Genomic DNA, 54,337 nt, shown 5'->3' on the forward strand with positions numbered 1-54,337 from the left:
GGTCCAGTATCTCCAGTAGGTCCGACAGGTCCGGTGGGTCCAGTATCTCCAGTAGGTCCGCTTGGACCGTTGGTATAAGTTACAATAAGTCGTGGCCATAAATTGCTATCAGAATAATCACTACTGCGAAAAGCTGATAACGCAGGCTGATCTTCTAAGCCACGGATTTCCAGCCCAAAATTGGGGTAATCACCATTGATCCAGCCGTTAACTAATTCTGTTACATCAATATCCATAAACTGGAATATTTGGTCGTCCGCGAAATTATAGAAATTACCTGTGTAAGAGCTAACAGGCCTATTGTTCCAGGTCACAGTATTTTGGTTGAAGGGAGTGTTAACCCGGTAGATGTATATTGGTTGAACACCCGGTACATCCTTCCTATAAAGATAGAGTCTTAAAAAAGCATTGTTCAGAACATTGCCAGCCGGTATGATGGGTGTAGGGAATTGTATTAGACTCCTGTATACGTCGTTAATCCTGGTAAAACTACCAATATACAGTGCCGCAACAGATCCAAAATTGGTTGTTGGGTAAGACTGTGCAATATAGGCGTCTCCAATTGGTATTAATGAAATCGTTGGCAACCTAATAATCAACCCCTCTCTCTAAATTAGCTAGCTCAATCTAAAATATTCCATAGGGCTGGAAAATGTTACATTTTGTCATCAGTTTTCTAAAATGCTATAAAGTCAATGGGGTAAAGGTCATCCTTTCTTTATAAAGAGAAATTAAAGGTACCTACAAAATGGGGGACGCAGCGAAACTAAAGTTTCGTTACGCCCCCCACAGCTTCTCTACAAACTGCAGGGGCTGTTGCTCTACGAACTGATAGTTCGTAGAGCAACAGCCCCTTTTTTAATGGTCTTTTTAGAATAGTTAACTAACTACTTTCTCAGTTCACCACGCCCTTGTTGAATTTCTGCTAACATTTTACCAAGCTTGTCTTCCAAGCCCATTAAAATATCATCGGCGTATTCACGGGCCCCCTGACGGATTTGTGAAGAAACCTCCTCAGCCTTTTGAATGGTCTGCTGAGCTATTGTTTCGGCTTGTCTGGCAATTTCGCTGTCTTCAGCCTTCTGTTCAATTTGGCGGTTTACATCCTCCAACATCCGTTGGGCTTCTTTCTTAGATTCACTGAGTACCTTATCTCTTTCCTTCACCAACCACTTTGCCTGTCGAATTTCCTCGGGAAGTGAGGTGCGGATGCGATCAAGATAGTCCAAAATCCGATTTTCATCGACCATAACACGCCTGGTCATCGGCACCTTGGGGCTCTCCTCAATGAGTTCCTCTAGCTCATTTAAGATATTCAGGAGCTCCACCTTCTATCCCTCCTTGGTATTTTGCATACCCGTATTTTTGTTTCAATTTTTCCGCAACCAAGTCTGGAACCATAGCACGTAGACACCCATCATAAGAAGCCACTTCTTTAACAGTGGTTGAACTAATGAAGGAATACTCCGCTCTGGTCATTAGATATACAGTTTCTAATTGAGGTGCTAACTTTTTATTGGTAAGGGCAAAAACAAACTCACTTTCAAAATCGGTAATTGCCCTAAGACCCCTTACAATAGCATGGGCTCCCTGTTTTAAGGCATAGTTTACTGTCAAGCCATCAAAGGTATCAACAATAATGTTGGGATATTTACCAAGCACCTTTTCTAATATTTCTACCCTTTCATCTACCGAAAAGAGTGGCTTAATCTTTTGTGAATTCCTGGCTACTGCTACAATAAGCGTATCAAACAGTACCGCAGAACGCTCAATTAAATCCAGGTGCCCATTAGTAATTGGATCAAAACTACCGGGATAGATTCCAATACGCATTATGGTTCCCCCTTGATGTCATGTCTGTAAAATGTCAACGCTGTATCACCGTATTTTTCTCGCCGATAGGCCCTAAGTACCCCCACTGTCTCCGGCGGTAAATCAACTTTATTACTTTCTACTATTACGATTCCCTCAGGAGCAAGGATAGCCTGGGCCAAAATCTCTTCTATCGTAGGTTCTTCAAATCCCTTCTGATAGGGCGGATCTATAAAAATTAAATCAAAGATCTCTCTTCTATGACCAAGCAAGGAAATGGCTTTGGCAACATCCAGTGTCAACACCTCAGCACTCTCTTTTAGTCGGCAAAGATCAAGATTTTCTAAAATAATTTTGGTGGTATTGCGGTCCTTCTCCACCAAAACAGCCTTTGCTGCACCTCGGCTAAGTGCTTCTATGCCCACTGCGCCTGTCCCACTAAAAAGATCCAAAAAACGAGAGTCAGGCACATAAGGAGTTACTATGTTAAACAAGGCCTCCCTTACTCGGTCTGAGGTTGGTCTGGTAGACATCCCTTTAGGACTTTTTAGGTTGCGACCTCTAGCGGTACCGGCAATGATTCTCAATAAAAACTGATTCCTTTCTTAGAAAAACACCCATATTCTCTCAACTCAACATTATAGCATATTGATCAAAAAAAATCGATTTTTTTACATATAAGACAAGATTTGCATAAATAATGCTAAGTCAGAACAGGATATGGTTGTACGTTATCATGGAACAGGGGGAATCATACTTGGATATTAATTTTTATAAAGCTAATGATATTAATCTAGACTTGGCAGTGGAAGCACGGGAAATTATCCGTGGTCAAACAGGCCAGGAAATACCTGGCTGCATTATGGACAAAGAAAGTTACGATCAAGCCACTGTGACCATCGTTCGTATTGTGGAAGAATACGCAGAGCAAATCATGGGTAAACCCCGTGGTAATTATATTACCATTGAAGCTCCGGTTATTCGGGAAAATAATCGTCAAGCCCACCAGGAAGTAGTGGAAGTTCTGGGCAAGCAATTAGCTACCCTCATTCATTTACCAGAGCATGCCAATGTGCTGGTAGTGGGTCTTGGCAACTGGAATGCTACCCCGGATGCTTTGGGACCCAAAGTAGTTGGTATGACTCTGGTTACCAGACACATGTATAACTATGCACCGGAAGAAATAAAAGGTGGTATGCGTTCGGTCAGTGCTCTATCGCCCGGTGTCCTTGGCCTTACCGGCATAGAAACCGCGGAAATTATCAAAGGTGTGGTAGACAAGGTTAAGCCGGAATTGGTCATTGCGGTAGATGCCCTTGCTTCTCGTTCTGCAGAACGTATTGGCACTACCATCCAACTGGCAGATACAGGGATTGCACCAGGCTCTGGTATTGGTAATAAACGAGCAGGTATTAATCAAGAAAGCATGGGGGTCCCTGTGATCGCCATTGGGGTGCCTACAGTGATTCCCGCTGCAGTAATTGCCGGCGAAACCTTGGATCGTTTGGTGGAACAAACCAAAAACGAGCCCCAAATGCAAAGCATTTATCAAAAAATGAATTCAGAGGCGTTCCAACCCATTGTGAATGCCATTTTACAGCCCTATACCTCAGGGCAACTGATGGTAACTCCCAAGGAAATCGATACACTCATTGAAAATACTGCTAAGATCATCGCCGGTGGTATTTCTATCGCCCTGCATCCTTCCATTACCGTGGAGGAATACACCAATTACCTGCATTAACCATTAGATTTCTGGGTTAAAAGCAGCATCATTGCCATGATCTGTTTTGGTCAAGGTATCTGCTCCGGTCGTCGGCTGAGTAAGGCCAATTTTGTTACCCTCATCGATGAAGCCAATCCCTTGGCCCACTTCAAAACGAAGAGAATCATTGGCCCGTTGTTTTAACAAATTTTCTTTGTTCTTATTTTGCAAGATCATCACCTCGGGTTTATTATTTGGTAAGAAGATTTGATCATACACGGCAAATGTTAACAAAAGTTAAGGGCGTGGTCTTGTACCACGCCTTTAGATGTCAATCAGGAGCTCTAATGCCCATGGATGTTGATATTGCTAGATTTTCATCACAGACCCTCACGGAACTTTTTCTCGGCGTTGTTGTACAATTGTTGTTAAATATTGATTATATGGGGCTGCGAGTGGGCTTTCATTAGAAAAACTAAGCTTGCGCCAAGTCTTTAGACGCCGGTGGAAGCTTAGTTTGCCCTTATGCATGTCGGAAAGTTTTATACTTTCCCATATGCCAAAAAAGGGAAATGTCATTTCTGACATTTCCCCTTGAATTTATTATTGTATCCACACAACATGTACTTATTTCGAGCGTCTATCTTCCCTTTTCCATTTGATAAGCAATGATATCACTAATTGTAACTACTGTCATATTATTTTTCTCGGCAAATGCCACGATTTCAGGTAACCGCGCCATTGTACCATCGGAATTTGTTAATTCACACAATACACCATAAGGTTTTAAACCGGCCATTCGCATTAAGTCCACATTCGCTTCTGTGTGCCCCTGTCGTTCCATTACACCGCCCCGCTTGGCCCGCAATGGAAAAATATGCCCGGGACGTCGCAGCCAGTCCGGTCTTACAGGGTCGGCAATTGCGGCTTTTACGGTAGTCACACGGTCAGCGGCAGAAACACCAGTTGTAACTCCGCTTGCCGCTTCAATAGAAACAGTAAAAGGAGTTTCAAAACTACTCGTGTTCACTTCCACCATCATCGGCAAATCTAAAGCCTGGACTCTTTCTTCCGGTAAACACAAACATACAATCCCACTACCCTCACGGATTAACAGGGCCATTTGCTCATTTGTCAAAGACTCGGCGGCAAAAAAGATATCCCCTTCATTTTCCCTGTTTTCATCATCGGTGACTAAAATGCCTTGTCCACTACGCAATGCATCAAGCGCGGCCTCCACTCTTGCGGCCGCATCTCCAAATTGGGTTAACAAATTTTGATTCACAGTATCTCCTCCTAATTACTAGTCGGACTTACTTGAATCAGGGCACACCAGGCAGACAGCATGTGCTCATGCCAAATAAATTAAAATGATTGTTAAGAGCAGATTTTGACTGACTGCCTTATCCTCTTCCATCCGGACTATACCGTCGGCACTGGCTTTTTACCAGTTCTGCTGACCTCTTTAAAGTTAAAGAGCGCTCGCGGGCTCCTCAGTATAACTGAGATACCGCCGGTGGGGAATTTCACCCCGCCCTGAGAATAAGTCGTTATTTGTAAGTATACTTTCGCATCCACTTTTGTCAACCCTTTTATTACCTTATATCCACATCCGTATGCGGATAATGTGGAAAGTCTCAAAGGAGCTGCTCTGGGGAGCGTGACGATTTAAAGCTACGGCCCTTTGATGCATGGTTTTATACCGTATTTAGCTTATATCACTATATTTTACAAAGTTCGGGAAGCGTTGGGCGAACTGCTTAAAGAGATACTGATTTTCCAACTTTTTAAGATCTGGGTCGGACTGGAGAATTTTTTCTGCTTCCTTTTTGGCCTTTTCAATCTCCCGGCTATCCCGCAGCAGATCCGCAATTTTAAAATCCGGCAAACCCGATTGGCGGGTACCAAAGAATTCCCCTGGTCCCCGCAGCTTTAGGTCTTCCTCCGCCAAGACAAAACCATCCTGGGTGCGGCACATGGCAGCCAAACGTTCCTTAGCCTCTTTGGTGGTGGGGTTACCCACCAGAATACAGTAGGACTGGTGACTGCCCCGCCCTATCCGGCCTCTTAATTGGTGAAGTTGAGCCAAACCAAACCTTTGGGCGTCCCACACCACCATGGCGGTAGCGTTAGGTACATCCACCCCTACCTCAATAACCGTAGTGGAAACTAAGGCGTTAATGTTGTTCTGGCGGAAGTCCTGCATAATACTTTCTTTTTCCGCTGGCTTCATCCGACCATGCAGCAAACCAAAGTTACATTCCGGCAAGGCCTGTTGTAACCTTTCATAAAGGTCGATGGCCGCCTGGGTATCCACCTTTTCTGATTCTTCCACCAGCGGACACACAACATAGGCCTGTCTCCCCAAAGCCACCTGCTGTTTAATTAAGCCAACCGCTTTGCCAGCCTGATTTAGACCTATATGATGGGTTTTAATGGTTTGTCTCCCCGGGGGCAATTCATCGATGACGGAAACATCTAAATCACCATAGAGCGTAAGAGCCAGGGTTCGGGGGATTGGAGTAGCCGTCATTACCAGCACATCCGGTCGCAGCCCCTTATCCTGCAGGGCAGCCCGCTGGCGGACCCCAAAACGATGTTGCTCATCCACCACCACCAGAGCCAAGTTTTTAAACTGAACTTCATCCTGAATAAGTGCATGGGTGCCAATTACCACCTGAATCTCACCGCTAGCCACACCCTCCAGAAACTTCTTACGGCCCCGCCGATTTCTACCAGTTAACAATGCTACTTGGATACCCAGTGGCTCTAGTAAAGCTCTGATGCTGTCGGCATGTTGTTCAGCCAGTATCTCCGTGGGAGCCATCAAAGCACTTTGCTGCCCGGAGCCCACTGCTATTGCTATGGCTAAAGCTGCCACCACAGTTTTGCCTGCACCGACATCTCCCTGTAATAAACGATTCATGGGATAGGGCCCTAAAAGATCACTCTTTATTTCCTGCCATACTCTTTGCTGCGCCTTGGTCAAGCTAAAGGGTAGTCTCTGCAGAAGTTGCCCCTCCAGCAATTGATTATCATATTGATGTACTTTAGACTGCCGAATATAACGACTCTTTTGCAAAGTAAGACCCAACTGAAATAAAAAAAGCTCTTCAAGAACAAATCTCTTCCTAGCCCTTTGGTAGGCTTTCTCCTCCTGCGGAAAATGTATCTCCTGCAGAGCTTCCGGTAAACAGGGTAAATGATGGCGATCTAGCAGATCATCGGGAAGAAATTCCCGCATCTGCCCGCCTAAGGCATCCAAGGTTGCTTTGATGATACCTCTTAAAAATTTTTGACTGATACTTTCGGACAAAGGATAGATCGGTACAATACGTCCACTATGTAATCCTTCATCCCCTTCCAATAACTCATGGTCCGTGACTTGAACCTGCGGCACGCTAAAATTTCTATCCATTTTCCCAGTAAGCAAAAGTTTTTTACCAGGAGGATATTGTTTTCGGATATAGGGTTGATTAAACCATACCGCATAGAAGGTAGCAGCACCTTCCTGCAGAGTCAGTTTGGTTATGGACAAACCACGCCTGGGCTTGGTTTCTTGACTGGCAATCACGGTCCCCTTGACGGTAGCCAAATCCCCCTGACCAAAGGAATGGGCCGGCAAAATATGGGTCCGATCCTGATAGTCCCTGGGAAAATGATAGAGGATATCCAAAATTGTCTGGATACCCAGTCGTTCCAGTTGCTTAGCTCGCTGGGGTCCTACACCTTTAATAAATTGTACGGGTTTGTATAAATCAATCACGTTATCTCACCTTTAGAAAACATATGTTCTAATTATAGCATGGGAGGAATTCCCACGGTAGTAAGTTTTATTAATTTTTCATTTGATTTTAGGTTTATTTGTGGTATACTATCCAAGTGAGTGAGATCGCAATGTATTTTTATGACATTTCTGACCGTGTCATTAAAGGAGGTGTAACTATGGCCAAGTGTGCAATTTGTGACAAAGGTGTGACCGTTGGCATTAAACTTAGCCACTCTCATATTAGAACTAAACGGACCTGGCACCCTAACCTGCAAAGAGTGAAAGCTATCGTTGATGGTTCCCCTAAGCGGATCATGGTATGCACCCGTTGTCTGCGGAGTGGAAAAGTGCAACGGGCTATTTAGTTGCATCTTTGATAAGATTACGCATTACGAAACGGCCTCAGGCCGTTTTTTAATTTTACCTTGCCAGCCTAAACGGAAAGCACCCTTACTGGGTGCTTTCCGTTTTTAACAACTAGAATGTCTTCATTAAATTAGCCATCTCAATAGCGGTGCTGGCGGCTTCCCAACCCTTGTTACCGGCTTTGGTACCGGCTCTTTCAATGGCCTGTTCAATAGTATCCACGGTCAGCACCCCAAAGATAACAGGCAGATTAGCATCTAACCCCACCTTGGCTACACCCTTGGAAACCTCTGCGGATACATACTCAAAGTGAGGTGTGGCGCCCCGGATAACTGCACCCAGGGTAATTACCGCATCGTAGCGGTTCAAGCTAGCCATCTTTTTAGCTGTTAGAGGAATCTCATAGGCTCCGGGAACCCAAGCAACTTCAATATCTTCTTCTGCTACACCATGACGCACCAATGCATCGATAGCCCCGCTTAACAGTTTGTTGGTAATAAACTCGTTGAAACGGCCTGCTACAATACCAAATTTTAACCCCTGACCAAGTAGATGTCCTTCAAATACTTTAGGCATATCCTTTTGTCCCCCTGTTCATATTTTATCAGTGTTGATTTTAATTACTCGTTAACAGATTTTTTGGTTTTTTCATTCATGTTTAGCAAATGGCCTAGCTTGCATTTTTTGGTGCTGAGATATCTTTCGTTAGCCTGTCCGGCGGCCACCTCGATAGGAACTCGACCCACTACTTCCAGTCCATAGCCCTCCAGACCAGCTATTTTTCGCGGGTTGTTGGTCAGTAAGCGTATTTTGGTCAGCCCTAGGTCTGCCAAAATCTGAGCACCAATACCATAATCGCGTAGATCGGCTGGGAAGCCCAGGGCTAGGTTGGCCTCCACTGTATCGGCCCCCATATCCTGCAGCTTGTAAGCTCTTATTTTATTCATCAGACCAATACCCCGGCCCTCCTGCCGCATGTAGAGGAGGACACCAACTTCTTCCTTGGCAATTGCCTGCATGGCTTTGTCCAATTGATCACCACAATCACAGCGCAGGGAACCAAACACATCACCGGTCAGGCATTCGGAGTGTACCCGTACCAAGGGAGCCTCCACACTGCTGAGATCCCCTTTGACCAGTGCCACATGACCTTTGCCATCAATCAGGCTTTCATAACCCACAGCAATAAAATCCCCATATTTTGTCGGCATCTGAGCAGAATCTATTCTTTTCACAAATTTTTCATGGTGTCTACGGTACTTAATTAGGTCCGCAATGGTGATCAGCTTTAAATCATGGGTTTTACAGAATTCTACCAATTCCGGCACCCTAGCCATGGTGCCATCTTCCTTCATAATTTCGCAAATAACACCGGCAGATTTTAGACCGGCTAGTCTGGCTAAATCCACAGCCCCTTCTGTATGACCGGAACGTACCAGAACCCCACCCTCTTTGGGACGTAATGGGAAGATGTGCCCCGGACGGCGTAAATCCTCAGGTTTGGTGTTGGGATCCAACATTTTTTGCACAGTGAGGGCCCGTTCTACGGCTGAAATGCCGGTAGTACATTCCTGGGCATCCACAGAAACAGTAAAGGCTGTACCGTGGGGATCGGTGTTATTGGTAACCATAGCAGGAAGGCTTAATTCATCCAGACGCTCCCCATAAATCGGCATGCAGACTAACCCTCGGGCATAGGTAGCCATAAAATTAATGGCTTCCGGCGTAGCTTTTTCCGCAGCTATCACCAGATCCCCCTCATTTTCTCGGTCTTCATCATCCACGACCACAACCATTTTACCAGCGCGGATATCCTCTAAGGCTTCTTCTATGGTATTAAATTTAACTGTCACAACTTTTCCCTCCTATAAAAATCCGTTTGTAGCCAGAAAATCCAAGTTAACTTTACTCTTCTTCTCAGACGATTCCTGCTCTCCACCCTGCAGCAATCTCTCGATATATTTCCCCAAAATATCAGACTCCAGATTTACCGAATCCCCTATTTTTTTACTACCTAATATAGTCGCCTGAGCGGTGTGGGGGATCAGTGACACTTGGAAGCTGTCCCTTGTAAAATCTACCACTGTCAAACTGGTACCATCAATCCCTATAGAACCTTTTTTAATGATATACCGCATTACCTGGGCCGGTGCCTGGATGGTAATGAGAGTGGCAATATCCTGTTTTTCCAGGCGTACGATGGTTCCTACCCCATCCACATGACCAGACACCCAGTGCCCACCCAGCCGATCCCCCAAGCGTAAAGCTCTTTCCAGATTGACTTTACTGCCGGGTTTTAAATCACCTAAATTGGTTTTGGCTAGGGTTTCCGCCATGGCATCTGCCGTAAAGTTTCCATCGCTAAAGGCAGTGGCGGTTAAGCAAACTCCGTTAACCGCAATGCTGTCCCCAAGCTTTACATCCTCTAACACTGTCGAGGCTAGAATATTTAATTTTGCCGAATTGGGGCCTCGGGAAATCCCTTTGATCGTACCAATTTCCTCAACTATGCCGGTAAAAATTTTTGCCACCTCCCTCTGAGGTATATCCTGTAATCAAGGTGTCTTCACCTAATCTCTCCAGTGCAACATCATATAGCTTGGTGGCATCCTTTAAGGCTGCTACCCCTTCTCCCCGAACGGGACCGGGTGCCGCATCCCCACCAATAATCTTAAGGGCTAAAAACCAGGCCACTTTATCCACAATTCCAGCGGTTAAGGCAGAACCGTTTACCTTGCCGCCACCTTCGATAAGTACACTGGTGATTTGTTTTTCACCCAGGATTTCCATCAGCTTTACCAGGTCTACCCCCGGTCCTGCTCCAGGTATTACCAGTACTTCAGCTCCTGCTGCCAGTAAACTGGCCCGTCGTTCCACCGGAGCAGCTTCAGTTGTAGCCACGATAGTATGAGCCGCAGATTCTTGAATGAGCACTTTAGCCCCAGTGGGAGTACGGGCCTGACTATCTAAAATAATACGGATGGGGTCCCTCCCCCTGCCCTCTGGTAATCTGGCTGTAAGGGACGGGTCATCAGCCAAAATAGTAGTAACCCCCACCAAAATGGCATCGTAGGTATCTCTTAATCGATGACCATACTCCCTGGCTGCTGCACCGGTAATCCACTTGGATTCACCGGTGGCCGTGGCAATTTTACCATCTAAGCTGGTGGCTGCTTTCATTACCACAAAGGGTCGCTTGGTGGTAATGTACTTTAAAAAGACCTCATTTAATCGAACGGCTTCCTCTTCCAGCAAACCGCTTTCAACTTCCAGACCGGCTTCCCTCAGAATGGCTAAACCCTGCCCGGCAACCAAAGGATTGGGGTCCTTCATGGCCACCACCACTTTTTTAACACCGGCCTTTAATAAAGCCTCGGTACAGGGACCGGTTCTTCCATAATGACAACAGGGTTCCAGGGTGACGTAGGCTGTGGCGCCTTTGGCCCGTTCCCCAGCGTCTGTCAGTGCCACCACTTCGGCGTGGGCACTGCCTGCTTTAACATGAAAACCTTTGCCAACCACTTCTCCGTCCTTTACCAGCACCGCTCCCACCATGGGGTTAGGACTTGTTCGCCCTCTGGCCTTCTCTGCCAATTCCAGGGCCAGCTGCATATAATGCCTGTCCTGATCCACTGTAGTTCATCTCCCATTAGTAAAAAAGTAAAACCCCGGAAAAAGTTCCAGGGTTAAAGGCAAAAGGAGAATAAACCTAACAAAAATACATTTTTTGCGAGGTTTCTTATCAACCTTCTCCCATCCAGACTTTAACTGTCGGCTCTGGCTTCTCACCAGATCTGCCCTTACGGGCTCGCGGGCTCGGCTGAAAGCGCCATACCGCCGGTAAGGAATTGCACCTAACCCTGAAGGTTTATTTTTTATTCAATTAAGACCATTATATTCCTGTGTTTGTTCGTATGTCAATGGTAAAATGGCATCACTCGACGTAAGCAAAATTAGTTTGACCACATTTCTTTAAAAAAATGTAAAAAACGACTGCTAAGGAGTTATCCTTCTTTCCATGACCTTACACATCAATTGGGCCTATACGAGTTACAAAAAACCCCTTCCTATCGTCTATATCCAGTAAGCTACAGTAAATATTTGTTATGTGGGGGATGGTATGAAAAGGAAATGGATTGGCGTTATCCTAGCAAGCATTTTTTTAGCCAGCAGCATCGCCGGGTGTGTACCAGCCAAAGATCAACCGCTGGTTCAGCCTGCTAAGAAGGATCGGCAGGTCGTAGAAAAGGTTGGTCAAGAAGTTTTAAAGGACATAGATTTGCCAGCCAAAGGAGTTCATTTATTCGGTTATCATCAGGACTTGGTGCTATCCCCGGCTGGTACGTCAGTTGCTTTTAGTGGCTACTTTTGGGATAAGGAAAAAAACGTCAAAGAACAAATGGTCTTGGCTAACTTGGTTACAGGGGAGGTTACAACCTTTGATGGTGTATCCAAGGTGCTGGGTTGGCTGCCGGATAACAACATTCTACTTTACCAAACCGAAAGTACCCTCTCCTTACTGAACAGTAAAAATCGTAGCCGACTTGAAATTTCCAAGGACTGTTGGTATGGCTCCATTAGTCCGGATGGTAAACAGATTGCTTATACCGTAAAGGGAAAGGGTTTAATGGTTTATACTATTGAGTCTGCTAAACACAAACAATTAACTAAAAATCAGGATGACTGGTATCCTATCTGGTATCCTGACAGCAAGCAGCTATTTTATTTCTCTGACCTACAGCAAAACCTGGGAGATGGTGCTGGACATTTACAAGGCATGGCTAAAATCTCTATCGAAACAAGTGAGGTAACTAGGCTTACAGATGAAGAAGGCAAATTTCGCCGAGCCGAGTGGATCATCCCCGGTAAATCTCTGCATATCGTCAGAGGTTGGGATGATGGTTTTTATCATGGTATTCTCAATTTGTCGCAAAACAAATATACTGACCTGGGGGAAAACCTCATGGATTCCTCATATTTCGTAGCCGTAGATAGTAAAACCGGCTTGTTGTTTAAAACCTCCTTCGGGCAAGTTGATATCTTTGATGCCATTGGCAATAAGCAGGAATCTTACTCTTTGCAGGAAAAGAATAGGCAAAATTTCTATTACACCCCTTCCCCCAATGGTTATAAATTAGCTTTTGTCCAGGGTGATTACGATCGATTCTTAGATAGTAAGATCAAAGGCAATAAAGTAATGATTTCAGATTACGACGGTCAGAATGTTAAAGAGTTAACTCCGGAGTATACGTATAATGACAGCATTGTTTGGGATAAAACCGGTAAGCATATCATTACCTTACAAAGGCTCTCTCAAGAAGGAGAAGATTTAATCAGCGGCCTAAAGATCCTGCCTATAAAATAAAACCTCTATACAGAAAGATCCACCCTTTTTGGGGTGGATCTTTCTATATAGAGACAGTTTAGCGTCATGTCAAGGACTATCTTAGGCAACCTTCTTTACAATGGGCCGTTTCTCTGAGCATCCAATGCTTCGTAAACATTCGGGTCACCTCCTGCAGCCAATTTTTCTTGCATCTAAAGATAAGTATATGGTTAAAAGATTACATTATTAATAACAAATTCCTATATTTGTATTAAAAATATAACCTTATGAAAAAGCCACAGAACCCAAAGGCATCTGTGGCTTGGTAGTAAAACTGTAAATTATTGGACCAGTTCTTTGGTTTCTCTGGCAATCATTAATTCTTCATTAGTGGGTACAACCATAGCAACAAAGGGAGCACCTTGCTTGCTGATGATCACTTCTTTACCACGGGAGTTGTTCTTTGCTTCATCAATTTCCAACCCGGTGTAAGCAAAGGCCTTTAGTACCCTGCCTCTGATATCTTTAGAGTTTTCACCAATACCACCGGTAAACACCAAAGCGTCTAAACCGCCTAGGGCAGCGGTATAGGCACCTACATACTTAACAATACCATAGGCAAACATACTTAAAGCCAATTCGGCCCTTTCGTTACCCTGCAAGGCTGCATCTTCTAAATCCCTAAAATCGCTACTGAGACCGGATACGCCTAACACACCACTCTTTTTATTTATGACATCGCCAATTTCAGCCACACTTAATTTTTCCTTCTCCATTAAAAAAGGAATGATGGCAGGGTCAATATCTCCGGTACGAGTTCCCATAGGTAATCCCGGCAGCGGGGTAAAGCCCATGGAGGTGTCCTGAGATACACCCTTCCCTACAGCAGAAATACTAGAACCATTACCTAGGTGACAAACAATAATTTTCAAATCCTCTACGGGCTTGCCTAAAATTTCTGCAGCCCGGCGGGATACAAACTTATGTGAAGTTCCATGGAAACCATAGCGCCGGATGCCATACTTCTCATAATATTCGTAAGGAATGGAATAGGTATAGGCCTCTTCTGGCATAGCCGAATGGAAAGCGGTATCAAACACAGCCACTTGAGCAGCATGGGGCATTAGTTCCTGGCAAGTCTTAATACCTACAATGTTAGGCGGGTTATGCAACGGTGCCAATTCAGACAATTCTTCTAATACCTTAACGAGTGCCTCATCAATTACCACCGACTGGTTAAACTTTTCACCACCGTGAACAACCCGATGACCAACAGCTTTAATCTGAGCTACATCAGTTACTGCGCCATATTTAGCATCAGTAATGCATTTTAGAATATTTTCTAAAGCGGCTTTATGATTCGGTAAATCCTGCTCTAAAACCAGTTCTTCACCTTTGTTATTTTCTTGTTTAATTCTGGAACCAGAAATGCCAATTCTTTCGGATAAACCAGAGAGTAGTACGGTCTCTTGCTCCATATCCATCAACTTATATTTTATGGATGAACTGCCGCAGTTAACAACTAGGATTAACAAAGATTTTCCTCCTTTAATGTGAAAAGAACACAAAACTTATTTTACTAGTTCAGAGATATGGCCATGGATTTTATAAGCATAAACGGTATCACCATTTCTTAGACCCACAGCATTTCCTTCGTCCGTATCCACGTGCATTTCTAATTTATGGGCATTACCCACACGAACCAGTACATCGCCAAAGATAATTCCTCTGGGTCCTTTAGCTCTTACATAAATTCTGTCTCCATCTACCAAGCCGTACTTCTCAGCATCGGAAGTATGCATATGGATATGGCGAGCAGCGATGATCGCACCTTCCGGTAAAGTAACGGAACCAGCAGGACCAACTAAGGTGACAGAAGAGGAACCTGCTAAATCGCCAGAATCTCTTAAAGGAGCTTTAATGCCTAATTTAAAACAGTCTGAGATAGAAAGTTCTACCTGACTTTTTTTACGCTCAGGTCCCAAAACACGTACCTTTTCAATAACGCCTTTAGGTCCAACCACGGTCACCATTTCTTCCGCAGCAAATTGACCGGGTTGAGATAATTCTTTAAAGGGCTTAAGCTCATGACCAGTTCCGAATAAAGTTTCCACATGATCTCGGCTTAAGTGTACGTGACGCGCAGAAATACCCACGGTAACAGCAATAGGGGTAATTTCATCGGGATTTACCCTGGTTGGGGTTTCCAGATTAGACATTTGCAACACTTCCTTTTTAATTTTATTTAACAAGTAAAAGTACTAATTTTAGGAAAGGATATGGCCATTATTTTTTATAGGGTTTGTTTAAAGAGAACAATACAAACAAGAAAATATATGTCTCGTCTTACAAAAATGTCCTTTTCAAAACCCTTCTTTTTAAAACCTTCTAACTTACAACCTTTGTATTAAACCAACTTTGTTTAGGTATGATGGTATTACCCTGCAAAAAATTGTGTTTACAACATACAATTATCATTTATAATTGATAGTCAATTTCTCAAACTGATTGTAACTAGTTTCTTCCTTGTTTTCAAGTGCATTTTGTGACTTGCTTTTCTGACTATTCTTTGACGTAAATTGTGCCAATTGTATAGTTTTTCTTACATTTGTATAAAGGATGAAAATCTTATTGAAAAAAATATAAAACTATTTTGGGGTTATCGTAATTTGTTGTAAAAATCTTAATCGGTAACCATTCATAGCAGTATCCCCCAGGTTATCTAACAGGTGATAATTAGCGTAGGCCCCAATAAAAGCCCCGACTACAGGAACCAACTGCAACAACTTCACCAGATCAATATAATCTCGGTATTCCTGCTGAAATCTCCGCCAATCGATAGCCTGTAAACTGGGAAATTCCAGGATCGTTGCTTCCCAGTTTAAAACTTTTTGATAAACCTCCCTGCGTCTGGCATCACTGGAGAAGGCCAATTGAAATAGGTGTAAAATATAGAGTCGTTCACGGTAATCCTTAATATCAAAACCATAGATCGCCGCCACCTCAAAAAGAAACTTCATTTTCAGAGTGAGTAAAAGTGGAAAATCAGCTAAGCCAAGAAACAATCCTCCCGCACCAGTGGCTGCTCCTTCAGTAGCAGCTGCCTTTTTATAAAAACGAAGACGCTCTCGGACCAAACGCTCCCGCTCCGCCAAGGACAGACCCGAAGGTACTTCCTTCTTAGTGGTGAATTCAGAACCTAGCAAAGCCGCTCGTACGATATTTTTGATGGCTGACGTCATAATTTCATGAATTTTATCAGGAATAACGTTATTGACCTTGTTTTGGAGTCCTTTGGTCAGCCCGTTAAACAAGGATGGTTTTTTATTCATTCGAATTTGCCACTGTTGCAACTCCCTTAAAGCCTGCTGTTCGTAATGATCCATCCAAATCTTCCTCTTTTAAAAAATTGGTTTACTTATTTTATTCACGTAAAGTATTACATTAGCTATCATTTTATGAGTATACCTAGATTCCCTTTGCCTCAGCTTTCACCTGTCTACTAAACCCTACCAAGGCAAATATCGAAAAAAACAAACAAGTTAAATAGAAGCTTTTTGCCCCAAAATGATCTAATAGTAATCCCCCACCTGTCATACCCATGATACCACCAACACCAAATACAGACATATAAAATAATCCTTGCCCCGTTGCCCTGAATTCGTCAGGGACAATTTTTAACAAGTGCTGCATGACCATGGAAATAAATAAGGCAAAACAAATACCATGCATTACCTGAATAACCAAAATAACCTTAATGTTACTTATGAAGGCCATCAGCAGCCAGCGTAGTCCGTACAAACAAGCTATGTAACGTAAAAAAACTAAGGAATCCAGGTTCATTCTGAGGCGACTCAAAACAATAAAAGCTAAAACCTCCGAGCTAACCCCGATGGCCCAGGCTAGCCCCGTTTCTCGGATACTCCCGCCCAGGTTCTGCAAGTGAATGCTGATAAAATTATCATTCGCCACCTGCGTGGTTCCTAGCAACGTGGCTACGATTAAAAAGTTAAAAATTTGAGGTTTTTTAGCCAAAGCCATAAATTTTTGAAAACTTGGGGGGGTGCAGATATACTTAGCATCCCCCACGGGTAAAGCACATAAAAAGGTTAGTGCAATCAAAGCAGTTACTAAATAAGGACCATTATTAACACCCAAACTATTTAGAACAAAGCCAGAGCAGAAAACTGAAACTAAAAACCCCAGAGACCCAAACATACGATAACTACCATACTGACTGGGATTATCTTTTACTGCATTGACAATTAACGTATCAATTAACGAAGGTAGCGGACGATAGAAAGTAAAGAATACGGTGAGAGCAATAAGCAATCCCAGGAAAGAATGAAAGCGGAAAATTAAAAGGCTTAAAACTGCCGAAATGAATAACTGCATTAACATGATCTTTTTTACCGTTTGTAGCTTATCACAAAAGTAGCCCCAGAGAGATTGGGTTAAAGTATTAACCACCGCCCCCATGGCTAAAAGAACTCCTATCTGCCAGTAATGAAACCCTTGCTTTTGAAATAGAATGGGGAAATAAGGCAAAATAACTCCATTAACGGCATAATAAAATCCGATTAAACACTTTAGGTAAATTGATTGCAAAAAAGTCACCCCCCACAAGGGAGAGTATAACACAGATGTCACAGAGTCTGGCAACCTTTTATCCAGAGGTTATGATTCGTAACCTTATCATTACTTTTTTTCATATATATTATTACCATTATTGTGATAAAATATTGCTGGGGAGAACGGGGGTGGTCCCCCCTATGGGCTGCAAACCCATGAGCTTTCCTGAGATCCAGGTTGGAGTACGGTTCAATTCCGACTTCTCCCCTCCAATTTAAAAAGCATAAACCCTGCAGTAAGAAATAATGATCTGCAGGGTTTTTTGTGTTTTGTAAAAACAGCCTACTAGCCCCTCTTAATTTGAGTAAGATTATGCTTGTCTCATTTTGTCCGGCTATAAATTAGATGAAGCATATCACTGCCGTTATAATGTTTGGTATATTCGCTTTCAATCTTCATCCCAAGTTTTTCTGCAACTTTACGAGATGGAAAGTTGTTTGGTCTAATTTGTGCAATAACCTTGTCGGCATTTAATTTAGCAAAAGCATAATCCATGCAGGCTTTTGCTCCTTCAACTGCATAGCCTTTGCACCAAAAATTTTTATTAAGTATATAGGCAATCCCCGTATATGGAATCCCGTCAATTTCTTCTATTAATGGGCCAATTACACCCACAAATTTACCTGTAGCCTTTTCTATTGCAGCAAAATAGCTAAAGCCTTCATTTTCATAACGTATAAGGTTTTTATCAATCCATTCGTAAACTTCCTCATCTGTAAAAGCGTGCTCCCAAGCATACATCACTTCAATATCTTGTAGCATTGTACACAAGTCTTTAAAGTCATCTCTATCAATCTTACGAAAGGCTAATCTCTCTGATTGTAAAATCCATTGCATATAGTTACCACCTTTACTATAAAACAATCCTCATATTAAGCATAACACAAAAAATGAAAGAAGTTGAACCGTTCTATCGTTCAACTTCTTTCGGTAAAAATCTTGGAGCTCTAGTTTTGGGATGCCGATTTTTTACTGAAAAGCAGAAACAAATAGGGTGCAAATAACGAGGGAATTGCATACAACCAGTTTATGCTCCCGGCATCGCTTATTCTTGCTAAAAAGGATGTAATAACAGTAAACATATCAACAGGAATATACAGATAATAGATTATCATGCTATAGGAGCCAAAATGTTGTGTGACTTGTTCTATGGCAAAAATCACAACGGAATAGAGCATCAAGAGCGTCGCGGACTTTATAAAAGTAATCCGACTGTATCTTTTGCGCAATAATAACCCAATACCAGCAAACAGGGAAACGCTTAAAAACAGCCGAACATAAAATGCTGTGGTTCCCATTTCAAGGGTCCATTCGGTAGTGCCCCGGATTAAGAGACGGACCGTAATGTAATCGGCTGTTCGCAATATAATTCCAGCTGCCAAAGTGCATAACGGCAGTTTTAACAGTTCTTTGTTCATGAATAATCTCTCCCAAAGCCTGCACTTCCAGACTCTTATTTTTCTGCCATTCTACTTGTTTTATTGATTGTACCACACTTGCCCCTCGACCAAAAAGACATAACTTCCACTAAGTGGAAGTTATGTCTTTTTGGTCGGGGCGACAGGATTCGAACCTGCGGCCTCTGCGTCCCGAACGCAGCGCGCTACCAAACTGCGCCACGCCCCGAAATGCCAATTGTTGTAACAGAGTATATTATCACCCAAGAAAAACCATTTGTCAAGAAAATTTGGTTTCTATATTAAAATATAAGCCTCCGCATAAGCTTGGGCCATTTGCAAATAATAATTCCAAACATTACCCTGGGGAGGAATGACCGTGCAAAAGAACGTCGGAACTGCCGATAGGATTCTTCGGGTTACCTTTGGTGTTTCCTTTCTTGCTCTAGGACTCTTACGTTTGGTCTCTCCTTTTTGGTCCAGTCTATTTATCGTGTTGGGTATTGAAGTATTTCTGGTAGCTATCATTGGTTTCAGTCCCCTTTACCATTGGTTAGGGGTTTCCTCACGGGAACCTGATCTTGTTATCGAAGAGGAGGTGTATACGTGGCAAACTGGCGAGCGGGATTCGGAGAGGTAGTGAATACTTTTGCCAACATCTTTGGCAATATCCTTGAAGGAGGTGAAGAAGATGGTCAACACCAGCGATCAAGCAGAACTAAAAAACTGTATTCAAAACGCCCAAAGTTGCATGACGGATATGGGGAGAATGATTGATAAACTTCCCGCTGATGCACCTGAAAAACAGCAATTGGCTAAAATGTGTCAAAAGACAGGTGTCCTATTGGAAGAAGCTCGGCAAAGATGCTAGATCCAGGATTGTACTAGGGAGGAAGAATAATTGTATACCTGTTGTGTTTGCGGCAGACATACCGAGGAAAGCAAGATGTACTATGACGAAGAGATGGATAATAGCTACTGCCAAAATTGTTACCTGGCTGAACATGCACGGGAAGAATAGTAAAACAACAGGTCTCTAATAATGCGAGGCCTGTTGTTTTTTGCATTTATTCCGCTACCAACGGTTCTTGAGAACGAAAGGGATCTGGGGCTGATGGTGGTACCGTGGGATTGACTAGCAAATCCTCAGGACCTTCTCCGGAATCTTGCGGCTTTTGGGTCCAAAAGTCCCCAAAACATGGTACCTTTGGCTCACTGCCTTCTATAAAATAGGCAGCCATAGTATCGCTGGATAAGGGTGAAGCTTTTAGTCCATCCATGGTGCAAACCTCTTCCTGCACCACTCCCTCCGGTACCCTAAAATCTTGAGCCGCCGCATTTCCGTGGGCTTCCTCCATAAATTGTGCCCAAATTGGGGCAGCAATGTCCCCCCCCGTTAAACCTACCCTTTTGCTCTTGTCATCATATCCTACATAGACAGAAGCCACTAAATCAGGGGAATAGCCCACAAACCAGGCGTTCGTATAATCTTCTGTAGTCCCCGTTTTACCGGCCACCGGTCTTTTTACCAGCCAAGAAATCTGGGCTGCAGTTCCTCCTGAACTTACAGCAGCCTTTAACATATCCGTTACAATATAGGCTACCCTTTCATCAATCACTTTGGAAAGCTGCGGGTGCTGTTCCTCTAATACCCGCCCTGCGCTATCGGTCACTTTCAATAAATAAATGGGTTTGGCACGTATGCCTTGGTTGGCTAGGGGGCCGTAAGCTGCTGCCATTTCCAGCGGGGTAACTTCTGAAGTACCCAAAGCCAGTGATAAATAAGGCCGTAACTCACTTTCAATCCCCATTGCTTTAGCATAGCGAACCAGGGCATTGATTCCTAACATATCTGCTAATCTAACCGTTACTACGTTATCGGAGATGGCTAAGGCCTGTTTAAGAATAAAGGGGCGGTAATGATAACCCACCTTATGGTCTGCCGGAGTATACGGTGCACTTCCCTTCTGTTGGTAGGTTACTGGCTCGCAGACGATGGTACTGGCCGCGGTATAGCCAGACTCAATGGCCGCCGTATATAAAAAGGGTTTAAAGGCTGAACCAGGCTGCGTTTTGGCCAGGGCACGGTTGTATTGAGATTTTTGCCAACTGCGTCCCCCCACCATGGCTTTGATATAGCCATTTTTAGGATCGATGGCCACCAAAGCGCCGTTAATATCTGGATTTACATTAGCCAGGCCTTGCTCCATAGCTTTTTCTGCAGATTTTTGCATAGTTAAATCCAAACTGGTTTGAATGGTTAGCCCGCTGGTGTAAAGTAGTTCCATACCATTGGGGTATTTGTTTTTAAAATAGTTAATAATTTCAGCCACATAATAGGGCGCCTGCTGGAATGCTTCGGTCTTAGCTAAAGGTTGAATATTTTCTGCCCGTGCAGCGGCCGCTTGCTCGGGAGTTATCACGCCTAACTCCAACATACGATTCAGAACCACCCTTTGCCTCTCTAGGGCTCCCTTCAGATTGGTGGTAGGCGCGTAGTAGCTGGGGGCCCGCGGTAAACCGGCCAGCATCGCACTTTCTCCCAGGGTAAGATCTTTCGCTGCTTTGCCAAAATAAGTTTGTGCGGCAGCTTCTACCCCGTAAGCTCCCTGGCCAAAGTAGACATGATTTAAATACATGTTTAAAATCTCGTCTTTGGTATAGGTCCGCTCCAATTGGATGGTGTAATATACTTCTTTAACCTTTCTGTCGATGGTTTTCTCGGGTCCTAAATACAGGTTTTTGGCTAATTGTTGTGTTAGCGTGCTTCCCCCCTGGACGATGGAGCCACTTCTGATATTTTGCCAAAGTGCCCGAGCCATCCCTTTAAAATCAATGCCCCGGTGTTGGTAAAACCGCTCATCCTCAATAGCTACAATGGCCTGACGCATGGTTGGAGCAATTTCCTCTAATTGCACGGGGACAGTATTTACCTGGGAAATGGTGGTAATAAGCCGGTTATTGGCATCCACAATGCGGGAAGGCTTAGGAACCTCCGGCGGTCCTCCGCCTTCCGTTCCACAGCCAAAAACTACACCTAGGCATAGCATTAAGTTCATCAACAAGAAAAACCGTTTATAGGTCACTATTTTTTCCTCCACAAAACATAGTAGCATAATAAATATTTTTTCCATGATTAAAAGCCTTATCCAAAAAGCAGGTAACCATAAAGTCCCAATGGGAATAGAATGATAGAATAAAAGTTAGGATGGTGGTTTTATGCCAAGGCATGTAATAAGGCCCGGTGACACAATAAAAACCATCGTAAAAAAATACAATGCCAATACCAATAACCTAGCCATTGCTAACACTCATTTAGAAAACTTGGAAAATTTAAACCCAGGAGATGTTGTATATATTCCCGCTGCTTCTGATGGTACTTATAATTTCCTAGAGACAAAAAATTTAAAATCTTCACTCCGAACCATGATGGGATTTTCTGTGCGTCAGATTCAAGAACATTACAAGCTTTATCAGGACTATGTTATTAAGATCAATGAAATACGAGCAAAACTTCAAGCATTAAAGCAAAAGGAAGCCGACTCTATTTATAGTGAGTACCGTGCCCTAAAGACTGCTGAACTCTATGCAGTAAATAACTGCAAACTGCATGAATACTATTTTGAAAATATGGGTGGGCGAGGCGGCAACGCCACCGGAAATGTACTGGAAGTCATTGTTAGGGACTTTGGCTCCTATGAATATTGGGAAAAAGACTTTCGTGCCACCTGTTTAATGGCTAGGAATTGGGCAATTCTCGGGTACGACTTTGATGATGGACATTTGCATAATTATGGCTACGATGAAGATGCAGGCCTCGCAGTACGAATAGAGCCCCTTTTAGTAGTAGATTTGGCGGAACATGCTTATTTTCTGGATTATGGAACAAACCGTACCAGTTATTTGGATGCCTTTGCCAAAAATATTGATTGGGCAGTCGTCAAATCTCGCTTCACCAATATCAAAATATAAGGAACAAAGGCCACCAGAGGCGGCCTTTGTTCCTTATATTTTCGTTGCAAAAACATGATTACCAATGCGGGTAACAACGGGCAGAGTTCGTATCCATTGATCTTCTGCCACCACAGGGTTATAAAAGAATAACGCACCCTTAGTGGGATCCTGTCCCATTAAAGCCTCTAGGGCAGCTTTCATGGATTCTTCGTCTGGTTTCAGATTAATAGTGCCATCCTGAACCGGCGTAAATTGATATACCCGGCTGTTTTTTTCCATAATAACTTCCCGAATACTCTTTGGAAAATCTGGACTGGCTATTCTATTTAGTATAACAGCTCCTACAGCAACCTTCCCCTCGAAGGTCTCTCCCCGGGCCTCAGCATGAATGAGCTTAGCTAACAGTATAATGTCTTCCCGGGAAACATCCCCTCTGGATAATACTGCACCATAAGAGGTGACGTTAGTGGTAGGAATAAATAACTTTTGGTTGGGATAAATTATTGTACTGGTTAAGTTGTTTGCTCTCATCAGTGGTGCCAATGGCACATCATAATCCCGGCAAACTTGGTACAGTGTATCCCCTGGTCGGACAGTGTAACTTATATCTGAGCTAGATCGGTCTGCTTCAGACCCATCAAGCTCTAAACCGCCTGCACCGTCGCCGCTAGTCTCCCCTGCAGCTACTGCTACCCCCATTAATCCAGAGGTGACTGCTAAGACAACCGCCAATAACACAGCGATTTTACGGTACTTCTTGTTCATTGGTGCCTCCTTTCTTACCCATTTGATAGTTTGCACAATTATGACAGAAATATACATACATAAAAAACAGCGCCCCTAGAGGCGCTGTTTAATTTAGAAGTTAACTGTACATGGATCTCATTAAATTTTTCTTTTTGAGATCTCCCTTATTGCTGGTTTCTGTAATGGGAGAGGCTTTCCGCTGAATTTGTTTGGCCCTGTTCTCCTCAAATTGCCGTTGATGTGCTTCCACTTCCCTAACAGTTCTAATATTATTTTTGTGCCATTCCCGAAGAATACTGGAGATATACTTGATATTATGTTTCCCTCTAATGACTGCTTGCCGCAGTGCTTCTAAAATAAGTTCCATCTCATATTCATCCACCCAGGATAAAATGTGTTCAATCTCCATGGGGGAAAGCAGCCGTCCAAACTCATTTTCGAAGGTATGACACAATTCCTTTTCTGGTGTGGTTAAAATAGTTTGATTGTGCTGTAGCTCGTTCCCGAGATGATATTCAGCGGAATTCATTTTTTCAGCAATCTCGTCTAACTGCCTTTTCTGATTAAGAGCCCAAACCTCCGAGATTTCAAAAACTAACGGTTCAAAATCATAACCCTCCATGATTGAACCGTCTTCGTCACTAAAATACTGGGTGATACCAATAACTCTTTTATCCAGTAAGCTTTTAATTTGTCGCTCAATCTGTGCCGGATCAGCTGCTAAGCAGTGAGATAACGTCTCTGCACTGGGCATTAGCTGCTCTTCGTTACGCAATCTCAACAACTGAATAATGAGCATCATTTCAGAATCTGTAATCCCAATATCACGGTAATACTTTAAAAATAGATTTGGGATACTGGTCATGCCACTGGTAAAAATCGCCGAACCGAAAAAAACGGTCATGTTGGTAGCATCAAATTCTTTTTTTACTGCCAGTCTATTTTTGTGTCTCATGCCCCAACCCCCTTGTACTTCTTTCAATATTTTATGGTAAGAATGGCAGCCTTGTCCACCTTTGTTTATCGACAAAGAGGGGGAAAAACATCTAATCCCAGGCTGGCGTAGACGAAAAGGTGCCGCTAGCTGACATTCACAAAAATATAATTAACCTATGAATATCCCCTTACCAAAAGGTTATTATAAAACAAAAATGGGAGTGTTGCTATGTCTTCCGAAGAAATATTACAAGAAATTAAGTCATTGCCTCTGGAAGAACAAAGATTTATTACCAATAATCTGTTGGATCATTTATTTCTAGAGGGCGACGATGAAGATGATGCTTTCCTCAGTTTGGATATTTTTTAAAGAAAAAGGGGTTACGATTAGAAGCAGTGTCAAAGTGTGACACTGCTTCTAATCGTAACCCCTTTTTCTTTAGGAGATTAGGTTGGAACTCATTCTCCGCATAACTCTGGTAGCTAACGTATTAATGATAAAGATTAAAATAATCAACACCGTTGCTGTAGCGTAGGCTTTTTCCATAGAGATACCCTCCATGGCCAGTATATACAAATGCACCGACATGCTGCGGGCAGGGTCCATCACTGAGGCGGGAATATTTAAGGAACTACCGGCAGTTAAGATAACTGCCGCGGTTTCGCCCACTACTCGACCGATACTTAAAATTACACCTGTAACAATGCCAGGCAGGGCACTGGGCAAGACTATCTTCCAGATGGTTTGCCATTTGGTGGCCCCCAAAGCCATGCTCCCCTCCCGATAACTGAGCGGCACGCTTTTAATGGCTTCTTCACTGGTTCTCACAATGGTGGGAAGAACCATGAAGGCTAAGGTTAAACCGCCGGACAACAGGGACCAGGAAAATCCCATAAACAACACTAAAAAGGCAAAGCCAAACAGGCCAAAGATGATCGAGGGAATTCCCGCCAGGGTTTCCGTGGCAAAGCGTATCACCTTCACCAGCGACCCCTTTTGGGTATATTCAGTAAGTTGGATAGCTGCCATAATACCAATGGGCGTGGCAATGGCCAGGGAAATAGCAATGAGATATACCGTGCTGACAATGGTGGGGAAAATACCGCCCTCTTTGCCCATCAACCTAGGTTCTTTGGTCAAAAACTCCCAGCTAACATGCATTAGACCATGCTGTAAAATATGAAAGATTACCGCTAGCAGTGCCCCCAGGGTGATTACCACCGAAGCCCACAGAAATACTTTGGCAACTTTTTCCTCCCAATAGACAGAGGATCTTACTTTGTCCATGCTATTCACCTACCCTTTTAGGCACTAAAGTCACCAGCAAATTTAAGATCATAATGATTACAAATAGTACAATACCCGTGGCAAATAATGCTTGAGAGTGTTCTCCAGCCGCGTAACTCATTTCTATGGCGATATTACCCGTGAGGGTGCGAACCGGGTCTAGAATACTCTCCGGTAAGACGGACACGTTACCAACCACCATAATGACGGCCATGGTTTCACCAATGGCTCGGCCCATCCCCAGCACAATGGCTGTTAGGATGCCGGAACGAGCACTGGGTACAATTACTTTTTTAATGGTTTGCCAGTGGGTAGCACCCAGGGCCAGGGAACCTTCTTTGTAATCCTTAGGCACCGCCCGAATGGCATCTTCAGATATATTGACAATGGTCGGCAGGATCATGATAGCTAAAACAATAGAACCGCTTAAGATACTAAAACCCCTGCCGCCAAATACTTCTCGAATAAAAGGAACTAAAATAACCAAACCATAAAAGCCATAGACCACCGAAGGAATCCCCGCCAATAACTCAATAGCCGGTTTGACCAAGCCGGTCACCTGTTTGGGTGCTATTTCAGCTAAAAAAATGGCACAGCCAACGCTCAGGGGTACTCCAATTAGGAGGGCACCTAGGGTTACCAGAAAAGAACCAACAATCATCGGTAAAAGTCCAAAATGACCTTCCAGGGGATGCCAGTCTATGCCGGTAATAAAATGAGCAAGGCCGTATTTCTGTATTACAGGCAGACCATCGGCAAAGATGAAATAGGTGATTAGTGCCACCACAAAAATCGCAGCAACTGCACTTACTAGCAATAATTTTTCAATTATGTTTTCATGTAATTTCTTCATGTGTCTCTACCTCTCATAAAACAGGGATAGAGGGTTGATATGCAACCCCCTTACCCGCTCATTTTGTCTTATCTAGCACCCAGGGTTCCTTACTTAGTAGAGATAAAATGAGATTCAACAACGATTTTTTGACCTTCTTCACCCATGACAAAGTCAATATAAGCCTTAGTAGCTTCGTTCATGTCACCTTTTGTTAGGTACAGGAAGGGACGAGAAATTTTAAAGGAGTTATTCTTTACGTTATCGGTAGTAGGCTCTACACCATCTATTTTGACACCTTTTACAGCATTGTCCAAGGAACCTAGGGAGATGTAACCAACGCCATTTTTATCCCCGGCTACTGTCGTTTTTACAGACCCGGTAGAGGGCTGGGTGATTGCTTTATTAAACATTTTAGCGTCCTTTAAAACAATTTCTTCAAAGGCACCACGGGTACCGGAACCCTCTTCACGGGTTACTACGTTAATGGCAGCATCTTCACCGCCTACTTCTTTCCAATTCTTAATCTCACCAGAGAAAATTTTCTTAGCTTGATCCAATGTTAATTCTGCCACTTCGTTCTTCGGGTTTACTACAATGGCAATACCATCAAGAGCAATTTTGTGTTCAGTTAGACCTATTCCCTTTTCAGATTCGTTGATCTCCCGGGAAGAAGCACCAATTTGAGCAGCTCCTTCGTTGGCAGCCTTTACACCGGCAGAGGAACCGCCGCCTTGGACATTAACAGTTACGCCAGTGTTCTTAGCCATAAATGCTTTTGCTAATTCTTCAGATAAAGGTTGTACAGAAGTGGACCCAGCAATCGTAACAGAACCGGACAAACCTGCATTTTCACTGTTAGCATCCTTAGGAGTTTCTTCTTTCTTTCCACAACCAGAGAAGACAATCACTGCTGTTAAAATAAGAGCAAAAACCAACATTACCTTTTTACTGTTCTTAAACATGATATTCCCCCTAGTATTTTTTACTTTTAAAGCACATTTAAAATCAGTTTCTGTCTAACCTCCTTAGCCATTGTATAAAGAATTTGTTAATAAACAGGTTGTTTCCAGTAAAAGTTCAGTTAAACAGATGTTAAGATTTTATTAAGAGAAAACGCTTTCCATCGCTTCATTTGAAAAAACAAATTGTTACCGGAAAAGAAAATGTTTTGCCCTTTTGTCCCTGTTGTTTTTGAGTAGTTTTTCCTATAATTAAAATTACAGTACTTAGAAAAACTTGGCTTTCGCGATACCAGTGGAGATTTAGTTTGCCCCTTGGCAAAGCGGGAAACTCTTACACTTGCTAACTTGTCAAAAAATCTCAGTCTACATCTGGAAGGAAATTTAGTGATACCAACGAATACCCGAAATACAAGAAAATTTGAAATGGCAGGTTAATCTATGGAACTTGACATTAAGGCATTGGACAAAATTATTAAAGAAACCCTTTCCGCAATTGAAAAAAGTAAACAACAAATCTACCAGATTGCGGAATCCGCGCGTTCAGAGCACGAAAGACTGGAAGATGAAATTAGGCAGTTGAAGACAGAAATCACTACCATTATTAGTCAGGTAACTCATCTGGAAATTGAAGAACGCAAAGCCCGCTTGAGGCTGATGGAGGTTAGTAGAGATTTTCATCGTTTCTCTGAGGCAGACATAAAAACTGCCTATGAAAATGCTCAGGCAGCTCAATTAAAATTAGTAATGCTGCGGGAAAAGGAGAAAACACTTCGCTTCAAACGGGATCATGCTCAGATAATTTTAAAGCGAATGCACGATACCGCAAGCAAAGCAGAAAAGCTGGTCTCCCAGGTGGGTGTCGCTATGCAATTCCTGAGCAATGATTTATCGAACTTAAGTGAAAAGCTGGGTAATCTGCATGATATGCAGCAATTAGGTATCTCCATTATCCGAGCCCAAGAGGAAGAACGTAAGCGTGTAGCCCGGGAAATCCATGATGGCCCTGCCCAATCCATGGCCAATATTGTTATGCGCGCTGAATTTTGTCTTAAGCTTTTAGAATTAAACCCCAGTATGGTCAGTGATGAATTAATGTCACTGCAACAGTTGGTCCGCCACAGTCTGCAGGATGTGCGTAAAATTATTTTTGATCTAAGGCCCATGGTGCTGGATGATTTGGGTCTGGTACCAGCCATTAAACGTTATTTAGATGATTATAAAACGCAAAATGATACCGTCGTAGAATTCGCCTTTTGGGGAAAAGAAACTCGCTTTGAAACATCTTTAGAGGTGGCTGCTTTTAGAATTATTCAAGAAGCGTTAACAAATATAAAAAAACATGCCAAAGCACAATATGTTTTTATTAAAATGGAGCTTATACCGAAAAGAATCAACGTATATATAAAAGATGATGGTTGTGGTTTTGCCATGGACAAACTAACACCTGGAGGTGACGGTGGCGGCTATGGCTTAATGGGTATGCGGGAGCGTATACAGCTTTTAAATGGTGGGGTTAACATACATTCATCTCCCGGTAAAGGAACCGAAATCTCTTTCTGGTTACCAATCGGAGAATATAACATCTGGGAGGTGTAATAAATGTCTGAGACAATTAATCTGCTCATTGTAGACGATCATCCCCTTATACGAGAGGGTTTACGGAAAATATTATCCTTTGAACCACAAATTCATGTGCTAGGAGAGGTTGCCAATGGCGCACTGGCTGTGGAATTTTGCAGTCAGAATGCCGTTGATATCGTATTACTGGATATCAATATGCCAGTTATGAACGGTATTGAAGCCTGTCGTAAAATTAAGGAACTAAAACCTGGACTTGGCATCATTGCCTTAACCATTCATGATCAGGACGAATATTTATTTGAACTTATCAAGTACGGTATTTCTGGTTACGTATTAAAGGATGTGCATCCCCATCAACTCATAAAAACCATTCTTGGCGTAGCCCGTGGTGAATCCTTTATCCCCCCAGCCCTCACTGCCCGAGTTTTAGCCGAGTTTAGCCGTCTTACATCCGGTGATCAAGATAAAAAACATCAGATGCTGACGGAGCGGGAAATTGATGTTTTAAAGCAAGTCGCCACAGGCCAAAGCAATAAAGATATCGCCAAAGCACTCTACATAAGTGAAAAAACGGTTAAAAATCACCTTACTAATATTTTCCAAAAAATTGGGGTTGCCGACCGAACCCAAGCTGCTTTGTATGCAATTAGGGAAAAATTGGTAGATATCTAACACTCTGAGTAAAAACACAGGGGCACTTAATAGGTTTATCAAACAGGTTTCATGTGATCTTAGGTAAATTTGTTACACCTGGAGTAACAAAAAAAGCAGGTGCCTTCCCAACCTACTAGGTTTAAGGCTACCTGCTCTTTGTTATTTCGTTTGCTTTTTGCTAAAACATAAGAAATCTTTTTCGCAACAGCCGATACATAATAAAATAACCTAATCCAAAAAACCCTAATGCCACAAAGGCAATTAGATGGTAGATAGTAATCCTGTTTTTAAAACCGTCTATTTTCTTATCCCTTATCTCAATCTGTCTTTGAATATCTTCCTTCTCACGGGCCACCATTTCCTGCTGTTGCTTCACTTCTAATTTTTCTTCCTGGAGACGGGTCATTTCATGCAGTAAGTGAGCATTAGCCTCGCTTAAATCCTTAACCCTTTCAAGTAGTAAATATTCCTTAGATTGTCCACCGATTTCTTTAAAAGAGTTCCATAGCACCAAACCATCCACTTCACCTAACTTAACACCATTTAAATACCCAATGGTCGGTGCAATATCACAAATACCAATCGGCGGCATTTGGTTATTTTCTTCAAAAGGCAGACCTTTAATGATCAGCGGTGGCGCACCTAAAGTTCCGGTAATAATAATCATGCTGTTGTCAAAAATGTTTTCATCATGAAGTTTTTTTAATAAACGACCTACCTGAGAGTCCGTATTTGTAACTGCCATCTTATATTCATTGCTCTTTACACCGTGTTTTTTTAGATCTTCCCGTAGTTGTGGCATCACGATAACATTAAAGTAAGACGGTCCCTGGTTCCATTCATTCAGTAAGTTGGTAATGACCAGTTCATCTTTACCATTAAAGGGACCGCTGCAACTATATCCGTCCTTAGACTGTATTTTCTTTAATTCTCCCTCAGCACCAAAGAATGCTGTCTTAATTTGCTTTTCTTCCATTAACGTTTGTATTGTTTTTCCCTCAAACTTGTCTCCCTTTTGCAGGAACTTATGCCTTTGGGGTTGCATTCCTGTTAAAACCGAGGTAACTGTTGCCTGTGCCGTATCCGGAAATACAGAATTCACCTGATTGCAGCGAATACCCGTATTGGCAATTCCATTAATATTGGGAGCAGAAGTCTTCTGCAATGTTTCTGCTTGTAGACCATCAATTACGATAAGAAATATTTTGCTGGTAACCTTTGGCACCTCTTCTTTCGGTTGCTGCATAGCATCCGGTGCCGCTACAGCTAGAGACGTAGTCGTTAAACTTATTAGAATAATTATCAAACAACAAAATAGCTTCTTACGTAAATACATTGACATTAGCATAACCCCCCTTTGGGTGGCATTTTATTATCATGTATATAAAGGCTTTGTCCATTTTATGACCATAATTTTCCTCTTTTTCATGACATTGTTGGTTTCTTCCAAATCACGGTATAGGATTGCTTAGGTTAGTCAAAAATACTAATACTCCGCTTTGGTGAGTTTTATCTCTCCCCGTCCAGCAAATAGCTGGACTTTTTTTGTTCAAATAACGACTAAATAGCTATTGCCAATAGCCGATTAATTTGTTACAATAGCTTTTGTCAACAAGACGAATCGGGGTGTAGCGCAGCTTGGTAGCGCACCTGCCTTGGGAGCAGGGGGTCGCACGTTCGAATCGTGTCACCCCGACCATTTTTTGTCTGAGAACCCTTGAAAACTAATGTTTTCAAGGGTTCTTGGCGTTTTGCGTAAGAAAAACTGGCGCAAAACCGGTAAAAGCAAGCGGCCTTTCAAAAACAATAAAAAACAGGGATATCACCCCTGTATAGCCGCTACCAGCTTCCGCTTCCTACCATCTTGATCGCTCTTCTCAAGTTGTACGCAAGGAACCTAAGCCCCAGTTCAGCTGTGGCTTTCTCCTTTCCCCGGCACAGCAGGTAATGCGCCCCGCCGTACCACATGAGCGGGCAGATGAAAACCATGCTGGCTCGTTTCCAATCCTCTGTTCCCCCTCCGACTAGGGCTTTCCGTGCCATAAAGCCAGCGTAGCATGTGGACGATTCTTATTATATAGAACCTATGTAATTATGGAAGTTGGTACGATAAATCTCTTCTTCTTTATCGAATTTTGTCGTAACTGTTAGTTTTTACAGATTATTCTTGCTTTTTTCAGATTACTTTCTTAAAATCAGGGTAATGAATGAGCGGATATAAATTCAATTCTATGGAGGATTTGGGAATATGCAATTGGACAATCAATTCAGCCAATCCATTATCGAGAATATGATAAACGGCTTTGCCCTCCACCGCATCATCACGGATGAGAATGGAAAACCGACCGATTACCGTTATATAGATGTGAATACAGCCTTTGAAAAGTATACGGGTCTGAAGCGGGAAAACATCATCGGACGGACAATCTGTGAAATCGTCCCCAATATTCGCAAGGATCCTATTGATTGGGTTGCTTTTTACGGGAAAGTGGCGATTGATGGGGGAAAAGACTCCATGGAACAATATTCTGTGGCTTTCGACCGCTGGTACAGTATCCACGTTTATTCGCCGATGAAGGGGTATTTTGTAACCATTTTCAATGATATTACCTCGATTAAAAAGAGTGAAGAGCAGCTTATAGACAAAAATGAAAAACTGAGCACGCTATATGAAGAACAAACTGCCCTTTATGAGGAACTGACAGCTTCGGAGGAAGAACTACGCCAGCAGAATGATGAACTGGTAAAATCAAATAGGCGGGTGGCAGAAAATGAAAGACGCCTGAATAAGGCTCAACAGCTTGCGAAGGTGGGAAACTGGGAGCTGGATCTGGTGAAAGGCACCATGTGGGGCTCCGAAGAAGCTTTCCGCCTATATGGGTTGGAAAGAAAATCACCTTATCTGCCGTTACCCGTTATTCAACGCATGGTATGTGACGAATATCGGAAAAAAATGGACGAGGCGTTGAAAGCTCTGATTACAAAAAATACTCCGTATAATGTTCAATTTAAAATAATCCTGAATGACGGCAAGGCGCAATACATGCACTCTGTGGCAGAACTGGAAGTGAACGGGCAGGGTGAGCCGCTCAGAGTTCTAGGCGCAATACAGGATATTACAGTAAGAGTATTGTATGAGAATGAGCTTCGGGAAAGAAATGAAGAATTATCCACGTTGTATGAAGAGTTATCGGCATCTGAGGAGGAATTGCAGGAGAACTACCTGCGCCTTTCTCTAAGTGCGGAGGAGAACAAGAAACAGCAGGAAATACTGGAACATATGGCATATCACGATGTATTGACGAACCTTCCGAACCGTACCTTTTTCATGGACCGCCTCACTATTGCGCTTGGCATGCCCGAGAGGGCCGGCCGTCGGATGGCGGTCATCTTTATGGATATGGATAATTTTAAAGATGTAAATGATACATTGGGGCACAATATAGGGGATAAATTGCTAAAAGTTATTTCTGAGCGGCTATCGCAGCATATTCGAAAACGCGCAACTCTCGCTCGGTTAGGAGGAGATGAATTTGCCGTTCTAATCCAGTATATAGGCAGTAACCACAAGATCTATGAATTCTGCGAAGAAATAAGGGAAAGGCTGGCGGAACCATTTGAATTTGACGGCTATCTCTTTAATATAAGTGCAAGCATTGGGATATCCTTATATCCCGAAGACGGGTCAACTGCGGAAGAACTGCTGAAAAATGCAGATACGGCCATGTATTGCGCAAAGAATCTCGGGAAGAATAATGTTCAGTTCTTTCAGGAAGAAATGAGACAGGGCATCCTCCGCAAGATAACAATCGAAAAGAGTCTTCGAAAAGCGTTGAATACCTCCGGCTTTGAACTTCACTACCAGCCGCAAATCTCTATAGATACGGGAAAAGTCCGGGCATTTGAGGCATTGCTCCGGTGGAGGGACCCTGAGCTTGGAAACGTATCCCCCTTGGAATTCATTCCTATTGCGGAAGATACGGGGCTAATCGTGCCCCTGGGGGAATGGGTATTAAGGGAGGCATGCAGGCAGGGAGTTGAATGGAACGGGAGCGGCTGCGAAGACCTTATCATCTCGGTCAATATTTCCACAGTGCAGTTGAAACAGGCTAATTTTGTCCATATGGTCAAGGACATTCTGCAAGAAACCGGTTTTTTACCCGCACATCTGGAGCTGGAGATTACGGAAAGCCTATTGATCAACTCCTTCGAGCAGGCGGTTCCTATGCTGAAGGGATTGCGGGATATGGGTATTAAAATTTCAATGGATGATTTCGGTACTGGCTATTCTTCGCTGAATTACCTCAGAAGACTGCCGCTGAACACGTTAAAAATCGATAAAAGCTTTATCCAGGATATCAATGTCCGAGGTATGGGGGAAAACATAGTCAGTTCGATCATATCCCTGGTGCACAGGCTCCAAATAGAGGTGGTTGCGGAGGGAGTTGAAACAGAGGCACAATTAGATTATCTGGTCCGGTGCAACTGTGACAATGTCCAGGGCTATTTGCTTAGCAGACCAGGACCGGCCGAAAATGTGGCAGGGATCATACAAAAGAATTATGGCGATATGTTTGAGATGAATTTAAAAAATCAACAATAAGAACCAGAATGGTTAAGTACGCTACCAATGGACATGGAGTAATATAGCATATAACGTACTACCTCCTTGCAGGAAACTAGGGTGGTTTGATATGCTCCCTTGTGGTAGACAGTTGAAATAATAAAACTGTCTATTACAAGGGAGCTTTTTTCATGCCACGTAAAGTGAAAACATCAAGGGGAATGATACAAAGCATGTCAAGGTTATCCAGATGTATTGATAATGGCCCTATGGAATCATTTTCGATAATGATGAAATCAGAAATGTATTATCTCAATAAATTCAATACCTATGAAGAGCTGCAAGTAGCCGTTAAGGAATACATACATTATTACAATACCCATCGATACCAGAAGAGATTAACGTGTAATAACGCCTTTGGAATACAGACAATACCTTACCAGTTTAGCTCAGTTCATAGTTATACATTTTATGAAAAAAATTTATAATACAGGTGTTTTAATTATTAAGACATTAGTGTTTATATCATTTTTTCTCGTTATTTCTCTTAAATACGGTTGAATTCAACTTACCTCGCAACGAACCAGATATAAGGATGTTTTATAAATATGTCGGCAATGCTATGCTATAATTTCATTATTGTATAGCTCCAATATTTCGGGTTATTAGCTCAATTGGTAGAGCAACCGACCCTTAATCGGTAGGTTCTGGGTTCGAGTCCCTGATAGCCCACCAAAAAATCCACTCAACAAAATGAGTGGTTTTTTTCAAGGAGGGATTAAGTGGAAAAAGCTAGGATTGGTATATCAACAGCTTCTTTTTGCCTTTGGGATGTTACACCTACTACGAAACTTTCTATCAGCCGTGACCTTGATTTTTCTAGAGTTGAAATTGGCTTAAGCACAGTAAAAATGCTGAAGGAATTTACCTTACTTACTAGTCTTTTTAATCAATTGGATGCTTTTTGTCACGTCACAATAAATGTTCCTTGGTGTCGGGTGAGGTACGGAAAAAACAAACAAACCCAAACAGTTATTGATTATCTTAAGTTGCTTGATCAAATGTTGAAAATTGATGCTTTTGTTTTTAGAATAGACTGTATTTCCGATTTCTCTTTACTCAATAGTAGTGGATTAAACATCTATCTTGAAAACTCTGAAAAAGAAGATTCGTGGATCAAACTACGAGATATTACAAAATCCTACGATTACCAATGTGTACTTGATATCAATCGTGCAACTCGCAATGAAAACTATCTGGAAAAAATGTTGGATGAACTTAGTGATAGAATAGCAGAAGTGCAAGTAAACGGTTATATAGACGGGTTTTACAGAGTCCCACTAGGTACTAGCAAACAATACCATTTATTTGATAAGGTGAAGGATTTAAATGTGCCATTTATTATTGAAGGTTTATTTCCCCCCCATGATTACCAAGCAATTTTACAAGAAAAGGAAATCATCAAAAGTAAGCTTTCTTAAAAATAAAGTTCTTGGCTACTTAATAAATAGTGAGACTGCTTATAACAACAAACAGCCTACTTGTCTCAACTACCGGGATTTTCTCCTAAACCCTAACATTGTTTGCAAAACTATAACCCGGATATGGAGACTCCAAAAAAGTCCCTTATCCGGGTTATAGTTTATGAATTGCTGACTTACTTAGAAGACAGATCCGGTTAAGAATAAAAATAGTTCGGGAGTTTTTATAATAAACGGTAACCCACTCCTGGCTCAGTTATAATATGTCGTGGTCGAGAAGGGTCTGCCTCGATCTTTCTACGCAGCTGCCCTATAAAAACCCGCAGGTAGTGTGTGTCATTCTCATAAGTGGGACCCCAGCACGTCTTTAATAGCTGCTTATGAGTTAGTACTTTGCCAGCATGAATGGCTAAGTTTTTGATTAAATCATATTCCGTCGGGGTAAGCTTGACCTCTTCGTCCTTTGCCACGACTCTTCGGTGGGCCAAATCTATGACCAAATCATCAAACTTTAATATCGGTTCATCAGCGCCCCCGGCGGAATGCCTCATGGCTGCCCGAATGCGTGCCAGCAGTTCACCCATGCCAAAGGGCTTGGTTAAATAGTCGTCCGCTCCTGCATCTAGGGCCAAAATTTTATCATTCTCCTGCTCCTTGGCAGATAGTATAATTACCGGCGTCTTGGTCCATTCCCGTAAGCGAGTCATTACCTCAAGTCCATCCATATCAGGTAAACCCAGATCTAGAATAATTAAATCTGGCCGAAAAATAGTCACTTCACTAAGTCCTTGCTGACCTGTGGCAGCTGCTCCCACTTCATACCCGTGACTAGTTAAAGCCACCCGCAAAAGTTTCTGCATTTGGCTTTCATCGTCAATAACCAGGATGCGTGCTCCTTTACTTTCCATAATTATCTCCTTTGTGAACTACTCATTGGTTACTGGCGGTTGATCCTCCAGGGGTAAGGTAAACTTCATCTCCACTCCCCTACCCGGCTGATTGGCTGCCCATATTTTGCCCCCATGTGCTTCTACAAAGCCTTTACAAATGGCCAAACCAAGACCAGTGCCACTGACCAGGCGGGGAGATTGTAAACGATAAAATTTATCAAAAATGCGTTCTATGTCTTCTTCAGGTATTTCCGGGCCTCGGTCAGCTACCGTTACTTCGATTTCCTGCCCCTTCGGCAATGCCTCAACAGCAATCTCTGTACCGGGTTCAGAATATTTTAACGCGTTATCCATTAAATTAACAAGTACTTGCTCAATTAATATAAAATCTACCTTGACTAAAGGCAGGTCGTTCTGTACCTTGATGTCAACCAACCGCGTTCCCAGAGATTCCTCTAAACGGCTTATGGCAACACCAATAATATCCTGCATATCACACCACTCTTTATTGGGACGCACAAGGCCGCCTTCCAACTTGGCCATATCCAAAAGGTTGTGCACAAAGCGGTTCATGCGAAGTGCACCCTGCTGAATACTTTGCAGCAAATCCCTGCGAGCCTCCTCGGAAAAGACTTCGTCATTTTCCAGCAAGCCGGAAGCTGCCCCAATAATGGAAGCCAGGGGAGTTCTTAGATCGTGTGACAGTGAATTAAAAAGAGCGTTCCTTAAACGTTCTGACTCCGCCAATGTTTGAGCCTCCCTGGCTTGCTCAGCCAGCTTGACTCTGGTAACAGTCACTGAAGCTAAACTTACAAAGGCTTCCAGTAGACGCAACTGTTCTGGTTCAAAAAAAGTATTGGCATCCTTTGAGCAAATACCCAGCACGCCGCAAATTTCCTTATCTGCACGTAGCGGTAAATAAAGCCCCTCCGCAGCCCCTAATGTGTCTGTACCCTTACCAGCCTTCTGACCCCTGGTAAAAACCCAGGTGGCCACTGCATACTCATGCTCATTAATATAACTTTCTCCTTCATTCTCAGAACTCGCCTTTAGCACTAACTTCGTGTCTTTTTCCGGCAGCAGCAATACAACCTGACATTCGATAGTTTCAGCCACTTTTTTCACAATACTTTCCAGGACAAGTTCTGGTTCTGCTACCGCTGCTATGTCCTTGCTGAGAGAATATAGGGCGGAAATCCGGGCCTCCCGCCTACGGGAGTTTACTATCTGCTGTCTTAAACGGGTAGATAGGCGGCTGGTAAACAAAGCTATCATCACAAAAATGAGAAAAGTTATCACATAACGTATATCAGTCACCGTAAAACTGATGGTGGGCGGTACTACAAAGAAGTCAAAACCAATAACCCCCATAATAGCCGTGGCTATTGAGGGCCTGGTGCCCCATTTGACGGCACTAAGCAATACCGGAAGTAAAAATAGCATAGCTAGGTTAACTAGACCAAAGGTGTTTTTTAAAGGAGCAGCAACAAGGGTTAATCCCACCATCATAACTAGAGAAGCTAAATAAGGATACAGGGACTTTAACTCTTTGATAGGCTGTTGCGTTGGTTGTGGTACTTTTTGTTGGCCCTGCAAGAGTTTAGGGTTTCCGGGAATAACGTGCACACTGATCCCTTCGCTCTTGCGAATCACTTTATCTACCACTGAGCCGTGCATAAGCTCCCATAAGCGAGAGTATAAAGGCTTACCAATAATGATTTGGGAAACGTTCCTCTTGCGGGCTAGCTCCAGTAATTCTTCAGCAACATCATTGCCGGAAACATTTATTGTTTCTGCGCCTAGTTCCTCTGCCAGATGTAGGTTTTTAGCCAGTTGATCTCTCTCTTCCTCACGTACCGGGAATCGCCTGGGAGTGTCTACGTAAACAGCCAGCCACTCAGCCTGCAGCCCCTCTGCCATCCGCTTGGCGATCCTAATTAACGGGGCGGAAAATGGGCTGGCACTAATACACACCAAGACCCGCTCACCAGTAGGCCAGGGCCCGGTAATGCCGTGTAATCTCATGTAAGATTCCACCTGGCGATCCACCCTTCTGGCTGTATAGCGTAGGGCCAATTCCCTCAAGGCATTGATATTTCCGGGCCGAAAAAACCTGCGCAGGGCTTCCTGGGCCTGCCCGGGTACATAAATCTTACCATCCTTTAGTCGTTGAATTAATTCCTCCGGTCGGATATCAACCAGTTGAATTTGTGCACCTTGTTCCAGAATACGATCTGGAACGGTTTCCCGAACCGTGACTCCTGTAATTTGAGCCACCACATCATTCAGCGTTTCCAGATGTTGAATGTTAAGCGTAGTATAAACATGAATTCCCGCGGCTAACAGTTCCTGAACATCCTGATAGCGGTGAGCATGACGGGAACCGGGAATGTTAGTGTGGGCCAGTTCATCCACTAGAGCTATCTCTGGTTTACGGGCCAGTATGCCATCCAGGTCCATCTCCCCAAACTCTCGATCCCGGTATTCCATGCATTTGGGAGGAACGACGGGAAGACCCTTTAAGAGGGCCTCCGTCTCAATCCTACCGTGAGTTTCCACCCAGCCGATGACCACCTCTACGCCTTCAGCCATCCTTTCTTGGGCGGCCTCCAACATGGCAAAGGTCTTCCCCACACCGGCTGCTGCACCAAGGAAAACCGTCAGTTTTCCTTGTCCTTCTTTTTCCATGCTAGCCAGCACGTCGGGGTTTACCCGTCTTTCCTTCAACATCAGAATTATCTCCTATCTTAAAGAAAAACCAGTTTCCTATTTAACCTTGCACATTAACCGGTTTGCCATCCCGTTAAACGATGGTACCATTGGCCTGTCTGGGGAATAGTACCTGGACAGCTAGATAATACCCAAAAGAAACAAAGATCGGCTTATTGTTTTCGCCATTTTTTCATACTTCCCTTTCCCAGTACCCACTAGGAGAGTATTAATTAATTTAATACAGTAGCTAATCCATACTATTTAGCATACCCAGTTTGGGATAGGTAGCAATGAACAATGCCGGGAGTAAAGTAACGGCTTAAAAAAGGTTTACTCTGCTAAATCTCTACTGTGTCAAAATCTTGTAATCTCTCTGTTCGGCCAATGACTACCAAAATATCTCCTTCTAAAATCTCCTGGCTGGCACTGGGGGAAATTATCATTTCCTCACCCCTGCGTATAGCCAGAATACTCATACCGTATTTATGCCTAGCTCCCGATTTCTCCAGCGTTTTATTAACCAGTTTTGGTGGAGCAACCATTTCTACTAAGCTATACTCTGGAGAAAGGGAGATCTGCTCCATGACATTTTTAGAGACCAAAGCATGGGCTACCTTAATTCCAATATCTCGCTCTGGGTAGATCACTTTATCGGCACCTACCCGCTCCAGCACCTTTCCATGCAACTCGTTCTGAGCCTTGGCCACTACCTTCTGAACACCTAACTCCTTAAGCATAACAGTTACCAGTATGCTGGATTGAACTTCCTTACCAATAGCTACAACGACTACATCAAAATTTCTAATCCCTATGCTCTTTAAGGCGTGCTCATCCAAAGCATCCAGTGTCACTGCATGGGTAACATACTCTACAATATCGTTGACACGTTCCTCATCCATATCAGCAGCAAAGACCTGATAGCCCATTTTGGCGAGAGTCATTGCAACACTGGAGCCGAATCTCCCTAGACCTATGACGGCAAACTGTTTCATTTTTTACTCCTCCTAGCCAATAATGATACGCTCCTCGGGATAACGAATATGGTCCTTTCGCTTCAGACGTGAGGCCAGAGCAAAGGCCAGGGTTAATGGTCCTAAACGCCCGATGAACATGGTTATAATGATTATGATTTGTCCAAAAGACGTCAATTTTGTCGTTAGACCGGCAGTTAAACCCACTGTGCCAAAGGCCGAAACAACCTCAAACAGGATTACCAGGAAGTCTGCTTTTTCCGTGATACTTAAGGCTAATGTAGCAAAAACCACCCAAAGCATAGCCAATAAAACTATACTTAGGCCCTTATAAATCAGATCTGTGGGTAGCCTGCGGCGAAAAAGCTCTGCATCCTCTTTACCCTTAGCCAGGGAGATTACGGCTAGTACAAGCATACCAAAGGTGGTTGTTTTGATTCCTCCACCAGTAGAGCCAGGAGATGCACCAATAAACATTAAAAGTACCATAAAAAATAATGTGGCCGGTCTGAGTACAGCGATATCGATTGTATTAAAACCCGCTGTACGCGGTGTCACCGCCTGGAACCAACTAGCCCAAAGCCTGGTTCCGAAATCCAATGGTGCAAGGGTATTGTTTAATTCCAAGAAAAAAATAACCACTGTGCCTAAGATCAATAGGCCCGCCGTAATGAGTAAAGCAAAGCGGGTATGCACGGTAAGTTTTTTAGTTTGACGAAAACGTAATATATCAACAATTACAGTAAAACCGATACCCCCTAAGATAATGTCCATAGTAATGGCTATGTTGACGATGGGATCTCCTACATAGGAGGTTAATCCTTTGAAGTTACCCATTAAATCAAATCCGGCATTATTAAATCCCGATACAGCATGAAAAATACCAAACCAAATGCCTTTTATTGGACCAAACTCTGGAATCCAACGCATCATAAGCAGCAAGGCAACAAGTAACTGAATCGTTAAGGTTATTAAAATCACCTGTTTTGCCAGCCTTACTAAACCGCTAAGGTCTATCACATTTAGAGACTGTTGAATTAATAGACGCTCCCTAAAAGAAATTCGCCGTCCCATTAACAGAGCAAACAGGACAGCCATAGTCATAAACCCCAATCCCCCTATCTGAATTAGGGCCATGATGACGACATGACCGAAGGTACTCCAATGTGTGCCCGTATCCATCACCACCAGCCCTGTTACACAGACAGCAGAGGTGGATGTAAATAAGGCCGAGAGAAAATTTGTATACTCTTTACTTGCTGAGGAAATTGGCAAAGCTAATAAGAACGCTCCTACTAATATGACACATAGAAAACCCAGCACCAGAACTCTGGCAGGGTGATTTAAAAAGCCACTTAGTCTTTGCAAAAAGTCACCTTCTCCATGTCTTTAGTACTTACATATAAAAAGCTAACGCAATGCGGTCGTTAGCAATGGTTTCAGACGAACTGAGGCTAAGGTTATTTTATTACGTTTTACCATTAGTTTTGGATAAAGAAAATCTCGAAAGACATAAAGAAAATATAAAGATTAATAAGCCGTAGGAAAAGCATACAGGATATTTCATTCATCAGTGATGCCCAAAGATAAAAAACCCGCAACTACTTAAAAGTTGCGGGTTACTACTCTAAATCATCTCGGTGCTTTTGCGTTGCTATTTTTCTTTATTTCCTCGGCTAACTCATTTAGATACGTCCAACGCTCCATTAATTCTTCCAGGCGTTGCTCCAGATTTTTTTGAACCCCTAGCAGTTCTTGCAGCAATCCGTAATCGCTACCAGCCTGATTGATTTTTTTATTGACTTCATTTAACTCTTCCTCTGCCTCGGCAATAAATTCATCAATTTGCTCATATTCTCGCTGTTCTTTGTAGGTAAATTTTAAGGGACGGTCTTTTTTCTTTTCCTGATAATCGTTCTTTTTTTCTTGGCTCTGTTTAACGGTATCCTTTCCTACCTCTGTGGTCTGATTTAGAGCTTCATAGTATTCGGTATAACTGCCCATAAATTCTACGATCTGGCCATCCTGGCCAAAGGTAAACAATTTTTCAACGGTTCGATCCAGGAAATAGCGGTCATGGGAAACCACAATTAAAGTACCGGGAAAATCATCCAAGTAGTCTTCTAAAATGGTTAAGGTCTGAATATCCAAATCATTGGTCGGCTCATCAAAAAGTAAGACATTCGGTGCTGCCATTAAAACCCTAAGCAAATACAACCTTCTCTTTTCCCCACCAGAAAGTTTAGTAATGGTCGTCCATTGCACATCCGCCGGAAACAAGAAGCGCGTTAGCATCTGGGAGGCACTAATGTATTCACCATCGGAGGTGGGTAAATATTCTGCTACCTCTTTAATATAATCAATCACCCGGAGATCTTCCGGCATTTCGGTATTTTCTTGGGAAAAGTACCCTACTTTAACCGTTTGGCCGAGCTCTACCTTGCCTCTATCCGGGCTTAGGTTGCCAGTAATGATGTTTAGCAGAGTTGATTTGCCGCTACCATTGGGTCCAATAATGCCAACTCGCTCACCCTTAGCAAAAATATAACTAAAATCCTGGATGACTGTTCTAGCTGCAAAGCTTTTACTGATATGCTCTAGTACAATGACTTTACTGCCCAAGCGGCTGGCTCCTACAGCAATATCCAGCTTATCATTGGCAGTTTCCACCTTGGCTGCCTGCAGCTTTTCAAATCGGTCAATTCTGGCCTTCTGTTTAGTAGTACGGGCCTTGGCACCTCGTTGAATCCAAACCAGTTCATTTCGTAAAATATTTTGCCTTTTGGCTTCCGAGGCTTGCTGCTGCTCTTCCCGAGCTAATTTTAATTCTAGAAACTTACTATAGTTCCCCTCATAGCGATAGAGCTGAGCACGGTCTAACTCCATAATCTGGTTAACCACCCGATCTAAAAAATAACGGTCGTGGGTAACCATCAACAGCGCTCCCTTGCGTTTATTTAAATATTGTTCCAACCAAGTCACCGTTTCATTATCAATATGGTTCGTAGGCTCATCCAGGATTAAAAGATCCGCCGGATTAATTAAAGCACTGGCCAGGGCAACCCTCTTACGCTGACCTCCAGAAAGTTTCGCCACAGGGATATTAAAATCATGAATACCAAGTTTGGTCAGAATGGTTTTGGCTTCACTTTCCAGCTGCCAGTTGTCTAGGGCATCCATCTGTTGGCCTAATTGCAGCAGCTTTTTTTGCAAATCCTGCTGGTTCGGGTCCTTTGCTAAAAGCGCTGCGGTTTCTTCATAATTACGTAACAACTGCGTCGCCGGTGAATTTCCCTTAAACACCTGTTGAAGAACAGTGGCCTGCTGATCAAAGTAAGGGTTCTGGGGTAAGTACTCAATTCGCAGGGTGTTGACCGTGGTAATCTTCCCACCATCCGCCTGTGCCACACCAGCTAATACTTTTAAAAAAGTGGATTTGCCAGTACCATTTACACCCACTAAACCAATCTTTTCTCCTTCGCCAATGCCACAGGAAATATGTTCAAAAAGCTTTTTTACACCGTAACTTTTCGTGAGATTTTCTACTGTTAATAGGTTCATCATCATTTTCCTTTATTTATAGTCGTTATTTTGAATCTTACTAAAATGTAGCACATGACTTCTAGACTGTCCACTTACCTACTTCGGGTTGCCCTTTTCTTTTAGATAGAGTTTCTCGACAAACTTGTTCAGATAAGTCAATCTTTGTATAATAAGGAAAAACTATTGTAGGGTGATAAAAATGATAAAAGTAGTGGCAAAGAGCGTAATCAAAAAGGATTGTCTTGAAAAATATAACTCCTTGGTCACCGAATTAATTGAAGAAACACGGAAGGAAAAAGGAAATGTTTCTTATGAATTATACCAAGATATTAATAATCCTTGCATCTTAACTTTTATAGAAGAATGGTCTGATGAAGAATCTTTAAATCTTCATTTGCAGTCAATACATTTTACAACGATTGTGCCTAAACTTGGTCTATTACGAGAAAATGAAAGCGAGATTAATATCTATCGTTTAATCCGGTAGTAAAAAAACAGCTATCACAAAAGCAAGATAGCTGTTTTTACTGTTTATTTAGCCAATGATCAGAAAAAATAAAATAAAACACCAAAAGCGGTGCTTTATTTTATAAACTGTAGGTCCTTGAGACTTTTATATTTTCTTTTTTCTTCTTTGGTTACATTCTTTTGTTCTTCATATAATTGTAGAAAAGCCTTAACTTCCTCGTCTGTTATTTTTTTATTTAATTGAAGGTAATTTAAAAAACACATCAGCATATCTTCATTATCAATTAGCAGTTCATGTAGCTTGAAAATAATAATGACCTCCGATCTTTGTCACTTTAAAGACAAATTCTACATTTCACAATCTTTCTCCTGCTAACTAATTGAAAAAGGTTAATAAAATTGAAAAAAATAAAAATTGTTTCAATTTAGTTTAATGCCAAGTGTTTTTCTACTGAGTATTTTTACTATTACCATTCTCACCTTTGTCATTACAATTACACTGTCTGACAATGTTTATTACTTCTTCTTCTGTTAATCTACCGGTATCAATTAAATATTGCAGAAAGGCAATAAATTTTTCTTTATCCTTCGATATTTGCTCTAGCAGAGCCTTCATACACAATACCCCCCGGAGATTTCGATTATACTTATTATCTTCTACATTACTATTTAATTTCCTTCTGTAACATACCATTCTGCAAAATATTCTAAATATTCGCATCGTGAATTTAATTTCATATTGTACTATTTTTCTTTAATTGCACAAAAAAAGAGAAGGCCTTAACCTTCCCTCTTTCGTCATTACAGTCTACCGATTTCCTTCACCCAGCCGAAGGGATCTTCTTGTCTACCGTATTGGATATTCACCAGGGTATCATACAAATGCTGGGTATTCGGACCAACCTGATTATTATTAATGACATATTCCTTTTCTTTAAAGGTTAGGGAACCTACAGGGGAAATAACCGCTGCTGTACCGGAGCCAAAGGCTTCGGTAATTGCGCCAGTGGCAATATCTTCAATCACTTCATCAATACTAATGGTCCGCTCTTCCGCTGTCAAACCAAGATGTTTGGCTAACTCAAGGACAGAAGCACGGGTGATGCCAGGAAGAATTGAGCCTGAAAGAGCAGGAGTTACCAGCTTATTGCCATAGACAAAGAACATATTCATGGCTCCCACTTCTTCTACATATTTACGCTCCTTGGCATCCAACCATAACACCTGGGAGAAGCCCTTTTGCTGAGCACGGTAGCCTGCCATAAGGCTGGCTGCGTAGTTACCGCCGGTTTTAATATCCCCTACTCCGCCAACAGCAGCCCGGACAAAGGTATCTTCAACATAAAGCTTTACAGGTTGAAAACCACCTTTATAGTAGGCTCCTACAGGACTCAGAATAACAAAAAAAGTATACTCTGCGGAAGGATGCACTCCTAGAAAAGCTTCGGTGGCAATCATGGTTGGACGGATATACATGGAGGTTCCCGCAGCTCTGGGAATCCAATTTTTCTCGGCCAGCACTAACTCCTCAATAGCCTGCAGCATATCTTCCTCCGGAATGGTAGGCATTACTAAGCGTGCTGCAGAATTATTCATTCTTCTTACGTTCTGTTCGGGGCGAAATAACAAAATTCTGCCATCCTCTGCAGCATAGGCCTTCATGCCTTCGAATATTTCCTGAGAATAGTGGAACACACAGGCAGAAGGATCTAAAGTAAAGTTTTTATATTTTTCAATCTTTGCTTCAGTCCACTCATTATTGGCATACCGCATGGTAAACATACGGTCCGTAAAAATTCGACCAAAACCAAGTTGAGAGGCATCTTGAAATTTGGCCTTTAGTTCCTGTTCTTGAAGTTTTTCTTCCGTTATCTTCACATTACTCACTCCCTGTTGTTCTAGCCCTTGTTCTTAATTTTATTTTATTCGCTGATCAAGTGTAATTATCCTTTCACCATTGCCAAATTATTATTTTCACACAATAGAAAACTCCGGCAAATACTGCCGGAGTTTTTCCAACAAGGCCTTCTATTTAGAGTTCTTCTTCCAATATTTTGGTATAGAACTCACGTAGTTCTGCTACCAAGCTCTTAACTAAATCGCTATCTTTATTGGTGGCTGCTTTTTCAATAGACGCTCCTAGAGCGGAGAATTCAGGGAAGCCATAAGCTCCCCCGGAGCCTTTTAACCCATGACCAATATATTGGACGGTGGTAAAATCATTGACTTTAGCTGCATATTTCAGTTTATCCATTTCTTCGGATAGATCCTGCAAATACCAGGGTACCAGAGCCTCTATCCCTGTATCCCTTGAGCGTATTTTTTTATTGGACTCTTTTAAATATTGTTTAATGGTTTTTAGTAAGGTGTCCCTTTTAACCGGTTTTGCTAAATAATCATTACAGCCGGCCTCAATACACTTTTCATAGTCACCTTTCATAGCATGGGCTGTGAGGGCTATAATTGGTAAATCATGAAATTGGCTCATTTGGCGAATCCGTCTGGTGGCTTCATAGCCATCCATGATCGGCATTTGCATGTCCATTAGGAGCAGATCAAATTTATTTTTTTCCAGCAGATCGATAGCTTGTTGCCCATTTTCTGCCACCATTACTTGATATTTTTCGGACAATAGTTGTCGCATTAATTTTTGATTGAAGCGATTGTCTTCTACTAACAAAATAGTAAGCTTCGTTTCTGTTGCCTTTTTCGATAATTCGGAGTTTGCTACTCCACTCCGGACAAGGGAAGCAAGTTCTTCTAGTAAAACCCCCGGCTGCGCCACCCGCTTGTTTAGTATTTTTTCATATTTGTCGTTTAGCTTCTGGTAATCCTCCGGGGTTAGATCCTTCACTGTATTAATTAAAACAGGAATATTTTTAAACTGTGGATTTTCACGAACTTTATCCAAAAATTCGAAGCCATCCATCCCCGGCATCATAAGATCTAAGATAATGGCTTGTACCAGTCCACCATTTAGGATGTAGGTTAGTGCCTCTTCTGCCTTAATGAATGTATGCGTCTGATACCCTGCTTCCCCCAGAACACAACTTAAAAACTGCAGGACATTATGATCGTCATCCACTAAAACAACGTTATTTTCAACGGTGTTGCGTTGCCCAATTAACCTCCTAAGCCGTTCAATCAATGTTTTTTCAGACACTGGTTTTTCCAGAAAATCCACCGCTCCCAGAGAAAATGCCCGCTCTTTTTCTGGTAAAATGGAGCAGACGATGATGGGAATATCCTGACACCCTTCTTGCAGCTTAATCTTCTGCAAAATCTCCCAACCGTTTAAATCCGGCAACAATATATCCAGAATAATAATATCTGGCCGATAAATTTTTACCATGGTTAAAGACTGCTTACCCTGATCCGTAGTAATTACCGTATATCCTGCTTTTTCCAAATAGTTGGCGATTAACTGCTTCGTAGCCCAGTCATCCTCAACCACCAAAACTACACCGGAACTTTGCTCACCTTTTTCCTCTACCGACTGAACGACCTGCTGCACTTCAACTTGGTCAAGCGGAATGGTAAAAACAAATGTAGCACCCTGATTTTCTTCGCTTTCAACAGTCATTTCCCCATCCATTAACTGAGCCAGGTTTTTACTGATTGTGAGGCCCAAACCAGTGCCACCAAATTTTCGCGTTGTTGAACCATCTGCCTGGGTAAAGGCTTCAAAAATCAGAGTAAGTTTCTCCTTGGTAATACCGATGCCGGTATCTTCAACCATAAATTTCAGATTGAATCTGCGGTCTTCATTACCAATGCTATTGTGGCTGACCGTAAGTTTGACAAATCCTTGGTGCGTAAACTTAGCTGCGTTGGAAAGCAGATTACTTAAAATCTGCCGTATCCGTGTCGGATCACCTTTAAAGTCATCCGGTAGGTTGGGCTCAATATTAATTTTCATTTCTACATCTTTTTCCAGTAATTTTGGTTCAACTACACTTATTGCTTCATAAATTAATTTACGCAAACTGAAATCTGTTTCTTCTAAAGTAAATTTTCCAGATTCTATTTTAGAAAGATCTAATATATCGTTAATGAGTTCCATCAGTTGCTCTCCACATTGCTGAATAATCTTGACACTTTCCTCTTGCTGAGCATCCAGTTGTTGATGCATTAATACTTCCGCAAATCCTAGTATGCCGTTCATGGGAGTTCGAATTTCGTGACTCATATTAGCCAAAAACTCCGACTTAGCTTGATTCGCTTTTTCTGCTGCTACCCGGGCCTGTTCAGCTTGTCTTTTGGCCGCTGCCACCTCAGTAACATCGACCACCATCAGTAAAATACCATCGTAGGTATGATCGCGGTAAACCGGTTGGATGTTCATAATTACATCCATTTCTCCCATACGGCGGGTAATCGTTCTAGGCGGATGATTGGGATTGATACGGTACTCATCGATAATGGAACGAACCTTGACTAGCGTTTCCCCCTTGTGAATATCCCATAGTTTTTTCCCGATAATATCTTCCCTGGTCATGCCGGCCAGAGCAGCACATTGCTCATTTACTTCGGTTACGACATCATTGGCATCCACCAAAGCAATAGCTGCCTTCATTATCGAAATAATTGCCCTAAGTTTAGCTGCTTCCCGTTCGGTTTCTTCTCTGGCCTGCTGCAGTTTTAACTGGGTCATTTTATGGTTGGTAATATCCTTTGCCGCTACATAAAAGCCACTTATTTTTCCGCTTGTCAGACGAATGGGGTTGGCATGGACATTCAGGGTACAACCAGTCTGCGTTATTTCACCGCGCCAGGATTCTCCCCTAACCAGCGATAAAAGCAATTTTTCGTTCTGATAATATATCTCTTCAAGGCCTAAGCCAATCAGCTCCTGCTCAGAGCGACCAAAAAGTTCCACAGCAGCAGCATTGGCATAGGTCAGTTGGGCACTTTCATTAAAAATGGTTACACATTCAATAGAACTGTTGTTAGCCTGCATGTGTAAACGAAGATTTTGCTGCATTAAATTACGTTCGGTAACATCTTCAAACACCTGTACTCCACCGGTGTATTCACCACTTATATCATGTAAAAAAGAGCCGCTAGTAAGCAGTTGCCTTCGACCACGTCTGGTATTAACCTCAACCTCCACATCTTTATAGCAGCCACCTGTTATCATAGCCTGATAAAGCTGACATTCTTCCTTTGTACACTGGCAACCCATTAAATTAGAGCAATGAACTCCAATTACATCTTCCGGATTTACTTCAAAATAGGCTGCAGCAGCCTCATTAATCTCGATAATTTCCATTTGCGAGTTAACCACAAAAACACATTCTGTCATGCTTTCAAAAATAGTACGCAATTTATTTCTTTCATTAGTTAATTGTTGATTGGCCACTTGCAGTTCAATTAATCTAGATTCCGGCCCTTCTCCAACCCATTCACTGCAAAAACCTATTTCATAAAGATCAAAAAAATACTCTACCGCATTTAATGCATCAGACTTTTCTTCTTCCGCTAATGTACTTTCACGAATAAACTCCAAGTACGCGCGCTGATAGTATTTAAACAGACTTATAAACATCTTTAAGGTAATTCCCCTGGCCCGATGAAGCCGCGCACTTTTTATGCCTAAAAAAGTTATCGGATGATTGGCTAAATCCATATCCACCTGTATCTTGTATTGTTCTGATTCTTTTAAGAAAATCACCAGAGAATGAATAAGCTGTCGAACAGACAACCGCCAATCTTCCATACGGGTAGAACTACTCCGGGTGAAACCACCCATCTTGGCGTATTTGATTATCTTTTGATAAATAACTTCTTCATTGCAAGTTAATAATTCTACCACTTTACTTCTCACAGGTGACCCTCCTGCCCTAGAATATGACCTATTTACAAGCGGTACAAGCTTCCTTCTTTTTTCGTTAAGGGAAAGTATAAATATACCAAATGTAATGATATCAGAAAAAAATTGATTTTAATTAACTAAATCCTTACAAATTAATTAACTTTCACACAAGTAATTAAAAATGTTACACATTATTTAAAATTACTTATAAAAATGCTTGCAGCACAAAAGATGTTTTGTTATAATAAGTTTCGTCGCTAGCTTTATGGCCCCTTGGTCAAGCGGCCTAAGACACCGCCCTTTCACGGCGGTAACACGGGTTCGAATCCCGTAGGGGTCACCAATTTAACTTAGTAACACTGTTCGAAGCCCCTCCCCGTAGGGGTCACCAATTTAACTTAGTAACACTGTTGGTTAGCAATTTCATATGGAGGGGTTCCCGAGCGGCCAAAGGGAGCAGACTGTAAATCTGCCGTCAGACGACTTCGAAGGTTCGAATCCTTCTCCCTCCACCATATTGGGGTGTCGCCAAGCGGTAAGGCACCGGACTTTGACTCCGGCATTCGTTGGTTCAAATCCAGCCACCCCAGCCAATGAAAAAACAGGTAAGAGACAAACTCTTACCTGTTTTTTCATTGTTTATTACGTTGAAGGACGATTGATACCGGTTATTCTTTGCATTTTTTTTATAGCATTAGCACGGCCGGTATCCCAAGTTTCATGGTATCCACCAAATTTACCAACCAATGCTGCTTCCCCTCGAGTGCCCGCGTTCTTACTAAAACCTCTAACTCTTTTACGCATGCCAGAACCTCCCCTTAGCTTTTTACCCAGTGTTATTTTCTCCGATATTATAAATGTTATTTTATTAGTTTTCAGAAGAAAAACATTTGTCGTCTATATTGCATAAATTTTCGTCAAATTGTGACATAATAATAGTACACTTGAAAGTTACGCTCATTGTACCGGTAGGAAAATTTACCGGTCTTTTTTTTGTGCTTTTAGAACCATCAAGTTAGTACTTGCACTATTCATTTATCTTTGCTATAATCACTATTGCCTTGAAAAAAAATCTAAGTAAACCATGCGGCAATGGCGGAATTGGCAGACGCGTAAGATTCAGGTTCTTATGCCCGTTAGGGTGTGGAGGTTCAAGTCCTCTTTGCCGCACCAAATACACATAATCCGAACCACTCACGACAGGTTGTTCCTGTTGGCGAAGGGTTCGGATTTTTGCTATATCATACAAAATTGACGAGGCTTTTTTGTCATGATATACTACATATACCCCCATAGGTATACGGAAGGAGGGATATTGGTGCGCCAATGTATGGATCAAGACAACCTTCACAGAAGGCTCAATAAAATCATGGGACAACTCAAAGCGATTGATAAAATGGTGGACGAGGACATTCCCTGCGAAGATATACTCATTCAAATCAATGCGGCCAAAGGAGCATTACATAAGGTTGGGCAAATGATTTTGGAAGGACATCTAAACCATTGTGTCCGGGAAGGCATAGAACACGGTGATGCCGAGAAAACAATTGCTGATTTTGCGAAAGCAGTTGAGCACTTTTCCCGCATGACATAGTATCGTTTACTAAAGCAGCTGACAATCGGCTGCTTTTTATATTGACAAGAGTATACCCCCGGGGGTATACTCTTGTCAATATACATATACCCCCATAGGTATAAGGAGTGATGTGTTTGATAGCATTTTTTAAGGATGACGAGAAGTGGAAAATTCTATTTCTTTGTCTTTCAGCGGTATCGTTAGCTGTTAGCTTCTTCAACATTGGTATGCTTCCCATTGATGCGGCATGGCTTGCCATCCTGCTCTGCGGTATTCCCATTATTAAAGGAGCAATGGTCGGGCTTGTCACCGAATTTGATATCAAAGCCGATGTGTTGGTATCCATCGCCTTGATTGCTGCGGTTTTAATCGGTGAAATATTTGCAGCCGGAGAAGTCGCGTTCATTATGACAATTGGTGCCTTTTTGGAGGAACGGACAGTTGCAAAAGCCCGTGCCGGTATTGAAAAACTGGTACATCTGTCTCCTGCCACAGCAAAAGTAGTACGCGATGGCGAGGAATATGTCGTCCCCGCTGAACAGGTAAAAGTGGGCGATACTCTCCGGGTACTGGCAGGGGAAACCATTGCCGTGGACGGCGTCATTACAAAGGGTCAGACTTCCGTTGACCAGTCCGTGATGACGGGCGAGTCCCTCCCTGTTGACAAAAACGAAGGAGATGAAGTCCAGAGCGGAACTGTTAATCAATTCGGTACCTTTGAAATGGTGGCGCAAAAGGTTGGCGAAGACAGTTCCCTGCAACGGATGATACATCTTGTGGAGTCGGCAGATGCCGGTAAAGCAAAAATTGTCGGCATAGCTGACCGCTGGGCAACCTGGATTGTGGTTATCGCCCTCTTTTGTGCGGTGATTACCTGGTTTGTCACCGGCGAGATTATTCGTTCTGTAACCATTCTCGTTGTGTTCTGTCCCTGTGCACTAGTTCTTGCGACACCAACAGCCATCATGGCAGGTATTGGCAATGCCACAAAATACGGCATTCTTGTTAGTCAAGGGGATGCGCTGGAACGTCTGGCAAAGGTGCGGCGTATTGCCTTTGACAAAACGGGTACGCTCACCAAGGGCAAGCCTTCTGTAATGCGGGTGGAAAGCTGCGCTACGGATATGGACAGTAACAAACTGCTTGAAATCACGGCAACGGCGGAATTGCACTCGGAGCACCCCCTTGGAAAAGCTATTGTAGCACATTACAGGCAAGGACGCGGTAAATCCCCTGCGGAGCCGGAGGCGTTTCAGCTATTGCCAGGACGGGGTGTTATGGCAACAGTGCAGGGATATGAGATTTTTGCAGGAAATGAAGCACTTGTGATCGACCATCATTTAGAGATACCGGAACAGCTTGTACAAAGCGTGGACAACGCAAAAGCAGACGGTAGTACCGTCATCTATGTGTTGGATAAAAAACACGTGATTGGTTTGATTGCTCTTTCCGATACACTCCGGCCTGATGCCACCCAAACTGTTAAAGAAATCAATGAAACCGGCACAAAAACGGTGCTTCTCACGGGGGATGCACCACAAGCCGCAAACCATATTGCGAAAATTGCGGGTATTACCGATGTGAGGGCAAACTGTCTGCCCGAAGATAAACTGATTGCAATTAAGCAGTATCAGAATAGCGGTGAGCCTGTTTGTATGGTAGGTGACGGTATCAACGACGCTCCAGCACTCAAAGCCGCCCAGGTTGGTATTGCCATGGGAGGCATTGGAAGTGACATTACCATCGAAGCTGCGGACATTGTCCTGGTCGGTGACGATATAAAAGAAATCCCGCACCTGCTATTGTTATCAAGAAAGGTTATGCACACCATCAACATCAACCTTGTGGCATCCATGTTACTCAACTTTGCCGCGATTGCCTTGGCAATCACCGGCATACTGAATCCCGTTGTGGGAGCTCTCGTACATAATGTGGGCTCTGTGGCAGTCATTATCAATTCATCGTTACTGCTCAAATGGAGAAAGAAACCCTAAAAGAGTGATGCTCCAAGCAATAACTCCGGTAAAACGGAGTTATTTCAGGCTGTTGAGAAAGCCAATGATAGTAGATATTTAAAGATAAGTAGTCCTAAACCATGAAAATCAAAGGTTTAGGGCTTTTTTTATGATATAATGGAAGAAAATGCAAGATTGTAGGTGGTAAAAATACTAACCTCAAATGACAAGACTCAAAGCAGTTTTGAATTTGTTTGTATTGAAGAATTAGTTCCTCAAAACCATTTACTACGAAAGATAGATAAGTACATAGATTTTTCGTTTATTAGAGAAAAAGTGCAGCCTTATTATTGTTCTGATAATGGTCGCCCCTCTATTGATCCTGTTGTATTATTCAA

At 42.6% G+C, this 54,337-nt stretch carries 49 protein-coding genes, 7 tRNA genes and 2 riboswitches; of the genes, 22 read left to right on the plus strand and 34 right to left on the minus strand.

Features of this window, described 5'->3' with window-relative positions; genetic code table 11:
- The 4 genes from BUA78_RS16815 to rsmD all read right to left on the minus strand — a co-directional run.
- A partial coding sequence (locus tag BUA78_RS16815) for a DNRLRE domain-containing protein (protein WP_175549061.1) occupies positions 1 to 587 on the minus strand: 587 nt, incomplete at its 3' end.
- Between the two features lie 300 nt (positions 588 to 887).
- A complete protein-coding gene (locus BUA78_RS16820; RefSeq protein ID WP_072916892.1) occupies positions 888 to 1,328 on the minus strand; it encodes an ATPase in 441 nt (146 codons plus the stop codon).
- Positions 1,303 to 1,833: a pantetheine-phosphate adenylyltransferase gene (coaD, locus tag BUA78_RS16825; protein ID WP_072916894.1), complete on the minus strand. Its 531-nt coding sequence runs from the start codon at positions 1,831 to 1,833 to the stop codon at positions 1,303 to 1,305. The genes BUA78_RS16820 and coaD overlap by 26 nt, the downstream gene beginning before the upstream one ends.
- Complete coding sequence (gene rsmD, locus BUA78_RS16830; protein WP_072916896.1) at positions 1,833 to 2,399, minus strand: 16S rRNA (guanine(966)-N(2))-methyltransferase RsmD; 567 nt, start codon at positions 2,397 to 2,399, stop codon at positions 1,833 to 1,835. Before rsmD ends, coaD begins: the two co-directional genes overlap by 1 nt.
- A 170-nt stretch (positions 2,400 to 2,569) precedes the next feature.
- Here rsmD and gpr point away from each other — a divergent pair, with 170 nt between their 5' ends.
- Positions 2,570 to 3,556, plus strand: a complete 987-nt coding sequence (gene gpr, locus BUA78_RS16835; protein ID WP_072916899.1) for a GPR endopeptidase — start codon at positions 2,570 to 2,572, stop codon at positions 3,554 to 3,556.
- 3 nt (positions 3,557 to 3,559) lie between these two features.
- Here the strand turns inward: gpr and BUA78_RS16840 are convergent, their stop codons facing one another.
- From BUA78_RS16840 to recG, 3 genes are all read right to left on the minus strand, one after another.
- On the minus strand, positions 3,560 to 3,754 hold the full coding sequence (locus tag BUA78_RS16840; protein WP_072916980.1) for a hypothetical protein: 195 nt from the start codon (positions 3,752 to 3,754) through the stop codon (positions 3,560 to 3,562).
- Positions 3,755 to 4,157: 403 nt separating this feature from the next.
- Positions 4,158 to 4,802 (minus strand): 3,4-dihydroxy-2-butanone-4-phosphate synthase, encoded by a 645-nt coding sequence (gene ribB / locus BUA78_RS16845; RefSeq protein WP_072916901.1) that lies wholly within the window; start codon positions 4,800 to 4,802, stop codon positions 4,158 to 4,160.
- A gap of 116 nt (positions 4,803 to 4,918) precedes the next feature.
- Positions 4,919 to 5,065, minus strand: a riboswitch (FMN riboswitch).
- 160 nt (positions 5,066 to 5,225) lie between these two features.
- Positions 5,226 to 7,283: an ATP-dependent DNA helicase RecG gene (gene recG / locus BUA78_RS16850; RefSeq protein ID WP_072916904.1), complete on the minus strand. Its 2,058-nt coding sequence runs from the start codon at positions 7,281 to 7,283 to the stop codon at positions 5,226 to 5,228.
- Between the two features lie 179 nt (positions 7,284 to 7,462).
- Between recG and rpmB the strand changes: the two genes are divergently transcribed.
- Positions 7,463 to 7,651: a 50S ribosomal protein L28 gene (rpmB, locus tag BUA78_RS16855; RefSeq protein ID WP_072916906.1), complete on the plus strand. Its 189-nt coding sequence runs from the start codon at positions 7,463 to 7,465 to the stop codon at positions 7,649 to 7,651.
- Positions 7,652 to 7,763: 112 nt separating this feature from the next.
- On the opposite strand, the gene ribH is transcribed toward rpmB, so the two are convergent.
- From ribH to ribD, 4 genes are read right to left on the minus strand one after another with little or no spacing between them, the layout of a single operon-like run.
- Positions 7,764 to 8,228, minus strand: coding sequence for a 6,7-dimethyl-8-ribityllumazine synthase (gene ribH, locus BUA78_RS16860; RefSeq protein ID WP_072916909.1), 465 nt, complete (start codon positions 8,226 to 8,228; stop codon positions 7,764 to 7,766).
- A gap of 44 nt (positions 8,229 to 8,272) precedes the next feature.
- Positions 8,273 to 9,505: a bifunctional 3,4-dihydroxy-2-butanone-4-phosphate synthase/GTP cyclohydrolase II gene (locus tag BUA78_RS16865; RefSeq protein WP_072916911.1), complete on the minus strand. Its 1,233-nt coding sequence runs from the start codon at positions 9,503 to 9,505 to the stop codon at positions 8,273 to 8,275.
- Positions 9,506 to 9,517: 12 nt separating this feature from the next.
- Positions 9,518 to 10,174 (minus strand): riboflavin synthase, encoded by a 657-nt coding sequence (locus tag BUA78_RS16870; RefSeq protein ID WP_072916983.1) that lies wholly within the window; start codon positions 10,172 to 10,174, stop codon positions 9,518 to 9,520.
- Positions 10,155 to 11,285 (minus strand): bifunctional diaminohydroxyphosphoribosylaminopyrimidine deaminase/5-amino-6-(5-phosphoribosylamino)uracil reductase RibD, encoded by a 1,131-nt coding sequence (gene ribD, locus BUA78_RS16875; protein ID WP_072916914.1) that lies wholly within the window; start codon positions 11,283 to 11,285, stop codon positions 10,155 to 10,157. Before ribD ends, BUA78_RS16870 begins: the two co-directional genes overlap by 20 nt.
- A gap of 108 nt (positions 11,286 to 11,393) precedes the next feature.
- A riboswitch (FMN riboswitch) is annotated at positions 11,394 to 11,524 on the minus strand.
- A 248-nt stretch (positions 11,525 to 11,772) separates the two neighbouring features.
- Between ribD and BUA78_RS16880 the strand changes: the two genes are divergently transcribed.
- A complete protein-coding gene (locus BUA78_RS16880; RefSeq protein WP_072916916.1) occupies positions 11,773 to 13,017 on the plus strand; it encodes a TolB family protein in 1,245 nt (414 codons plus the stop codon).
- Positions 13,018 to 13,319: 302 nt separating this feature from the next.
- Here the strand turns inward: BUA78_RS16880 and BUA78_RS16885 are convergent, their stop codons facing one another.
- From BUA78_RS16885 to BUA78_RS16920, 7 genes are all read right to left on the minus strand, one after another.
- A complete protein-coding gene (locus BUA78_RS16885; RefSeq protein ID WP_072916918.1) occupies positions 13,320 to 14,513 on the minus strand; it encodes an acetate/propionate family kinase in 1,194 nt (397 codons plus the stop codon).
- Between the two features lie 36 nt (positions 14,514 to 14,549).
- Complete coding sequence (gene pduL, locus BUA78_RS16890; protein ID WP_072916921.1) at positions 14,550 to 15,197, minus strand: phosphate propanoyltransferase; 648 nt, start codon at positions 15,195 to 15,197, stop codon at positions 14,550 to 14,552.
- 429 nt (positions 15,198 to 15,626) lie between these two features.
- Complete coding sequence (locus BUA78_RS16895) at positions 15,627 to 16,364, minus strand: EcsC family protein (RefSeq protein ID WP_072916923.1); 738 nt, start codon at positions 16,362 to 16,364, stop codon at positions 15,627 to 15,629.
- A gap of 82 nt (positions 16,365 to 16,446) precedes the next feature.
- Positions 16,447 to 17,595, minus strand: coding sequence for an MFS transporter (locus BUA78_RS16900; RefSeq protein ID WP_238456858.1), 1,149 nt, complete (start codon positions 17,593 to 17,595; stop codon positions 16,447 to 16,449).
- 336 nt (positions 17,596 to 17,931) lie between these two features.
- Positions 17,932 to 18,447, minus strand: coding sequence for a GNAT family N-acetyltransferase (locus BUA78_RS16910; protein ID WP_072916928.1), 516 nt, complete (start codon positions 18,445 to 18,447; stop codon positions 17,932 to 17,934).
- A 110-nt stretch (positions 18,448 to 18,557) separates the two neighbouring features.
- Positions 18,558 to 19,028 carry a hypothetical protein gene (locus BUA78_RS16915; protein ID WP_072916930.1) on the minus strand — a complete coding sequence of 157 codons (471 nt, stop codon included), beginning with the start codon at positions 19,026 to 19,028 and terminating at the stop codon, positions 18,558 to 18,560.
- 131 nt (positions 19,029 to 19,159) lie between these two features.
- Positions 19,160 to 19,236, minus strand: a tRNA-Pro gene (locus tag BUA78_RS16920).
- A 144-nt stretch (positions 19,237 to 19,380) separates the two neighbouring features.
- On the opposite strand from BUA78_RS16920, the gene BUA78_RS16925 reads away from it, so the two are divergent.
- Positions 19,381 to 19,647, plus strand: a complete 267-nt coding sequence (locus tag BUA78_RS16925) for a YgaP family membrane protein (RefSeq protein ID WP_238456859.1) — start codon at positions 19,381 to 19,383, stop codon at positions 19,645 to 19,647.
- 51 nt (positions 19,648 to 19,698) lie between these two features.
- On the plus strand, positions 19,699 to 19,878 hold the full coding sequence (locus BUA78_RS16930) for a hypothetical protein (protein WP_072916934.1): 180 nt from the start codon (positions 19,699 to 19,701) through the stop codon (positions 19,876 to 19,878).
- A 196-nt stretch (positions 19,879 to 20,074) separates the two neighbouring features.
- On the opposite strand, the gene BUA78_RS16935 is transcribed toward BUA78_RS16930, so the two are convergent.
- Positions 20,075 to 22,093 (minus strand): transglycosylase domain-containing protein, encoded by a 2,019-nt coding sequence (locus BUA78_RS16935; RefSeq protein ID WP_238456860.1) that lies wholly within the window; start codon positions 22,091 to 22,093, stop codon positions 20,075 to 20,077.
- Between the two features lie 133 nt (positions 22,094 to 22,226).
- Here BUA78_RS16935 and BUA78_RS16940 point away from each other — a divergent pair, with 133 nt between their 5' ends.
- A complete protein-coding gene (locus BUA78_RS16940; RefSeq protein ID WP_084082483.1) occupies positions 22,227 to 22,979 on the plus strand; it encodes a Fe-Mn family superoxide dismutase in 753 nt (250 codons plus the stop codon).
- Positions 22,980 to 23,012: 33 nt separating this feature from the next.
- On the opposite strand, the gene BUA78_RS16945 is transcribed toward BUA78_RS16940, so the two are convergent.
- On the minus strand, positions 23,013 to 23,726 hold the full coding sequence (locus BUA78_RS16945; protein WP_072916936.1) for a cell wall hydrolase: 714 nt from the start codon (positions 23,724 to 23,726) through the stop codon (positions 23,013 to 23,015).
- A gap of 100 nt (positions 23,727 to 23,826) precedes the next feature.
- Positions 23,827 to 24,663 (minus strand): DnaD domain protein, encoded by an 837-nt coding sequence (locus BUA78_RS16950; RefSeq protein WP_072916938.1) that lies wholly within the window; start codon positions 24,661 to 24,663, stop codon positions 23,827 to 23,829.
- A 210-nt stretch (positions 24,664 to 24,873) separates the two neighbouring features.
- On the opposite strand from BUA78_RS16950, the gene BUA78_RS20325 reads away from it, so the two are divergent.
- On the plus strand, positions 24,874 to 25,014 hold the full coding sequence (locus BUA78_RS20325) for a hypothetical protein (protein WP_175549062.1): 141 nt from the start codon (positions 24,874 to 24,876) through the stop codon (positions 25,012 to 25,014).
- Between the two features lie 69 nt (positions 25,015 to 25,083).
- On the opposite strand, the gene pstA is transcribed toward BUA78_RS20325, so the two are convergent.
- The 3 genes from pstA to BUA78_RS16965 form a co-directional block, all read right to left on the minus strand.
- A complete protein-coding gene (pstA, locus tag BUA78_RS16955; protein ID WP_072916941.1) occupies positions 25,084 to 25,932 on the minus strand; it encodes a phosphate ABC transporter permease PstA in 849 nt (282 codons plus the stop codon).
- Between the two features lies 1 nt (position 25,933).
- Positions 25,934 to 26,785, minus strand: a complete 852-nt coding sequence (gene pstC, locus BUA78_RS16960) for a phosphate ABC transporter permease subunit PstC (protein ID WP_072916943.1) — start codon at positions 26,783 to 26,785, stop codon at positions 25,934 to 25,936.
- 89 nt (positions 26,786 to 26,874) lie between these two features.
- Positions 26,875 to 27,729, minus strand: a complete 855-nt coding sequence (locus BUA78_RS16965; protein WP_072916945.1) for a phosphate ABC transporter substrate-binding protein — start codon at positions 27,727 to 27,729, stop codon at positions 26,875 to 26,877.
- 438 nt (positions 27,730 to 28,167) lie between these two features.
- Here BUA78_RS16965 and BUA78_RS16970 point away from each other — a divergent pair, with 438 nt between their 5' ends.
- Together BUA78_RS16970 and BUA78_RS16975 are read left to right on the plus strand one after the other, a co-directional pair.
- A complete protein-coding gene (locus tag BUA78_RS16970) occupies positions 28,168 to 29,325 on the plus strand; it encodes a sensor histidine kinase (protein WP_072916948.1) in 1,158 nt (385 codons plus the stop codon).
- Between the two features lie 3 nt (positions 29,326 to 29,328).
- Positions 29,329 to 29,982, plus strand: coding sequence for a response regulator (locus tag BUA78_RS16975; protein ID WP_072916949.1), 654 nt, complete (start codon positions 29,329 to 29,331; stop codon positions 29,980 to 29,982).
- Positions 29,983 to 30,142: 160 nt separating this feature from the next.
- Here the strand turns inward: BUA78_RS16975 and BUA78_RS16980 are convergent, their stop codons facing one another.
- The gene (locus tag BUA78_RS16980; protein WP_139257436.1) at positions 30,143 to 31,306 is read right to left on the minus strand and encodes an alkaline phosphatase family protein; all 1,164 of its coding nucleotides are present in this window, start codon (positions 31,304 to 31,306) and stop codon (positions 30,143 to 30,145) included.
- 280 nt (positions 31,307 to 31,586) lie between these two features.
- Between BUA78_RS16980 and BUA78_RS16985 the strand changes: the two genes are divergently transcribed.
- The 5 genes from BUA78_RS16985 to BUA78_RS17005 all read left to right on the plus strand — a co-directional run bounded on the left by BUA78_RS16985 (position 31,587) and on the right by BUA78_RS17005 (position 36,009).
- A tRNA-Pro gene (locus BUA78_RS16985) sits at positions 31,587 to 31,663 on the plus strand.
- A gap of 549 nt (positions 31,664 to 32,212) precedes the next feature.
- A complete protein-coding gene (locus BUA78_RS16990) occupies positions 32,213 to 34,567 on the plus strand; it encodes an EAL domain-containing protein (RefSeq protein WP_072916952.1) in 2,355 nt (784 codons plus the stop codon).
- A 194-nt stretch (positions 34,568 to 34,761) separates the two neighbouring features.
- On the plus strand, positions 34,762 to 35,016 hold the full coding sequence (locus BUA78_RS21120) for an IS3 family transposase (RefSeq protein WP_420795524.1): 255 nt from the start codon (positions 34,762 to 34,764) through the stop codon (positions 35,014 to 35,016).
- 171 nt (positions 35,017 to 35,187) lie between these two features.
- A tRNA-Lys gene (locus tag BUA78_RS17000) sits at positions 35,188 to 35,263 on the plus strand.
- Positions 35,264 to 35,310: 47 nt separating this feature from the next.
- A complete protein-coding gene (locus BUA78_RS17005; protein ID WP_072916953.1) occupies positions 35,311 to 36,009 on the plus strand; it encodes a hypothetical protein in 699 nt (232 codons plus the stop codon).
- Positions 36,010 to 36,233: 224 nt separating this feature from the next.
- Here the strand turns inward: BUA78_RS17005 and BUA78_RS17010 are convergent, their stop codons facing one another.
- The 5 genes from BUA78_RS17010 to BUA78_RS17030 form a co-directional block, all read right to left on the minus strand.
- Positions 36,234 to 36,917: a response regulator gene (locus BUA78_RS17010; RefSeq protein ID WP_072916956.1), complete on the minus strand. Its 684-nt coding sequence runs from the start codon at positions 36,915 to 36,917 to the stop codon at positions 36,234 to 36,236.
- An 18-nt stretch (positions 36,918 to 36,935) separates the two neighbouring features.
- Positions 36,936 to 39,629, minus strand: coding sequence for a sensor histidine kinase (locus tag BUA78_RS17015; protein WP_072916958.1), 2,694 nt, complete (start codon positions 39,627 to 39,629; stop codon positions 36,936 to 36,938).
- 320 nt (positions 39,630 to 39,949) lie between these two features.
- Positions 39,950 to 40,603 carry a potassium channel family protein gene (locus BUA78_RS17020; RefSeq protein ID WP_072916961.1) on the minus strand — a complete coding sequence of 218 codons (654 nt, stop codon included), beginning with the start codon at positions 40,601 to 40,603 and terminating at the stop codon, positions 39,950 to 39,952.
- Between the two features lie 12 nt (positions 40,604 to 40,615).
- Positions 40,616 to 41,950 carry a TrkH family potassium uptake protein gene (locus BUA78_RS17025; protein WP_072916963.1) on the minus strand — a complete coding sequence of 445 codons (1,335 nt, stop codon included), beginning with the start codon at positions 41,948 to 41,950 and terminating at the stop codon, positions 40,616 to 40,618.
- A 264-nt stretch (positions 41,951 to 42,214) separates the two neighbouring features.
- Positions 42,215 to 44,143: an ABC-F family ATP-binding cassette domain-containing protein gene (locus tag BUA78_RS17030; protein WP_072916966.1), complete on the minus strand. Its 1,929-nt coding sequence runs from the start codon at positions 44,141 to 44,143 to the stop codon at positions 42,215 to 42,217.
- 181 nt (positions 44,144 to 44,324) lie between these two features.
- Here BUA78_RS17030 and BUA78_RS17035 point away from each other — a divergent pair, with 181 nt between their 5' ends.
- Positions 44,325 to 44,612 (plus strand): putative quinol monooxygenase, encoded by a 288-nt coding sequence (locus BUA78_RS17035; RefSeq protein ID WP_072916967.1) that lies wholly within the window; start codon positions 44,325 to 44,327, stop codon positions 44,610 to 44,612.
- Between the two features lie 429 nt (positions 44,613 to 45,041).
- On the opposite strand, the gene BUA78_RS20330 is transcribed toward BUA78_RS17035, so the two are convergent.
- The 3 genes from BUA78_RS20330 to BUA78_RS17045 all read right to left on the minus strand — a co-directional run bounded on the left by BUA78_RS20330 (position 45,042) and on the right by BUA78_RS17045 (position 50,420).
- On the minus strand, positions 45,042 to 45,209 hold the full coding sequence (locus BUA78_RS20330) for a hypothetical protein (protein ID WP_175549063.1): 168 nt from the start codon (positions 45,207 to 45,209) through the stop codon (positions 45,042 to 45,044).
- 185 nt (positions 45,210 to 45,394) lie between these two features.
- Complete coding sequence (locus BUA78_RS17040; protein WP_072916971.1) at positions 45,395 to 46,471, minus strand: branched-chain amino acid aminotransferase; 1,077 nt, start codon at positions 46,469 to 46,471, stop codon at positions 45,395 to 45,397.
- A 154-nt stretch (positions 46,472 to 46,625) separates the two neighbouring features.
- Entirely contained in the window at positions 46,626 to 50,420 is a 3,795-nt protein-coding gene (locus BUA78_RS17045; RefSeq protein ID WP_072916974.1) for a response regulator, read from the minus strand.
- Between the two features lie 255 nt (positions 50,421 to 50,675).
- Here BUA78_RS17045 and BUA78_RS17050 point away from each other — a divergent pair.
- From BUA78_RS17050 to BUA78_RS17060, 3 genes are all read left to right on the plus strand, one after another.
- A tRNA-Glu gene (locus BUA78_RS17050) sits at positions 50,676 to 50,751 on the plus strand.
- 86 nt (positions 50,752 to 50,837) lie between these two features.
- Positions 50,838 to 50,923 (plus strand) — tRNA-Tyr (locus tag BUA78_RS17055).
- Between the two features lie 3 nt (positions 50,924 to 50,926).
- Positions 50,927 to 51,001: transfer RNA gene (locus tag BUA78_RS17060), tRNA-Gln, on the plus strand.
- Positions 51,002 to 51,050: 49 nt separating this feature from the next.
- On the opposite strand, the gene BUA78_RS20335 is transcribed toward BUA78_RS17060, so the two are convergent.
- Complete coding sequence (locus tag BUA78_RS20335) at positions 51,051 to 51,212, minus strand: hypothetical protein (protein WP_175549059.1); 162 nt, start codon at positions 51,210 to 51,212, stop codon at positions 51,051 to 51,053.
- Between the two features lie 282 nt (positions 51,213 to 51,494).
- Here BUA78_RS20335 and BUA78_RS17065 point away from each other — a divergent pair.
- From BUA78_RS17065 to BUA78_RS17080, 4 genes are all read left to right on the plus strand, one after another.
- Positions 51,495 to 51,581, plus strand: a tRNA-Leu gene (locus BUA78_RS17065).
- Between the two features lie 145 nt (positions 51,582 to 51,726).
- Positions 51,727 to 52,002: a metal-sensing transcriptional repressor gene (locus BUA78_RS17070; RefSeq protein ID WP_072916976.1), complete on the plus strand. Its 276-nt coding sequence runs from the start codon at positions 51,727 to 51,729 to the stop codon at positions 52,000 to 52,002.
- 116 nt (positions 52,003 to 52,118) lie between these two features.
- Entirely contained in the window at positions 52,119 to 53,978 is a 1,860-nt protein-coding gene (locus BUA78_RS17075) for a heavy metal translocating P-type ATPase (protein ID WP_072916978.1), read from the plus strand.
- A gap of 171 nt (positions 53,979 to 54,149) precedes the next feature.
- Positions 54,150 to 54,337 (plus strand): transposase (locus tag BUA78_RS17080; protein ID WP_476580465.1); only part of this gene is annotated, 188 nt, incomplete at its 3' end.

Source organism: Desulforamulus aeronauticus DSM 10349, assembly GCF_900142375.1.
In the GTDB taxonomy this organism is placed as follows: domain Bacteria; phylum Bacillota; class Desulfotomaculia; order Desulfotomaculales; family Desulfotomaculaceae; genus Desulfotomaculum; species Desulfotomaculum aeronauticum.

Excerpts from the sequence above, each read along its gene's own strand:
- BUA78_RS16970 (WP_072916948.1), top strand. The coding sequence starts at position 28,168 with ATGGAACTTGACATTAAGGCATTGGACAAAATTATTAAAGAAACCCTT.
- BUA78_RS16940 (WP_084082483.1), top strand. The coding sequence starts at position 22,227 with ATGCCAAGGCATGTAATAAGGCCCGGTGACACAATAAAAACCATCGTA.
- BUA78_RS16840 (WP_072916980.1), bottom strand. The coding sequence starts at position 3,754 with ATGATCTTGCAAAATAAGAACAAAGAAAATTTGTTAAAACAACGGGCC.
- BUA78_RS20335 (WP_175549059.1), bottom strand. The coding sequence starts at position 51,212 with ATGCGTAAAAGAGTTAGAGGTTTTAGTAAGAACGCGGGCACTCGAGGG.
- BUA78_RS16915 (WP_072916930.1), bottom strand. The coding sequence starts at position 19,028 with ATGAACAAAGAACTGTTAAAACTGCCGTTATGCACTTTGGCAGCTGGA.
- BUA78_RS20330 (WP_175549063.1), bottom strand. The coding sequence starts at position 45,209 with ATGAAGGCTCTGCTAGAGCAAATATCGAAGGATAAAGAAAAATTTATT.
- pduL (WP_072916921.1), bottom strand. The coding sequence starts at position 15,197 with ATGTCTAATCTGGAAACCCCAACCAGGGTAAATCCCGATGAAATTACC.
- ribH (WP_072916909.1), bottom strand. The coding sequence starts at position 8,228 with ATGCCTAAAGTATTTGAAGGACATCTACTTGGTCAGGGGTTAAAATTT.
- rpmB (WP_072916906.1), top strand. The coding sequence starts at position 7,463 with ATGGCCAAGTGTGCAATTTGTGACAAAGGTGTGACCGTTGGCATTAAA.
- BUA78_RS16880 (WP_072916916.1), top strand. The coding sequence starts at position 11,773 with ATGAAAAGGAAATGGATTGGCGTTATCCTAGCAAGCATTTTTTTAGCC.
- BUA78_RS16975 (WP_072916949.1), top strand. The coding sequence starts at position 29,329 with ATGTCTGAGACAATTAATCTGCTCATTGTAGACGATCATCCCCTTATA.
- BUA78_RS17030 (WP_072916966.1), bottom strand. The coding sequence starts at position 44,143 with ATGAACCTATTAACAGTAGAAAATCTCACGAAAAGTTACGGTGTAAAA.
- pstA (WP_072916941.1), bottom strand. The coding sequence starts at position 25,932 with ATGGACAAAGTAAGATCCTCTGTCTATTGGGAGGAAAAAGTTGCCAAA.
- BUA78_RS16950 (WP_072916938.1), bottom strand. The coding sequence starts at position 24,663 with ATGAGACACAAAAATAGACTGGCAGTAAAAAAAGAATTTGATGCTACC.
- BUA78_RS17035 (WP_072916967.1), top strand. The coding sequence starts at position 44,325 with ATGATAAAAGTAGTGGCAAAGAGCGTAATCAAAAAGGATTGTCTTGAA.
- BUA78_RS16945 (WP_072916936.1), bottom strand. The coding sequence starts at position 23,726 with ATGAACAAGAAGTACCGTAAAATCGCTGTGTTATTGGCGGTTGTCTTA.
- BUA78_RS17015 (WP_072916958.1), bottom strand. The coding sequence starts at position 39,629 with ATGTTGAAGGAAAGACGGGTAAACCCCGACGTGCTGGCTAGCATGGAA.
- BUA78_RS17020 (WP_072916961.1), bottom strand. The coding sequence starts at position 40,603 with ATGAAACAGTTTGCCGTCATAGGTCTAGGGAGATTCGGCTCCAGTGTT.
- BUA78_RS21120 (WP_420795524.1), top strand. The coding sequence starts at position 34,762 with ATGTCAAGGTTATCCAGATGTATTGATAATGGCCCTATGGAATCATTT.
- BUA78_RS16910 (WP_072916928.1), bottom strand. The coding sequence starts at position 18,447 with ATGCAATGGATTTTACAATCAGAGAGATTAGCCTTTCGTAAGATTGAT.
- BUA78_RS16980 (WP_139257436.1), bottom strand. The coding sequence starts at position 31,306 with ATGTCAATGTATTTACGTAAGAAGCTATTTTGTTGTTTGATAATTATT.
- BUA78_RS16925 (WP_238456859.1), top strand. The coding sequence starts at position 19,381 with ATGACCGTGCAAAAGAACGTCGGAACTGCCGATAGGATTCTTCGGGTT.
- BUA78_RS16965 (WP_072916945.1), bottom strand. The coding sequence starts at position 27,729 with ATGTTTAAGAACAGTAAAAAGGTAATGTTGGTTTTTGCTCTTATTTTA.
- BUA78_RS17010 (WP_072916956.1), bottom strand. The coding sequence starts at position 36,917 with ATGGAAAGTAAAGGAGCACGCATCCTGGTTATTGACGATGAAAGCCAA.
- pstC (WP_072916943.1), bottom strand. The coding sequence starts at position 26,785 with ATGAAGAAATTACATGAAAACATAATTGAAAAATTATTGCTAGTAAGT.
- BUA78_RS20325 (WP_175549062.1), top strand. The coding sequence starts at position 24,874 with ATGTCTTCCGAAGAAATATTACAAGAAATTAAGTCATTGCCTCTGGAA.
- BUA78_RS16895 (WP_072916923.1), bottom strand. The coding sequence starts at position 16,364 with ATGGATCATTACGAACAGCAGGCTTTAAGGGAGTTGCAACAGTGGCAA.
- coaD (WP_072916894.1), bottom strand. The coding sequence starts at position 1,833 with ATGCGTATTGGAATCTATCCCGGTAGTTTTGATCCAATTACTAATGGG.
- BUA78_RS16990 (WP_072916952.1), top strand. The coding sequence starts at position 32,213 with ATGCAATTGGACAATCAATTCAGCCAATCCATTATCGAGAATATGATA.
- BUA78_RS16930 (WP_072916934.1), top strand. The coding sequence starts at position 19,699 with ATGGTCAACACCAGCGATCAAGCAGAACTAAAAAACTGTATTCAAAAC.